General features: G+C 33.6%; 38 protein-coding genes, 1 tRNA gene and 1 riboswitch (1 of these 40 running past the window's edge). Of the genes, 24 read left to right on the top strand and 15 right to left on the bottom strand.

Annotated elements, in window-relative coordinates; translation table 11 throughout:
* From KHA98_RS09985 to KHA98_RS09950, 8 genes are all read left to right on the top strand, one after another.
* The coding region (locus tag KHA98_RS09985) for a hypothetical protein (protein WP_213257730.1) at window positions 1–1,766 on the top strand (1,766 nt) is incomplete at its 5' end.
* 114 nt (window positions 1,767–1,880) lie between these two features.
* A complete protein-coding gene (locus KHA98_RS09980; protein ID WP_213257728.1) occupies window positions 1,881–2,690 on the top strand; it encodes a hypothetical protein in 810 nt (269 codons plus the stop codon).
* A gap of 290 nt (window positions 2,691–2,980) precedes the next feature.
* Window positions 2,981–5,113, top strand: coding sequence for a hypothetical protein (locus KHA98_RS09975; RefSeq protein WP_213257726.1), 2,133 nt, complete (start codon window positions 2,981–2,983; stop codon window positions 5,111–5,113).
* Window positions 5,114–5,178: 65 nt separating this feature from the next.
* Window positions 5,179–5,688 carry a hypothetical protein gene (locus tag KHA98_RS09970; RefSeq protein ID WP_213257724.1) on the top strand — a complete coding sequence of 170 codons (510 nt, stop codon included), beginning with the start codon at window positions 5,179–5,181 and terminating at the stop codon, window positions 5,686–5,688.
* 35 nt (window positions 5,689–5,723) lie between these two features.
* The gene (locus KHA98_RS09965) at window positions 5,724–6,206 is read left to right on the top strand and encodes a hypothetical protein (protein ID WP_213257722.1); all 483 of its coding nucleotides are present in this window, start codon (window positions 5,724–5,726) and stop codon (window positions 6,204–6,206) included.
* Between the two features lie 335 nt (window positions 6,207–6,541).
* Window positions 6,542–7,819 (top strand): gliding motility-associated C-terminal domain-containing protein, encoded by a 1,278-nt coding sequence (locus tag KHA98_RS09960; protein WP_213257720.1) that lies wholly within the window; start codon window positions 6,542–6,544, stop codon window positions 7,817–7,819.
* Window positions 7,820–7,857: 38 nt separating this feature from the next.
* Window positions 7,858–8,772, top strand: coding sequence for a PorP/SprF family type IX secretion system membrane protein (locus tag KHA98_RS09955; RefSeq protein ID WP_213257718.1), 915 nt, complete (start codon window positions 7,858–7,860; stop codon window positions 8,770–8,772).
* A gap of 26 nt (window positions 8,773–8,798) precedes the next feature.
* Entirely contained in the window at window positions 8,799–10,781 is a 1,983-nt protein-coding gene (locus KHA98_RS09950; RefSeq protein WP_213257716.1) for an OmpA family protein, read from the top strand.
* A gap of 383 nt (window positions 10,782–11,164) precedes the next feature.
* On the opposite strand, the gene KHA98_RS09945 is transcribed toward KHA98_RS09950, so the two are convergent.
* From KHA98_RS09945 to KHA98_RS09930, 4 genes are all read right to left on the bottom strand, one after another.
* The gene (locus KHA98_RS09945; RefSeq protein ID WP_213257714.1) at window positions 11,165–12,151 is read right to left on the bottom strand and encodes a helix-turn-helix domain-containing protein; all 987 of its coding nucleotides are present in this window, start codon (window positions 12,149–12,151) and stop codon (window positions 11,165–11,167) included.
* Window positions 12,152–12,188: 37 nt separating this feature from the next.
* Complete coding sequence (locus KHA98_RS23050) at window positions 12,189–13,169, bottom strand: helix-turn-helix domain-containing protein (RefSeq protein WP_213257713.1); 981 nt, start codon at window positions 13,167–13,169, stop codon at window positions 12,189–12,191.
* Between the two features lie 434 nt (window positions 13,170–13,603).
* Window positions 13,604–14,920 (bottom strand): sigma-54-dependent transcriptional regulator, encoded by a 1,317-nt coding sequence (locus tag KHA98_RS09935; RefSeq protein ID WP_213257711.1) that lies wholly within the window; start codon window positions 14,918–14,920, stop codon window positions 13,604–13,606.
* A gap of 8 nt (window positions 14,921–14,928) precedes the next feature.
* Entirely contained in the window at window positions 14,929–16,020 is a 1,092-nt protein-coding gene (locus KHA98_RS09930; protein WP_213257709.1) for a sensor histidine kinase, read from the bottom strand.
* A gap of 373 nt (window positions 16,021–16,393) precedes the next feature.
* Here KHA98_RS09930 and KHA98_RS09925 point away from each other — a divergent pair, with 373 nt between their 5' ends.
* From KHA98_RS09925 to KHA98_RS09910, 4 genes are all read left to right on the top strand, one after another.
* Window positions 16,394–16,927 carry a YcxB family protein gene (locus KHA98_RS09925; RefSeq protein ID WP_213257707.1) on the top strand — a complete coding sequence of 178 codons (534 nt, stop codon included), beginning with the start codon at window positions 16,394–16,396 and terminating at the stop codon, window positions 16,925–16,927.
* A gap of 198 nt (window positions 16,928–17,125) precedes the next feature.
* Window positions 17,126–17,575: a hypothetical protein gene (locus KHA98_RS09920; RefSeq protein ID WP_213257705.1), complete on the top strand. Its 450-nt coding sequence runs from the start codon at window positions 17,126–17,128 to the stop codon at window positions 17,573–17,575.
* Between the two features lie 468 nt (window positions 17,576–18,043).
* Window positions 18,044–18,220 carry a histone H1 gene (locus KHA98_RS09915; RefSeq protein ID WP_213257703.1) on the top strand — a complete coding sequence of 59 codons (177 nt, stop codon included), beginning with the start codon at window positions 18,044–18,046 and terminating at the stop codon, window positions 18,218–18,220.
* A gap of 189 nt (window positions 18,221–18,409) precedes the next feature.
* Window positions 18,410–18,961, top strand: a complete 552-nt coding sequence (locus KHA98_RS09910) for a DUF4494 domain-containing protein (protein WP_213257701.1) — start codon at window positions 18,410–18,412, stop codon at window positions 18,959–18,961.
* Between the two features lie 94 nt (window positions 18,962–19,055).
* Here KHA98_RS09910 and KHA98_RS09905 read toward each other — a convergent pair whose 3' ends face one another.
* Entirely contained in the window at window positions 19,056–19,475 is a 420-nt protein-coding gene (locus tag KHA98_RS09905) for a hypothetical protein (protein ID WP_213257699.1), read from the bottom strand.
* A 223-nt stretch (window positions 19,476–19,698) separates the two neighbouring features.
* Here KHA98_RS09905 and KHA98_RS09900 point away from each other — a divergent pair, with 223 nt between their 5' ends.
* From KHA98_RS09900 to KHA98_RS09880, 5 genes are all read left to right on the top strand, one after another.
* Window positions 19,699–21,225, top strand: a complete 1,527-nt coding sequence (locus KHA98_RS09900) for an ArnT family glycosyltransferase (RefSeq protein ID WP_213257697.1) — start codon at window positions 19,699–19,701, stop codon at window positions 21,223–21,225.
* A 2-nt stretch (window positions 21,226–21,227) separates the two neighbouring features.
* Window positions 21,228–21,752 carry a DUF4269 domain-containing protein gene (locus KHA98_RS09895; RefSeq protein ID WP_213257695.1) on the top strand — a complete coding sequence of 175 codons (525 nt, stop codon included), beginning with the start codon at window positions 21,228–21,230 and terminating at the stop codon, window positions 21,750–21,752.
* A 129-nt stretch (window positions 21,753–21,881) separates the two neighbouring features.
* A tRNA-Met gene (locus KHA98_RS09890) sits at window positions 21,882–21,954 on the top strand.
* 493 nt (window positions 21,955–22,447) lie between these two features.
* Complete coding sequence (locus KHA98_RS09885; protein WP_213257693.1) at window positions 22,448–23,602, top strand: helix-turn-helix domain-containing protein; 1,155 nt, start codon at window positions 22,448–22,450, stop codon at window positions 23,600–23,602.
* Window positions 23,603–23,690: 88 nt separating this feature from the next.
* Window positions 23,691–24,230: a DUF3575 domain-containing protein gene (locus KHA98_RS09880; RefSeq protein ID WP_213257691.1), complete on the top strand. Its 540-nt coding sequence runs from the start codon at window positions 23,691–23,693 to the stop codon at window positions 24,228–24,230.
* A gap of 222 nt (window positions 24,231–24,452) precedes the next feature.
* Here KHA98_RS09880 and KHA98_RS09875 read toward each other — a convergent pair whose 3' ends face one another.
* Window positions 24,453–24,638 carry a class IIb bacteriocin, lactobin A/cerein 7B family gene (locus tag KHA98_RS09875; RefSeq protein ID WP_213257689.1) on the bottom strand — a complete coding sequence of 62 codons (186 nt, stop codon included), beginning with the start codon at window positions 24,636–24,638 and terminating at the stop codon, window positions 24,453–24,455.
* A gap of 510 nt (window positions 24,639–25,148) precedes the next feature.
* Here KHA98_RS09875 and KHA98_RS09870 point away from each other — a divergent pair.
* Both KHA98_RS09870 and KHA98_RS09865 read left to right on the top strand, forming a co-directional pair.
* Window positions 25,149–26,870 (top strand): flavin monoamine oxidase family protein, encoded by a 1,722-nt coding sequence (locus tag KHA98_RS09870; protein ID WP_213257687.1) that lies wholly within the window; start codon window positions 25,149–25,151, stop codon window positions 26,868–26,870.
* Window position 26,871: 1 nt separating this feature from the next.
* A complete protein-coding gene (locus KHA98_RS09865; protein WP_213257685.1) occupies window positions 26,872–28,632 on the top strand; it encodes an alpha-keto acid decarboxylase family protein in 1,761 nt (586 codons plus the stop codon).
* A gap of 315 nt (window positions 28,633–28,947) precedes the next feature.
* On the opposite strand, the gene KHA98_RS09860 is transcribed toward KHA98_RS09865, so the two are convergent.
* Genes KHA98_RS09860 through KHA98_RS09850 form a run of 3 tightly spaced genes read right to left on the bottom strand, consistent with a single transcriptional unit; the run spans window position 28,948 to window position 30,811 of the window.
* Window positions 28,948–29,541 carry a DJ-1/PfpI family protein gene (locus KHA98_RS09860; RefSeq protein ID WP_246522268.1) on the bottom strand — a complete coding sequence of 198 codons (594 nt, stop codon included), beginning with the start codon at window positions 29,539–29,541 and terminating at the stop codon, window positions 28,948–28,950.
* A gap of 21 nt (window positions 29,542–29,562) precedes the next feature.
* A complete protein-coding gene (locus KHA98_RS09855; RefSeq protein WP_213257684.1) occupies window positions 29,563–30,171 on the bottom strand; it encodes a GNAT family N-acetyltransferase in 609 nt (202 codons plus the stop codon).
* Window positions 30,172–30,196: 25 nt separating this feature from the next.
* Window positions 30,197–30,811: a YdeI/OmpD-associated family protein gene (locus KHA98_RS09850; RefSeq protein WP_213257682.1), complete on the bottom strand. Its 615-nt coding sequence runs from the start codon at window positions 30,809–30,811 to the stop codon at window positions 30,197–30,199.
* A gap of 1,076 nt (window positions 30,812–31,887) precedes the next feature.
* On the opposite strand from KHA98_RS09850, the gene KHA98_RS09845 reads away from it, so the two are divergent.
* Entirely contained in the window at window positions 31,888–32,982 is a 1,095-nt protein-coding gene (locus KHA98_RS09845; RefSeq protein ID WP_213257680.1) for a Ppx/GppA phosphatase family protein, read from the top strand.
* A 75-nt stretch (window positions 32,983–33,057) separates the two neighbouring features.
* Here KHA98_RS09845 and KHA98_RS09840 read toward each other — a convergent pair whose 3' ends face one another.
* The 5 genes from KHA98_RS09840 to KHA98_RS09820 form a co-directional block, all read right to left on the bottom strand.
* The gene (locus tag KHA98_RS09840) at window positions 33,058–33,354 is read right to left on the bottom strand and encodes a hypothetical protein (protein ID WP_246522266.1); all 297 of its coding nucleotides are present in this window, start codon (window positions 33,352–33,354) and stop codon (window positions 33,058–33,060) included.
* A gap of 184 nt (window positions 33,355–33,538) precedes the next feature.
* Window positions 33,539–34,549: a serine hydrolase domain-containing protein gene (locus KHA98_RS09835; RefSeq protein WP_213257678.1), complete on the bottom strand. Its 1,011-nt coding sequence runs from the start codon at window positions 34,547–34,549 to the stop codon at window positions 33,539–33,541.
* Between the two features lie 175 nt (window positions 34,550–34,724).
* On the bottom strand, window positions 34,725–36,290 hold the full coding sequence (locus KHA98_RS09830) for a PL29 family lyase N-terminal domain-containing protein (protein WP_213257676.1): 1,566 nt from the start codon (window positions 36,288–36,290) through the stop codon (window positions 34,725–34,727).
* Window positions 36,291–36,300: 10 nt separating this feature from the next.
* Window positions 36,301–37,464, bottom strand: coding sequence for a YncE family protein (locus KHA98_RS09825; protein WP_213257674.1), 1,164 nt, complete (start codon window positions 37,462–37,464; stop codon window positions 36,301–36,303).
* A gap of 30 nt (window positions 37,465–37,494) precedes the next feature.
* Window positions 37,495–39,546: a TonB-dependent receptor plug domain-containing protein gene (locus tag KHA98_RS09820; protein WP_213257673.1), complete on the bottom strand. Its 2,052-nt coding sequence runs from the start codon at window positions 39,544–39,546 to the stop codon at window positions 37,495–37,497.
* Between the two features lie 102 nt (window positions 39,547–39,648).
* A riboswitch (cobalamin riboswitch) is annotated at window positions 39,649–39,884 on the bottom strand.
* A gap of 312 nt (window positions 39,885–40,196) precedes the next feature.
* Between KHA98_RS09820 and KHA98_RS09815 the strand changes: the two genes are divergently transcribed.
* Complete coding sequence (locus KHA98_RS09815) at window positions 40,197–41,600, top strand: DUF1254 domain-containing protein (RefSeq protein WP_213257672.1); 1,404 nt, start codon at window positions 40,197–40,199, stop codon at window positions 41,598–41,600.
* A 413-nt stretch (window positions 41,601–42,013) separates the two neighbouring features.
* Here KHA98_RS09815 and KHA98_RS09810 read toward each other — a convergent pair whose 3' ends face one another.
* Window positions 42,014–44,209, bottom strand: coding sequence for an alpha-galactosidase (locus KHA98_RS09810; RefSeq protein ID WP_213257671.1), 2,196 nt, complete (start codon window positions 44,207–44,209; stop codon window positions 42,014–42,016).
* Window positions 44,210–45,573: 1,364 nt separating this feature from the next.
* Here KHA98_RS09810 and KHA98_RS09805 point away from each other — a divergent pair.
* The 3 genes from KHA98_RS09805 to KHA98_RS09795 all read left to right on the top strand — a co-directional run.
* Window positions 45,574–48,825: a SusC/RagA family TonB-linked outer membrane protein gene (locus KHA98_RS09805; RefSeq protein ID WP_213257670.1), complete on the top strand. Its 3,252-nt coding sequence runs from the start codon at window positions 45,574–45,576 to the stop codon at window positions 48,823–48,825.
* A gap of 24 nt (window positions 48,826–48,849) precedes the next feature.
* Window positions 48,850–50,550, top strand: a complete 1,701-nt coding sequence (locus KHA98_RS09800) for a RagB/SusD family nutrient uptake outer membrane protein (protein ID WP_213257669.1) — start codon at window positions 48,850–48,852, stop codon at window positions 50,548–50,550.
* Window positions 50,551–50,822: 272 nt separating this feature from the next.
* Window positions 50,823–51,108 carry the 5' portion of a hypothetical protein gene (locus KHA98_RS09795; RefSeq protein WP_213257668.1) on the top strand. Its footprint extends 1,163 nt past the window's final position, so only the first 286 of its 1,449 coding nucleotides appear in the window; it begins with the start codon at window positions 50,823–50,825; the stop codon falls past the right edge of the window.

Below are 51,108 nucleotides of genomic sequence, written 5' to 3'. Positions count from 1 at the left end.
TAAGCTATGACGGAACTAAAAATGAGTTCTCTTATACAGATGCTACTGGCGCTTCAAAAGTGATCAACATCAGCGATCTTGTTAAGTTAAGCGAAACGGTTACTACGCTTTCTAACAACAACGACGGTTCTTACACGTATACAAACGAGAAAGGTGTTGAAGTTAAGATCAATGTTGTTGGAGATGTAACAAGCAACTTCTCAACAATTGCAAACAATACTGAGGTAAAACAGATTATCGAGAATATCGTAAACAATACGGCAGGAAACGTAAGCTATGACGGAACTAAGAAAGAGTTCTCTTATATTGATGCTACAGGCACTTCAAAAGTGATCAACATCAGCGATCTTGTTAAGTTAAGCGAAACAGTTACTACGCTTTCTAACAACAACGACGGTTCTTACACGTATACAAACGAGAAAGGTGTTGAAGTTAAGATCAATGTGGTTGGAGATGTTACAACTAACTTCTCAACAATTGCTGGAGATACTAATGTAAAACAGATTATCGAGAATATCGTAAACAATACAGCAGGAAACGTAAGCTATGACGGAACTAAGAAAGAGTTCTCTTATATTGATGCTACAGGCGCTTCAAAAGTGATTAACATCAGCGATCTTGTTAAGTTAAGCGAAACAGTTACTACGCTTACAAACAACAACAACGGTTCTTATACATATACAAATGAGAAAGGTGTTGAAGTTAAGATCAATGTAGTTGGAGATGTTACAACTAACTTCTCAACAATTGCGGGCGATACTACTGTAAAACAGATTATCGAGAATATCGTAAACAATACGGCAGGAAACGTAAGCTATGACGGAACTAAGAAAGAGTTCTCTTATATTGATGCTACTGGCGCTTCAAAAGTGATCAACATCAGCGATCTTGTTAAGTTAAGCGAAACGGTTACTACGCTTTCTAACAACAACAACGGTTCTTATACATATACAAATGAGAAAGGTGTTGAAGTTAAGATCAATGTAGTAGGAGATGTTACAACTAACTTCTCAACAATTGCTGGCGATACTACTGTAAAACAGATTATCGAGAATATCGTAAACAGTACGGCAGGAAACGTAAGCTATGACGGAACTAAGAAAGAGTTCTCTTATATTGATGCTACAGGCGCTTCAAAAGTGATCAACATCAGCGATCTTGTTAAGTTAAGCGAAACAGTTACTACGCTAAGTAATAACAACAACGGAACTTACACGTATACAAACGAGAAAGGTATAGCGGTTAATATCAATGTGGTTGGAGACGTTACAACTAACTTCTCAACAATTGCCGGAGATACTAATGTAAAACAGATTATCGAGAATATCATTAAAAATACAGGTGGTAATGTAAGCTATGATGGAACGACAAAACAGTTCTCTTATATAGATGCTACTGGTGCAACAAAAGTAATTGATATTAGCAGTCTTGTTAAAGCAAGCGAAACACTTACAAGTCTTACTCTTGATTCAGCAACTAAAAAGCTGACTTATACTGATGAGAAATCTGTGGCTAATGTGATTGATCTTAGTGCAATGGCGCCTCAACAGCAAATAGATGAGTTTACTGCGGGAGCAAATCAAGTAACGTTTACACTTACTGCAACGCCATCTGCTTTATCTAAAGTGAAGTTGTACATAAACGGGGTTCGTATCGATAAAGATGCAATAACTGTATCAGGTACTACTCTTACGTACAATCCAGCAAATAACGGATCATACGCACTTATGGCAAATGATAATATTATGATTGATTATTTAAAATAATATTTAAGTATAATAATGGGGGCTCAAAAATGCTGAGCCTTTGCAAAAAGAACAGCGGCCCCCATAATTTATAGTATTGTGATTTAATAATATAGCTTTTAAATTAAGTAAAAAATGAAAAAAATAATATGCATGTTATTGTTAATCCAGGGTGGATTTTTAATGGCACAGACAGAAACGATGGTAACTATAAACGGGAAAAAAGTTCAAGTTAATCCTAATTCAATAGCTACAGCTAACAACGGACTTACCGCAACAAGTGGAAATGTTCAATTAGGCGGTGCTTTAGCTAAGCCTACAACGGTAACTACAGATGCAACCAATACTTTAACCCTTTCAGGATTGCAAACAGGAGCTGCCACAGATAACGTAATGGTAAGAGATGCTTCTGGTATAGTAAAAACAGTATCTTCTGCAACAATGCAAAACGAACCATGGTTTACAGGTTCAGATGCTGGTGCAACAAGTGCGACCAATACAACAACCGGACAGGCTTATTTCAAAGGATGGGTAGGAATCGGTGGTTTTACAACACCATCTACTGCACTTAACGAAAAGTTAAGAGTTAACGGTGCAATTACAACAGTTAACTCCTACTATGCCGATTACGTTTTTGAAGATTACTTTAAAGGATTCTCAGATATCAAAGCAGACTATAAGTTTAAATCTTTGGCTGATGTAGATTCTTTTATAAAAGAAAACAAACATTTACCAGGAATTACGCCTATAAATGAACTTCAAAAAACAAACGAAGGATACATGTTTAATGTTTCTGAACTATCTGTTCAGTTACTAGAAAAAACAGAGGAACTATACCTGCATGCAATTGAACAGAAAAAACAATTGGATGCTAAGGATAATGAAATCAAGGCTTTAAATGAGCGTCTTGAGAAATTAGAAAAAATTGTTTTAGCTAAAAAGTAATCAAACATATTTGAGAGGTAAGTAACATTGCCAGCAATAGGCTGGTAATGCCTACTTCTTCAATTTTGAATTACAAGGTAAACTACCGGTCCATGCAGTTGCAGTTTTAGATTGTAATAGTTTAGCATACAATACAATAAGAACCAAGAATTAGCTCTGTTTTTAAGTGAAAATCTAATTAATATTTTTACTACATTAGCTTAGATTATATTTTTAAAATTCTAGTTTTCATTGTGTTATAAGTTTTTGTACCGATAATAAACAAATTAATTTTTTTAAATATTTTTTATATGATACAAAATATTAACAATCGTAGCAAAACAATGTTCTGTTTTGCTATCCTCTTTATTATACTGTTTGGGTTTCCATCAAAGATAATGGCGCAGCAGGATCAAGTAATACAACCAAGTGTCACATCAGCTTATAAGTTCGAAGCAGAAAGCACTACTTATGAACCGCTAACTGACGCATCAGCAGTTCCAAATCTTAGTGCTGATAATGTAGCAAGTGCAGCCCTGCCAATTGGTTTTACCTTTAGAATGGGATGCAATGATTTTACTACTTTTTATGCCAATTCAAACGGTATGATTTCTTTTAGGCAAGCATCCAATGCAGCTACACCAACTATGGGCTTAGGGGCTGTTTTAGCACCATTATGGGCTGATTTAGGAGGGAATGGAGGAATGTTCTTTTACAAGACTACTGGTACGGCTCCCAATCGTGTGTTGACCGCTGAATGGAAAAAGTGGCAATGGGACTTTACTGCACCAGCAGCTGTAATTAGTTTTGAGGTAAAAATATATGAAGGAACCAATGTAGTAGAATATATTTACAATCAAGAAGCCGCAACAATTAATAAATGGAACTCTAATTATATGGCAGCAATAGGAATTTATAATGATATGGTTCCACTAGTTAAACAGTTATGGCTGTCTTCTGATGCTACTGCTAATCCAACAACCTCTACAACCTTGTCCAGACCAGTCATTACAAAACCAGCAACGGGACAGTTGTACCGTTTCACTTTTGTAAATGATGAATGCAATTACGTTGGTCAAACTATCATTAATGCAAATGGAGGTAGAAGTTATACGGTGGCTAATCCTGACGGAATCAGAATTAATTTATCGGGTGCTGGAAACATGCAGATTCGTAGATATGGGACTGGTCAAATTTATGGTTCAGGTACTGATATTACAGCTGGTACGACAAGTCCCTATGCTGTTCCTGGAACTTTTCATGGTCTAGCGCTTTCGGTGGGGGCTTCTGTTTATGAAGGAGGGTCTTTGGTTGCTGGTACTACAAGTAATCTCAGATTAATTCCGGTGAGCAGTACCAAACAATCGGAGATTTTGCAGCCTGATGGTAAAACATCTATTAATGTAATTAGATTGGCAGCGGTCAAAAATGACTTAATTTACATGCTTGAGGTAAAATATACCTATGTATATCCAGAATCTAATTTCTTAATTGATTATAAGGTAACCATACCGCCTGGCAATACCGAACAAGTAAAATTAGCCCATGGGTGGGATACTTATTTAGGATCAAGTGATTATGGTCCAGGTATTACAATAGGACAGTGGGATCCCGAAACAGACAGAGCCAAGCCAAATTTTGTAGTAGGAACAAAAAGAACTCCTTCTTACGAAGCATTTCAATATAAGTCTGGAGTTCCTTGGGACGGCTATTTTTCTGCAGCCTATAACTTATTGAATAGTGATTTAGGATCTGCAAGTCCAAGACCTTTTATGACTTTTGATAATACAATTAATACATCTGCAAGTACAGATAATGGTATAGGGATTTCGATGGACTTTGGTTCAACGCCAGGGACTTACGAAAGTGAAAATAGCATATTTTTTTCTTGTGAGGCGGGCGATGTAGCGCCAACTTTAACAGGTTCAACAGGAGCGCCTTGTACAGGAACTACTATTAATCTTAATGATTATCTGGTTTCTCCAATACCGCTAAATTGTATCGCGAGATGGTACAATGCTACAGGAGTTTTGGTAGCAGATCCTACTAATGTGGCAGTAGCAGGTACGTACAGAGTAGAGTTTTATTCTCCAGCTTATGATTGTACAACTCCTCAAAGTGTTATAACGCTTTCATTTAATAATGCGTGTGCGGTTTGTTACAAACCAGGGGTTGCGACAGGAACACCAGAATCATATCAAACGATTATCTCAACGCTAGACAGAACTGCGGTTGCTAGAAATTGGGCAGATACCAGAACAGGAGCTTTAATATTAGAATCAACCAATAAAGGAATGGTTTTAACAAGAATAGCAAATCCAGAAGCGGCTATTACAAGCCCGATAGAAGGTATGATTGTATTCGATACGGTTAACAAAGTGATTAAATTATATAACGGTTCTACGTGGCATACCTTAACACAGCAAGGCTGTCCAGATTATTAATAAATTGTTTTTTTCTATAACTGCCAGTAGTGGCGGTTACAGAAAAAACTAAAAAACAGTAAATCATGAAAAAAATCATCTTTTTAATCTGTGTCATTTTTGCAGGGTTAGCTGCAAATGCACAGGCCGTAATTGGTAAAAAAATGCCTGATGGTTCAGGACTGGTAGATTTTAAGACAGGCGGAAAGTCTGGTATTGTATTGCCATGGGTAACAACATTGCCAACTGGAGCAGCCTTGACAGGAGGAGTAATGCTGTATGATGTAGCCAAAAAGAAAGTGGTGTATTACAACGGAACGGATTGGGTTGATTTATCCAAGCATACTGGTGTATTTGATCAAACCATTCAAGATAATGTGCCAGAAGCAGAGACAAAAGGTGCAGTTGTTGGCGCCACCAGCAGTAGTGCAGACGGAGTTTTGGTTTTAGAATCGGCAAACAAAGCCCTGATTCTTCCAAAAGTAGCTTCACCACATCTTAATATTATCAAGCCAATGCCAGGAACAATTTGTTATGATACTGCAAAAAAAATGGTATGCATTTACAATGGTTCAGAATGGACATTTTGGAAATAAACAAAAGTTACAAGTCAATTTAAATCCTGTACAAGATGAATAAAATGGTAAGAATAGGGGCTGTAGTATTGGTTATGATGGCAACACAATTCATAAACGCACAGCAAAATCAGAAAAGCAATGAATTCTCAAATGTTTCTAAAGAAAGCCATAGAAAGTTGGATGAGAAAACTGCGATCGTAGATGAAGAGCTAAAAGAAACGGAATTAAAGAAGACAGCAAGTGGTCGTTCTGTAGCAGATCAAAAAAATGCAGATGACTATATCGCACAGTTAAAGACGGAGCGCCAAGCCCTAGAAGGAAAAAAAAGAAAGCTTGCAGAATTAGAAAATAACTTAAATGCTACTAATGCTAAAGTTAGTAAACTGATGGCAGAACAGGATGCCGAGTACAAAAAAAACGGGTCGACAGATAATGAAGCAGTTCTAAAACAAAGAGCGGCAGCAAAAGAGAATCTAAATGATGCTATGCAGCTTCAGTTTAAGCAACAAGCCGAAATAGAACAAATTGCGAAGTAAAAGCAGACTAAGCCCAAATAATAAAGATTTGAAAATTTGGCTTTTAGAATAAAATAAAAAATCATTTTTTTTTTCATCCCTATTGTTAAATCAGTAGGGATTTTTTTTGTCCATTCAATAGCGACGTTGCAAACTATGAGTCAGTAAAAAAAATATTTGTAAGTTATTTCTTTTGTTTAAACGTTTTGATAATCAGTATTTTGTCAGTTTTAGAGCTTTTTTTTCTCCTGGTATTAATTCACCTTATTATGATATTCTAAAGACTTTTACGGGTTAAATTAACTTTAGTATAGCTCTAATTTTGTGTCATTATTAGAACGATAACTTCTTTAATTATGAAAAAGAACATTACATATAAGATGGTAAGAAATTCAGGGTTTGTTCTGAGTTTTACGCTAATTGCTTTAACTACTCAAAACGCACAAGCTCAGTTTGTAAACAAAGGCGATGTGAAGGTGAGTAATGGTACACTGGTATCAGTTTACATGGACTATGACAATCAGCAGTCCGGTACCTTTATTAATGATGGAGCTGTTCATATTTTCCAAAACTGGAACAATGAAGGTCTGGTAACGTTTACTCCTGCGTTGGCAGGGAAAACCTTTTTTACCGGTACTGAAGAACAGATTATTGAAAACGAAAAGATTTCTAATTTTCAAAATGTCCTCTTTAATAATATAAAAACGCAAATGCCATTTGTACTTGTCGGAGAGATTTCAGTTGCAGGTAAGGCAGAATTTAAGAAAGGTATTATTGATGCAGATACTTTTGATGGTCTTATGATTTTCAAAGAAAATGCTGAACATACCGGAGCAGGAAATGCAACTGGTTTTGTGGATGGAAGAGTTAGAAAACTGGGAAAAAACATGTTTGAGTTTCCTGTAGGAGATGAGTTTCATTTCAGACCTTCTATGCATGGTGAAGGATCAGACATGGCTAATATTTATACCACTCAGTATTTCTTAAAAAATTCAGATACAAAACATTCTCATGCTATAAAAGAGGATCAAATTGTTTCGATTAATGATAAAGAATACTGGACGGTAACGGAGGATCAGGGAAGTGAGAATATTGTTTTGAGTCTTACAATGGATCAGGCAACAACACCTCAAACTTTTTTTGATACTCATGATGATACAGAGGTTAAAATCGTACGCTGGGATGAAACTCAGGGTAAATGGATTAATGAAGGAGGAGAAAAAACGGCTGCCTCATCGGGTGAACCTTACAGTGATTTATTGACTGCAAAGGTTTCAGGTTACGGAATGTTCACATTTGCTTTGGTAAAGAAAGCACCTGAACCAGTTCTCGATGTAGTAGTTTACAATGCAATTTCTCCAAACGATGATGGTAAAAATGATGCTTTCTTAATTGAAAACATTAGTAAGTTTCCGGACAACGAAGTGGAAATTTACAACCGTTGGGGGGTAAAAGTATTTGGAACAAAATCATATAATGAAAGTGATAATATGTTTAGAGGTTATTCTGATGGCCGTGCAACGGTAAACAGAGGAGAGAAACTGCCAACAGGAACCTATTTCTATATTTTGAAATATAATAATGGTACAAAAATGGTTGAAAAATCAGGCTACCTGTATATAAACAATCAATAATTATCATTTATAACTAATAATTAAATTAAGTAGAACTAATGAAAAAAATCTTATCTCTATTGGTGATATTGTTTTTGGGAGTTTTTGAAGTATCAGCTCAGCAGGAATCACAATACACGCAATATATGTATAATACAATGACAATTAACCCAGGATATACTGGTACACGCGGTTTACCAAGTGTTTTTGGGTTGTACAGAACACAATGGGTAGGTCTGGATGGTGCACCAAAAACGGTAAACTTTTCGATAGAATCTCCAATTAGCAGTAACGGACAAGGTATAGGTTTATCTGTAATGAACGATAAAATTGGTCCATCTCAGGAAACAAATTTAATGTTGAATTATTCGTATCCAATACAACTTTCTTCCGATGTAAATTTATCTCTGGGACTTAGTGGAGGATTAAACTTTGTTGACGTAGATTATTCCCGATTGAATATTAAAGACTATGATCCTTATTTAAGCGGAACATTGTCAAAAATTTCTCCAAATATTGGTGCCGGAGCTTACTTCCACTCAAGTAAATGGTACGCTGGTTTATCTGTGCCAATGATATTAGAAACTAAATTCTATGATGATGTAAAAGAATCTGTTGCCTCAAAAAAAATGCATTTCTATGCCATGGGAGGATACGTTTTTGATTTGAACAGCAATTTGAAATTTAAGCCGGCTGCAATGGTTAAAATGGTTAGTGGTGCACCATTAGCGGTTGATTTATCTGCAAACTTCTTATTCAGTGAAAAATTAACACTTGGAGCAGCCTACAGATGGGATGCAGCAGTAAGTGGAATGGCAGGATTTCAGGTTACTCCAGGTATGAACATCGGATATGCATATGATTATGATACGCAGAAAATCGGGAATTACAATTCAGGATCACATGAGATCTACCTGCGCTTTGACTTATTTGCAGGAACAAAATACAGATTGGTTACGCCTAGATTCTTCTAATAACGTTTTAATTTAAAAAGTACAAAATGAGTTATAAAAATATTAAAAACGTATTGTTCCTTTTATTAGCTGTGTTTTTACAGATGAGCTCTTTACAGGCACAAGATCGAAAATTGGAAAATGCTGATAAGGCGTATAACAAATTCGCTTTTATTGAAGCAAGTAAATTGTATGAAAAACTAATAAAAGACGGTAATACTTCAATTGGAGTATACACCAAACTTGGAGATTGCTATTATTTTAATGCAAAGTATCCCGAAGCGGTAAAAGCATATTCGCAATTAATGGATGCAAAACCGAATGTTGATCCGCAATACTATTTTAGATATGCACAGTCATTAAACAACAGCCAGAAATACGATCAGGCAGCTGAAGTAATGAAAGTGTACTATAATAAAGCAGGTAAAAAAGACTTATCGCAAGATTGGACAAACAGTAAACTTAAAGCTGATATAGGAAAACAGTCGGGGCGTTATATCTTAAAAGACATCGAAATTAACACTGGTGCTTCTGATTTTGGAACTGCTTTTGATGGCACAGAAAAAGTTATTTATGCTTCTGCCAAAGATTCGGGTGTAATTTTTAAACGTAAGCACAGTTGGAATAACCAATCATTTTTAAAGTTGTATTCAGCAGATATTACAAAAGATGGAGGTCTTACAAATTCAGTTATGCTAAAAGGTGGTATCAATACCAAATATCACCAAAGTTCTCCTGCCATTACAAAAGATGGAAAAACAATGTTCTTTACCAGAAATAATTACAAAAATGGAAAATTAGGAACAGATAAAGAAGGTACAAGTTTTTTGAAAATTTATGTTGCCCGTTTTAGAGATGGGGAATGGAAAGATATTCAGGAATTAGGTTTTCCTATTAATAGTGATGCGTTTTCATCTGCACACCCGGCTTTAAACCCGGATGAAACACAACTATATTTTGTATCAGATCGTAATAACAAATTTGGAGATTCTGATATTTATACAGTAAGTCTTAAGAAAGGTGGTTTTGTTGGAAATGATGTTGTAAAACTTGGAGATGAGATTAATACCCCTGGACGTGAGACTTATCCATACATAGATGAAAACGGAATTTTGTTCTTCTCTTCTGACGGACATCCTGGACTTGGAGGATTAGATGTTTTTGCAGCTATGAAAGACGATAAAGGTGTTTATCATGTTGTAAATGCTGGAGATGGTGTAAATACAACTGAAGACGATTTCGCTTATAGTGTTAACAAAGATAAAAAAGGTTATTTTTCATCTGACAGAAAAGGAAATGATGATATCTATGGTTTTACAGAAACCAGACCTGTAACATTTGATTTTGACATTCGCCCACTAGTGTATGGTACAATTAAAGACAGTTTATCAGGTAAACCTCTTGAAAATGTTGCTATCGATGTGTACAATATCGATAATGAGAAAGTGGAAACTTTTTACACTGATAAAGAGGGACAATACAAGGCGTTTACAGAACCTTTTAAAGATTTTAAATTAGTTTATAGCAAACAAGATTTAGCTGGAAAAGAAGTAAAATTAAAGGCTATGCAGCCAGCCGCTAAAAAAGAAGTGTCACTTAATTTATTTAATGAAAGACAAGTAGTAGTTAATGATAAGCTTGTTACTATAGATGATGGAGGCAATTTGACGGATATACTTAATTTACTGCCGATCTATTTTGATTATAATGGATATAAGATTAGGGAATCTTCAAAAGCAGAACTTAAAAAAGTAATTGACTTGATGAAAGCCAGACCAAATATTAATATAAAAATTAATTCATATACTGATAGTCGTGGTAAAGATGACTTTAATATGAAGTTATCTCAAAACAGAGCCAAAGCTACAGTTGATTATATCATAAATGGTGGAGTTTCTGTTGACAGAGTAAGTGGAGAAGGTTTTGGAGAAACAAGATTGATAAATGGATGTTCAAACGGTGTAAAATGTACAGAGAAAGAGCATGAGTTGAACAGACGTTCTGAGTTTATTGTTACCTGGAAACAGTAGTAAAAAAAGTTTTTGACATGTGAATTTTGGTTGATAACTGTGGTAAAATGATCACGTAAGAGACTGAAATATAAAAATAAAATAGATTAGTTAAATAAAATATCCCGATTGCGGTCTAGCCTGCAATTGGGATATTTTTGTTTATAAAAATTTATTGGGGATGGTTAATTTGATCAGGAATACAATTTTAAAGACCTTACAATTAACAAAAAATACTTTATTTATATATAGCCACAATTTCCCTTGTTTTGAGGCTAATAAAAACGAATAATGTTTAACAGATCAAAATTTTAGCAATAAAAGTAAGTGCTAGAAAACAGTTTTGAATTAAAAAATCGGGGAGTGTAAGTAGCAGTTTTTGAAAGAATATTAATGATGCACTCCTACTTTTTTACGAAATCATCAATTGGCTTACAGCCAAAAAGTTCAAAATATTTTGATGAAAAATAACTCAATTTACTGTAATTAAGTTCATACATTATTTCTGTTAAAGTATGAAATTTACCACTTTTTAGAAGGTTTCTTCCAAGTGACATCTTTTCTTTGATAAAGAAATTATTTGGAGTCATATCAAGACTTTTCTTAAAAGACATTTTATATTTAGATTCAGACATCCCTGCCATAGCAGCTAAAAATATCACGGAAGGAAACGGACCATATAAATTTGAAAGCAAATAATCCCGCGTTTTATTAATAGCATCATTTTCAACTTGCGTTAATGAACCATTTTTATTTTCAGTGTCATAGAATTTACCGAAGAAATTACCTAGTAATTTTAAAGAGATTCCTTTTAAATAAGAATCAAAAGACAAATCGTGTATATTTTTTGATTTAATAGATTTTAATAATAACGCGCTGTTACTATCAATATTTCCATAATGGTAGAAAGCTTCAGGTGATCTGTTTTTACGATCCTCTTTATATTCAATTTTAGGATACTTTTTAATAAAATCACCTAATAAGCTTTTGCTTACAAGTATGCGCACAGCAAATGTTCTTTCGTTTATAGATGGTTTATAAGCACTTGTTATTTCATTATCAATAATCGCAAGGTCTAGTTGGTCAAAAGAACCAATCTTGTAGTCTTCATTATTTATTTTAATCAGATTAACGTGTTGACTTAATTCATAATGAAAAACAAACAATTCATTAGGAGAGCTTTCACGGGTTATTTTTAAAGGAATATTGAGAGATAAGTCGAGAAAAAAAACAGAGATACCCGAATTAATTTGGGTAAAATACGCATGACCCTGTCCAATATTTTCCGGGAAAAGAATTATTTTATTGTCAATAACTTGAGTATCAACTTGCTCTGCTAAAACTTCTAACCATTCTGGTGTTAAACTAAAATAATGATTTACTTTTTTCATAAATAAGGGTTCATTCATATTAAGTTGAAAAACGATCTTATAATTCTTTTACAAAAATTTTTGGAGACAAACCGAAGTACTCTTTAAATTTTGAAGCAAAATAAGAGTTGTTTGTAAAATTAAGTTGGTCTGAGACTTGCGATATTGATAATTGCTTTTTTTCCAGGAGCTCTTTTGCAAGAAGTAATTTGTTTTCCATAAAGAAGACATTGGGGGTGTCCCCGGTAATTTTATGAAACAAATTTTTGAACTTTGATTCAGACATGTTAGCATTTTCTGCAAGAGATTTAATACTTGGGAAATGATTTTCTATATTTTTAATTAAACTCATTTGTATAGAGATAATTTGTGCTAAATCCTGTTGATTAACAGTTTGCATAATAATGCGTTTCGTAGAAACTTTTTTAAGATAATTAGAAATTAGCAAATGAACAGTTCCGGTAAGATGAAGGTTAAAAATAGGTCCACCGATCTTTAATTTTCTTAAATCATCAAGTAAATGATAACTTTCACTGCTCATCCTGTCAAATCGAATCATGGTATTTTTGGCCGGATCAACTATTTGAGAGACATCAGGTAAAGGAATATTATTTTTTTTGGTGTAATTTTCAATAATGTCTTTTTTTACAAATATGATTAAAGCATAGGTCTTACTCCCTTTTTTTACATTATAATCGGAATCTAAAGAAGAGTCAATAATTGACAAGTTATATTGCCAGCGACTAACATTGTACATGAAATTATGGGTATTTACTGTAGCTTCACCATCGGTGAGATTGTAGTAATAGCCAACAAAATCTTTGTTGATATTTTTTTGTATTAAATGTAAATTACGATTGTATTCAACATCGATATAATAAGCAACTATGCCAGGCTCAATTTCGAGAAAATAGCGTGTGCCTGTTTGAATATCTTCCGGAACAATAATGAAGTTTCCTTCTACTTTTCCACCAAATTGGTGAGCTAAATTTTGTGGCCAGGATAAATCTGCACCATAAGAATGTTCGATTGTTTTCACAGGTATTTGTTTTTGGCAGTATTAAAGTTAATAATTTTTTGTTAATAATATTATAATTTGTTGATTTTGAGGTTTTAATGTTTTGACTCAATTTGAAGGCTAATTAATCAGTATCATTATATAGTAGAGTAGTCATAACTAGTTTTTTTAATAGTAACAGGATAATAAAATTGTAGTCTTATTCTGTTGTTTTTTAAACTTTAATTAGCAATACAAGTGCCATTTTCTTTTTAGATTTGTTATGTTGCTTATAATTAAGGATATACTATATCTTGTAATTGTATTGTCTTTTTTTATTGTAGGGAAATTTCTCTTAGTTGAGGAATTTATACTCGTTTTTGGCGATAGCTTCGAAGTGTTGTAATGTGAAATAAATAAGGAGACTACAAAGCCTCCTTATTATTATTTTAAGATCAGTATCTTGTAGAATAGATTTAATCGATAATCTTTTGATTTAAAGTCTTACGGTCTATTTTTAGAATTTTTGCCGCTTTTGTTTTGTTGTTGCCAACTGCATTAAGCACCTTTACAATTTGCTCTTTTTCATATTCTTTTAAAGACTTTAAAAAATCGGGTTGCTGGGGTATATGATATTTTAAGTGTTCGGGTACGCTTTTAAGGGTAATGATTTCATCGCTCATGATAATCATTCGCTGTATTAAATTTTCCAACTCTCGTACATTTCCTGGCCATTCATAGCGCTTTAGGATACTGGAAACTTTTTCATCCAATATTATTTTAGGCTTATTAAATTCAACAGCATATTTATCAATAAAAGTTTTTGCGAGTAATAAAATATCTTCTTCTCTTTCGCGCAGTGGGGTGGTTTTAATGTTTATTACATTAATTCGATAGTATAAATCTTCTCTGAAAGTACCTTTTAAAACCATTTCATTGAGATTACTGTTGGTAGCAGAAATGATTCTTACATTTATTTTTTCCGGATTTGTAGCCCCAATTCGAGTGATTTCCTTTTCTTGTAATACACGTAAAAGTCTTGTTTGAATTGCCATTGGCGCATTTCCTATTTCGTCCAGAAAAATTGTACCACCAGATGCCGCCTGAAATAAGCCTATTTTTGATTCTGATGCGCCTGTAAAAGCTCCTTTAACATGTCCAAATAATTCAGATTCCATTAAGCTTTCGGGCAGACCTCCGCAATTAACAGAGATAAAAGGCATTTTTGCCAGATTGCCCTGATAATGAATTGCTTTGGCAATAAGTTCTTTTCCGGTTCCGCTTTCGCCTTCTATTAATATATTTACATTATTATTTTGTACCCTTTTGATAACATCAATTAAATTCTTGAAGTGTGAAGAATGACCAATAATTTCTGCATAAGAGTTTTGTTCACTTACAACAGGATTATCAGAAATGATGGGTTTTGAGAGAGAACCTTTAATTGCTGTAATAAGCTCGCTGTTTGTAAAAGGTTTTGTAATATAATCTACAGCGCCCGATTTTAAAGAGGTTATCACATTATCTATCGATGGCATTCCTGTAACAACCAGTTTGGATAAAAACGGAAAGTGCTCTTTGGTGTACTTTAATAATTCGATACCATTAATTTCTGGCATATCAAGATCTGTTATAAGCAGATCTATTGAGTTACTTTTTAAAACTTCTATGGCTTCATTAACAGACGAAGCCTTATAGGTGTGATAATTTAATGCTTTTATGGTGCGTTGTAAAATATTTAGCATCTCGAAATTATCATCTACTATAAGTATATTTTCTTTGTTTAATTTCATTTTAAATTTTAAGTTATCGGTAAGCGTATTTGAAAAATAGTACCTGTGGGGTAATTGTTTGTAATGGTTATTTCTCCATTATGATTTTTTACGATTCCGTCAACAAGACTTAAACCTAAACCTGAGCCCGTATTGCTGTTTTTTGTAGAAAAAAAAGGTTCAAATATTTGTTGTCTGATTTCCAGAGGTATTCCATGTCCTTGATCTTCAATTCTTATAAATAGATTTTCGGTATCATTTTCGATAATCGTTTTAATGCTGCTTCCTTCTTCTGATGCTTGTATTGCATTTATTAATAAATTGAAAAGAACTTGCTTTATTTGAACCGAATCAATTTTTATTTTTGAAACAGTATTATTAAAAATTAATTCACTTTTTATTTTTTTCTTCTGAAAATTTTGCTTCAGAAAAGTGAATGCAAAAGTAATGACAGGTTTTATTTCCTGAATTTTTGACTGATATGCCATTTCGCAGGAAAAAAACATTAATTTTTTAACAATTTCACGAGAATAAATTGCTGAGTCGATAATGGTGGTAATATCAGAGTCAATTTCAGGATCATTATTGGTTAATTTAATCAGTTCTGCATAGCCTAAAATATTTCCCAATGGGGTATTAAGTTCATGGGCAATTGCGGCTGCAGTTTTATGAAGAATAGATAGTCTGTCAATGTGTTCAAGGGTTCTCTCGAGTGAGGCCTTTTTATTTAGAGTCTCAAATTTTTCTATGTAACTGCTTATTTCCACTGCAATTACATTTAAAAGTTTTTGCTCATCTGCGAGAAAATGTGTTAAATTAAATTGGTCGGCAGGATAGTGAACCTTGATATAACCGGAGTCAATATTGGAAGAATTTATCAAGCTAATTTGAAATACAGTGTAATCTGGTAATGGTGATGTAGTGATATGATATTTAGGGATTTGAATTTCGACAATTGCTTCATGATTAAATTTCCAGGCATTTTTTACGCTCTCTAGTATTTTTTTTAAGATCGTTTCTTCAAAGAAATTTGATTTTGATATCGTTTCAGAAATTTCGTAGAGACAGGTTAATTCTTTTACTCTCTCTTTGAGTTTTTCCTTGGTTTGTTTTTGTTTCATTTTATAGGAAATTATCTATATTTATGTTGACTTTGGCGGCAAAAGTAATTAAATATTTGACTAATATATATTAAAGATATGTTATTGTTAACTTGTTGTAAACAAATAAGATATAAGCTATTTATTGTGTCTTATTGTGATATATTTTTGACTTATCGTGGTGTTTTTAAAAGTAAATTTTATAGATAAAAAACAGTATTTGTTTTCTAATAGATAGAGAGCAAAATTTCAGCAAAAAGTCTTATCCTGATACTATAAAAATGTTTAAGGGTTTATCGATTAAGGTAGACAGAATTAACTTTGAATCGTATAAAATAAAAAAAAGCTCTTAACTGTTTTTTACTATTTACTGAACAACAAAATAGCAATCAATATGATCGATTCTAAATTTTCTTTGGAGTTTAAATTAAATCCTGTTGAAATACGTAAATTAAATAAGATGTATTTTAGAAACTTTTATGAGGATAAAGTCAGGATATTTTCTTTTGTACTCTTGTTTGTATTATTTTTTTTTAGTTTAAGTTTTGATACCGATTTTATTACCTGGATAATTAGAAATCTTACGCTCGTTATCTTGTTTTTTTTACTTCAGTATTCATTTGTTAGTACAATCTGCAGAATTATATTTCAACTAATAAAGAAACTTGCAAAAATTGATAAGTATTTTAATAAATACAAATTCAACTTTACAAATTCATTTATATACATTCGTTCGCCTTTAGGTGACATAACTCATAAATGGAGTCAGATTGAAAATGCAATTTTGACTAAGGATTTTTTCTTTCTTTATATTAAGGAAAAAAACAACTATATAATCTCTATTTCTAATAAGCAGAATAATGGCAGAAATATAGATGAATTAATTGCTTTTGTGGATAGTAATGTAAGACCTGTAATTAAAGTTTAACGAAATATTGGTACTCTGTTTATTTAGAGTTTTATAGAATAAAAAGCTTATAATGACTGTTTTATGTCTTATTGGGCAATTTGAGAGGTTTTTTCGCCTTTACCTTTGTATAATGTTTAAGTTATTGATTAATAATACTGTAAATGATATTTTGATTTTTTTAATGGATAATAAAAAAGACAAAATTTTAAGGGAATAATGGAAAAAGAGAAAATTTTAGTACGCGATAGCAAAGGTGTTTTTTTAAAAATGTTTAAAAGAAAATTTAAGGATGAGTTTGATTTTGTTGATGAATCATTTTTGCTGAAAAATGAAAATGAATCGTTTCATTATGATCGCTCAATTTTCGTTGTTTATGATAAAACTGAAATTTTACAATTCTTGAAATTAGAAAATAAAGGAAAAAATGTTTTGGTATGCTTATTTAATAAGCAATTGCATAATACCTTATCTTTTTTGAATGAGATACTTAATGTAATTGTATTGGATAACGCTAAAACAAAACCAGAGATAATAAATGAATTAAAAATGTATCTAAAGAGCAATGTGCCTTTTTGTAATAAGGATAATGAAGTTAGTTTTTTAAATCCCCCAATTTATCAGACTCAATTTCAAAATCTTTATAAAGCACTGTTTCATTTAACTTAGTTAAGGCATATGAAAATTTGATTTTACAAGAAGTTGTTTATTAATTCATTTTTTACAAGTAGGATATCGGTTGCTCAATATCCTACTTTTTTTTAAAGATAATTTCTTTTGCCCAAAAGCGGTTTTGAAATGAATCAACAGAAAGCATCAACAGAAAGCATCAACGGATTGCTAGTTCCTTAAAACAAATTATAGAATCTTATTCTGCAAAGGAAGGAAGTTCTTACGAAATAAGACAGAAATAGGTGTCACAATGCACATATGAAGTACTATGAGCGGTAAATTTTGAAAAATATTCGAAAAAAAGTGATGTATTGATTTTTGTAATCCATTGATTTTTAGATTTAAAGAATTAAGGTTAAGTTTTTATTAACTCAATTGGCTAAAACAGTTATAATTTTAACACTAAACGTGCGTTATAGTTCAAGCAAACTTTTAATTTTGCGCCTTAATTTAACAAGTATAAGCATGAAAGATCTATTAGTAAAAATCAACGCCGAGATTGACGCATTCAGAACTGAAGCAGAATCATTAACTGAAAAAGGAGTTAAAGCTGCTGGACCAAGAGCTAGAAAAGCTACTTTAGAAATTGAAAAACTTTTGAAAGAATTCAGAAAAGTTTCTATCGAAGAATCAAAAAAATAATACGTAACCGTATTCAAAAACAAAACCTCGCTTATGTAATGTAAGCGAGGTTTTTTTTATCAATTTTTACAAATATCTGAATATTAAAATATTACTATCTGAAACTGTAAATTGTGAATATCTATTTCATATTTTAAGACATTATTTCGTTGTAAAATCTATCTTTGGCATCCTTAAAAATTAAAAAAAATGAGCGCAACTTGGTACGAATGCAAAGTAAAATATAGAAAAACGGACGAGACTGGAGGGCAAAAAGTTTTAACAGAGCCGTATTTGGTAGATGCAATATCTTATACAGAAGCTGAAAAAAGAATTAATGAAGAAATGGCTGCTTATATAAGTGAAGAATTTAAAATCACCAATATAAAAGTGGCGAATTTTGCCGAAATACACCCGTTTGAAAATGCAGACCGTTGGTTTAAATCAAAAGTTTCTTTGATTGCCTATGATGAAGAAAGCGGAAAAGAAAGAAAAACAAACATGTATATGCTGATTCAGGCCAACGATGTTAGAGAGGCTTTTGATAATACAATTCACGTGATGAAAAACTCAATGGGAGAGTACTCAATCCCGGCGATTTCAGAATCTCCAATTATGGATGTTTTCCCTTATTTCAGTGGAGAAGAGGAAGAAACGGCAATGTTGGAAAGATTTAATGCACTTAAAGCTTCTAAGCCTGTAACTGCCGAAGTGCAGGACACAATGGAGTTTGATGCTGCATATTTAGAAGAAAGTATGTAAAAGTGTTTTCGATTTTCGAATCGGATTTTCTCAAAATAAGAACAAAATAAAAAAAGCAAAATAGATTCTATTTTGCTTTTTTTATTTCACTACTTTAATAAAGCATTTGTGCCAATGGTGATACTACAGAAGCTGATTTTGGCAATAAAGCAGTCAGTGCTGTAAATTGTGTGGGACTTATATTCTTTTTCATTTTGGCAATAAACGACTCTCTGTTGGCTGTCATTTTTGAGTTATAACCCGATTTGTCGGTGGCCATTGTTGGTAAAATACTTTTCTTTTTATTGAGAGCTTCATTTACCAATGAATTAACTGCAGGTTTTTGCGCATCGGTTAATTTCAACTTAGGATTCAATAATCCCATAACCTGATTAGAAATACTAGCAACATCAAACGAAGGAGCTGCTGTTGTAGATGCTTTACTGGCAGCTTTTGTAATATCTCCTACACTTTGTGCATTTACAAACGAAATGGTTCCGAATAAAACCATTACAATCAATAGTCTTTTTTTCATAATATTTTTTTTAAAAGTTGTTGGAAGGTATTAAAGGTAAAAAAAATATTGATTCAATAAATTTTTATTAAATGTAAATGCTTGATAAGGTGTTTGTTATGTGTGTTTTTTAAGAGATTTTACTAATATTGAAAAATTAAAATTAATCCTATCTTAGCTATAGAATCAAATTGTAATTGAAAACCACTAACAAAAAAAACAAACCTCAGAAACCAAAATCTACATGAATAAGAAAACATTTATTTTAACAGCATTTGTTCTCCTAAAGTTTATTTTGCAATATATCCTGATAGATTCTGAATATGATTTGCAACGGGATGAATATCTGCATCTCGATCAGGCACATCATCTGGCCTGGGGCTATTTATCTGTTCCGCCTGTAACTTCCTGGTTTTCGTATCTGATCTATTTGCTTGGAAATTCGGTTTTCTGGGTTAAATTTTTCCCGGCTCTTTTTGGCGTATTGACCTTGATAGTGGTCTGGAAAACAATCGAAGTTTTAAAAGGAAAATTGTATGCCTTAGTTTTAGGGGCAACTTGTATTTTATTATCATCACTTTTAAGAATCAATATGTTGTATCAGCCAAATTCTTTAGATGTTTTATGCTGGACACTGTTTTATTATGTGGTAATTGAATACATAACAACCGAAAAAGTAAAGTGGTTTTATATCGGTGCAGTAGTGTTTGCGTTTGGTTTTTTAAATAAATACAATATCCTTTTTCTGTTAATAGGCCTTTTACCTGCTATTTTGTTATCCGAACAAAGAAAAATTTTTACGGAAAAAAAACTCTATTTTGCATTGATTTTGGGATTGATTTTAATTCTACCGAATCTTTTGTGGCAATACAACAATCATTTTCCTATTGTACATCACATGAAAGAATTGGCAGAAACACAATTGGTAAATGTAGATCGCGTCGGATTTTTAAAAGAACAATTGCTGTTTTTTATCGGTGCCCTTCCGGTAATTATTTTTTCCTTTTATGCGTTGCTTTTTTATAAACCTTTTGCGAGATATAAACTATTTTTCTTTTCAATACTATTCACGCTTTTAGTCTTTATTTATTTCAAAGCCAAAGCCTATTATGCCATTGGATTGTATCCTGTTTATATTGCTTTTGGTGCCGTTTATTTAGGCGAAATTTTAAAAACTGGATGGAAACGTTTTCTGCAACCTGTATTTATTGCCATTCCTTTGCTGTTTTTTATTCCGATATACAATTTTGCATTCCCAAATAAAAGTCCGGAATATATATTTAAACATCCCGAAAAATATAAGAAATTGGGAATGTTACGTTGGGAAGACGGAAAGGACCATGAATTACCTCAGGATTTTGCTGATATGCTGGGGTGGAAGGAACTCGCCTGCAAAACAGATTCAGTTTATGCAATGTTTCCTAAATCTGAAAACACGCTTGTTCTTTGTGATAATTATGGTCAGGCCGGAGCAATTAATTATTACACCAAAAAAGGAATTAAAGCAGTTTCTTTTAATGCTGATTATGTGAACTGGTTTAATTTGAATATCTATTACAAAAACCTGATTAGAGTAAAGGAATTTGAGGAAAACAACAATGAATTTGAAGAGACAAGTCCGTTTTTTCAATCGGGATACATAAGTGGTGAAATAACAAACAAATACGCGCGAGAATACAAAACCACCATTTTTGTTTTTGCAAACGCCAAAATCGATATTAATAATCGATTAAAACAGGAAATTAAAGAAGAAACAAATTACGATAAATAAACATGATCGATTTTAGTTCTATTGATTATTTACAATCAGGTAATGCTAAACAGATTTTGGCTTACCAGATTTTAACGGAAAATAAGATTTTAGATACCCTTTCAGAGTTTGATCCTATATTGGTTGGAACAATTCCGATCAATATAGATATTGAAAACAGTGATCTGGATGTTATTTGTTACTGGACAAGTAAAGCCGAATTTGTTTCCAGGATTCGTTTGCTGTTTGAAAATAAAAACGAATTCAAAATTCAGGAAGCCTATATCAATAATCAGGAATCTGTAATTGCGAACTTTTTAATTGATGGATTCGAAATTGAAATCTTCGGGCAAAATATTCCGACCAAAGAGCAAAACGGATACAGACATATGCTTATCGAACATCAGATTCTGGAGTTAAAAGGCGAAAACTTCCGTCAGGAAATCATAAAACTAAAACGAAAGGGTTTTAAAACCGAGCCTGCTTTTGGCAAATTACTAGGTTTAAAAGTCAATCCGTATCAGGAATTGCTGGATTATAAAATTTAATCAAAAAAAATGTTAGACGCAGTAGGCTTTAGACTAGAGGATTAGCGGTTGAAAAAGTACTTTCGTTAAAATAAATCATTATTTCCTTTGGAAAACTGTATTTAGTGTGTATCTTTGCACCCGAAACATCGCGGGATAGAGCAGTAGGCAGCTCGTCGGGCTCATAACCCGAAGGTCACAGGTTCGAGTCCTGTTCCCGCTACTAAAACAAAAGCTTCAGAGAAATCTGGAGCTTTTTTTGTTTTTAGCGAAATTAAAGATTTGCGGGTTCATATCCGCCGCGGCGGACACAGGTTCGAGTCTTCGCCGTGGCGAACTACTAAGACAAAGCTTCAGAGAAATCTGGAGCTTTTTTGTTTTAAAGAAATAATAGTTTTTGGGCTCATATCCACCGCGGCGGACAGAGGTTCGAGTTTTCGCCGCGACGAACTACTAAGACAAAAGCTTCAGAGAAATCTGAAGCTTTTGTCTTTTTCGAAATAAAATTATCCGATCAAACTTTTTCTTTTCTTAAATAAGAATCTCAGATAGTTCTTTTATCTATTAGTTAATCATTTCTTAATCCACAAAGAAAATCATTCGCATTAACATAAATTAGTTCTATTAATGCGAATTAAATGTGTTATGTCTTCAAGTATGACTTAGTTACCATAATATTCAAAAACAAATATTCAAAACAACTTTTATTTTTAAAATTGATTTATACCACACTTTTAAATATTGCGATTTTTCAGGGAGTAGTTTTAGGCTTAATTATATTAAAGTCTTCTTTATTCAATAGCAATTCAAATAAATATCTAGCCTATTTGCTGTTTGTACTTTCCATTGTTTTACTAAATTATGTTTTTGAAATTGAAGCTGTTTTTAAAACCTATCCTTTATTACGTTTTATAGACGCTATCGATTGGATATTTCTATTGCCTGTTTTTACATTTCTGTTTATTATAAACCGCATTGATGATACGGTAAAAAATAAACAGAAAATTTATTTGTGTTACATTCCATTTGCCTATAACAGTATTCTTTCTGTTGCAGTCTGTCTTGACATTGTAGCAGGAATTTATAAAATTCCTGAATCCTACATTTATTTAATTAATATACTTAGGATGATTCAGCTGTTATTAGCCGTTATCATCATCCTTTTTCTACCTCTTTACTCTTATTTTATGATAAGACATTTAAAGGATCCTCAAGAAAAAAAATGGGTTATTACTTTATTAACTGGTATGTCGCTGCTATTGATTATTTGGCTTACTACCTATTTGGTTGGCTGGTATTTTCAAACAGATGTTTCTTTTATTATGAGTGTTCTGGGATTATCTGCTACATTCATAATTCATTGGACAGCTTATGTCGGAATTTACAAATACAAACTGGCCAAAAATAAAGAGGCCATTTATAATTTCCTGAATAACGATTTAGCTGTTTCATCTGTTAGTTTTCAAATTACAGAAAATAGCCTAACAGAAGAAAATAATATCTCAGAAAAATACAGAGAATCTATCACGGCAGATAATCCATATTTCCAAAAACTAGAACTGCTTTGCAAGGAACAGCACATTTATATTGACAGCACATTAAACCGAGAAAAAATAGCAGAACAGCTGGGAATAAGCGCAGGATATCTTTCGCAAATTATAAATACAATAACAGAAGATAACTTTGCCAATTATATTAACCAATATCGGGTTGAAGCTGTTAAGGAAATGATTTCAAATTCTGATTATGAAAATTACAATCTGCTGGCAATGGGGATGGAATCCGGATTTACTTCAAAAGCCACTTTTTACAAAGCCTTTAAAAAACATACAGGACAAACACCTAATGAGTATAAAATCACCTGTAAATAGGTATCAATTTATCCATTTTTAAGCTTTTGAGACCTTTTCTATTTTTTCTTATATCAATTTTGGATTTCAATAATTCAAATCAATTTTTATGAAAAAAAACTATTTGCTGCTTGTTGTTTTATTTGTCTTTTATGCTGCTAAAGCACAGAATGAAACCGATCCTTATCAGAAGAATAATGAAATTAAATTAAATGTCCTTGCCCCTTTATGGCAATCCTTTCAGTTTGGTTACGAAAGAAATTTAAATCATAATTCATCATTTGGACTTTCTTTTAATTACATATTTGACAACACAAAGAATGAAAAAGATTTAAATTATTCCGCATCTCCCTATTACAGAAGATATTTTGGCAAAAAATATGCATCAGGCTGGTTTGTTGAAGGATTTGGAATGCTGACTTCTATAGATGGCAAAAAAATATATACTTCGGAAGATCATTCAATATATACCGAAAATCCCGATGTTATTGATTTTGCTCTCGGTGCAGGCGGAGGCTGGAAATGGGTCAGTAAAAGTGGTTTCCTTTTCGAAGCAAATATTGGTTGGGGAAAACTACTATTTAATGCTGATAAAACGGACCACACCCAAGTTGCAAAATTTGGACTAAGTGCTGCGTATCGATTTTAATAAAATTGATGTTGTCAAAAAATAATAATTCAATTTATAAAGTCAAATTCTTGTTGCAACTTTATAAAAATCTTTAAAAAACTGGTTAGATATTCGAATGTTTCCCATTACTAATACAAAAGCTTCAGATTTCTCTGAAGCTTTTTTACTTTAATCATTTTTGAGAACGTCTCGATTCGTTTATGAATGGGACGCTCGCGCAAGTAGGGGGAAATTAATTATTTAATCTGCAAAGCAACAACCTCCACCAGCTAAAGGATATTCCGGCGGACATGCTCCATTTTTCAAGATGGCTGCTCCAATGCTAAGTGCTTTTGCACAGGCTTCAGTTACTCCGCCATTTACCGCTTTTAGCTCTTTTTTAGTTAATTCTTGTGCTCCGTTTAAATTTAAAATTTTCTTTAACATAATACAAAAGTTTAAAAATTTACTTAATCCCCAATCATTTATAGACACTTGGGGTTTTTGTCTATCCTCGCGCAGGAATATTTTCTATATTTTATAATTCAATAGTTTTTTTAAATTTTTTTTCTCTTTCTGAAAAATCATTTAGGAAATAGTTTAAGTCAATTTCGGATTTTTTGCTAACTCAATTTATGTGTTTCATTCATTTTTCAGGCCTAATAATCCAGATGGCGAATAGTAAAAGAAGTAACAAATAAAGTTTTTTCAGGCTTTTAACAGATTTGTAATTTAAAATGACGTACGAATATACTTAATTTAAACATTACTCAGTTATTTTTATTTAAGTTAAAGATTACTATTATACACTACTTTTTATCCGACAGAATTAAAAATCCCTTATCCTACAATATAAAAACAGGTAGAATTACGCTTAAAAATTAGGAATTTACTGAGTTTATTTGTTAAAGAATTTCATTTGCTAAAAGAATAAACCATTAACTAAATCACCTGATCATGGAAAACTACTTACACGGCTTACTCGACGAAGACAACGACGTTATTATTCAGCAATACTTAAAGTATATTGACGAGGGAATCCCGCGCACGGATAAACCAAAAGATGTATTAATCATTGGTGCCGGAATGGCCGGAATGGTATCCGCAGCTTTGTTAAAAGAGGCTGGTCATAATGTTACTATAGTTGAATCAAATACCCGTGTTGGTGGCAGGATCAAGACTTTCAGAAATTCTGAAGACAAAAAATACTTTGAAGACGACAGTGTTTATGGCGAAGCCGGTGCGATGCGTATCCCGACCATACACCAAATGGTACTAAAATATATTGATAAACTCGGACTTAAAACGGAGCCTTTTTATTATCTGTCTGTTGATAAAGAACAGGCAATTGCACATCAGGCAGATCCTAATAAACCAGAGCCGGAGGTTACCAGAAATTCTCTTTTCTACGTTAACCGCAAACGAGTTGTCCAGAATGAATACATCCCAAAAGATAAAACTAAAGTTGTCGATGTAAACAAACTATTGGACTTTCATCTGGGCAGCAGCGAAAACATGCGTGCCGACCAGTTAATGGCCAATCTAATTAATCCGCTTAAAGCTTTTATAGCAGAAGATCCTGAGAAAAACTGGCCTTTGCTGATTGAACGTTACGGAGAATATTCGATGCGTCGTTTTTTAAAAGAGAATTCGATGTATTCAGAGAATGCCATCGAAATGATAGGGGTAATGCAAAATCTGGAGTCTAGAATGGCGTATGATTTTATCCAAAGTTTTATAGAACAAAATATTATCAAAGATTCTACTCGGTTTTTGGAAATTGTTGGCGGAAGTGACATGTTGCCAAATGCATTTTTCAAAGCGCATAGTCTCGAAGAAAACACTTATTTTGATTGCAGAATGACCGAAATGATGCTCGTTAACAACAAAGTAAAGATAAAAGTAAATATTGAGGTAGAGCGTGACTTCCAGTTTTATGAAGATGCAGGATTCAAAGCATTAAAAACGCCTGTAAGTGATCTTGAATTTGATGAAGTAATTGTTACCATACCTTTTTCGGCATTAAGACATGTGTATGTAACACCACAATTCAAACAGTTAAAACGAAAAGCAATTCGTGAACTGCACTACGATTCTGCTACTAAAATTTTGTTGGAATTTCGTGAGAAATGGTGGCAGGAAGCACCTTATAATATTGTTGGCGGTGGCACAATTACCGATTTTTCGAACCGTTTTACTTATTATCCGAGTAATGATTTGGGAACTAAAGGACATGGTCTTGTACTGGCCTCTTATTGCTGGTCTGACGAAGCAAGCCGCTGGGATTCTATGGATGACGACGACAGGTATTTTTATGCACTTAAAAACCTCGCCATCATGCACTCTGATGACGAGAAAGAACAACAGCGTATTATTGATCTTGCTGTAATTACCTCAAGTATCAAGAATCAGAAAGGCAAAGCTGGAAAATTAATCGGCGGAGCCACACAAAGTTGGATGCGCGACCCTTATGCTTATGGTGAAGCGGCTATATTTAATCCGGGACAATTACACTTATTGCAGCGTCATATTATCTCAACAGAATGGAATGGAAAAGCCCATTTTGCCGGTGAGCATACTTCTTTGAAACATGCCTGGATTGAAGGCGCTATCGAGTCCGGAATTCGTACTGCGCTTGAAGTAAACGAAAATACGGGTAACCTTAATAATCCAATTTAAGATGGTACAGAAAAAAATCACCGTTGCAAAATACCTGCAACTACGTCTGGAACAATTAGGGTTGACGCATTTATTTGGAATTGCGGGCAATTATACCGCACCGTTTTTAAATACGATTCACGAAGACAAAAGTTCAAAAATCAAAATTGTTAACGATACAAACGAAATAAATGCCGGACATTGTACTGATGCCTATGCACGTCAAAACGGTTTCGCTGCAGTTGCGGTAACATATGGCGTGGGAGCATTTACGTTACTTAATTCGGTTGCAGGTTCTTACGTAGAGCATTGTCCAGTGCTTGTTATTAATGGCGCTCCGACCAATAAAGATCAGCAGCGAAGCCTTGTTCAGGGTATGCTGGCCTCACATATGACAGGTGATATGTATAGCAATATCAATGTGTTCCGAAATGTTACCGTCGCGGCAGAACAAGTTACAGGTTCATCAGATGCACCTTATAAAATTGATGCCGTGCTGAATGCTTGTATTTTATACGGAAGACCGGTTTATCTTGAGGTTTTTGAAGATGTATGGCGAATGGAATGTAATCCGCCTGTGGCTCCATTAGTAGAAAGAGAAGCATCTAAATGTCAATCAAGTGCACGCAAAGCGGCTCAAAGAGTAGCGGCAATGGCAAAGGGAAAAGAAATTATTTTTTGGGGCGGCATCGAGATTCAGCGCTATGGTATTCAAAAGGAATTCCTGGATCTGATCGAAACTACCGATACCGAATTTGTGACCTCTATACTTGGAAAATCAATCGTGTCTGAAAATCATCCCAAATTCAAAGGTGTTTTTAATGGCAAAGCATCACCAAAAGATGTCAAGGAACAATTTGAAAAAGCTCAGCTAAAAATTGGTCTGGGCGTATGGACGACCGGAAAAAATCTTGGCGGATTTGATGTATGGAAGGAAGATACTGTACTTGCCAATCACAGTGGGGTAAGAATTGGAGCTTCTTATATAGCTAATGTATCGCTAAGAGATTTTATGATATTCCTGAAAGAAGAACTTACCAAAGTTGCTTTTAGTGCTTACGAAATGTATGATGCAAAGAATCTGTCTGAATCCTTTTTTTTAGCGGATGTAGCGATAGCGAGAAAAGAAAAACCGGCGCTAACTTATGATACATTTTTCAATCGAATTAATGATTTTATAGATGAGAAACATATAGTAGTTGCCGATGCTGGTTTTCCTTTATTAGGCGCTCAGGGTATTCGTATTCCAGAACCAAACGGATTCGTAGCACAGGCATCATGGCTTTCGATAGGGTATTCTGTTCCTGCAGCAACCGGAATAAAATGTGCCAGACCAGATAAAAGACCGGTAGTATTTGTTGGAGATGGTGCTTTTCAGGAAACCTGTCAAGCCATTTCTACACAGAATAAACTGAAACACGACACCATTGTTTTTGTTTTGGATAATGGTATTTATGGTATCGAACAAATGCTGGTTAATCCAAATCCGTTTCGTGGTGAAGACAAGGTAGAATATAGCATTCCAGATTTAAACAATGTTTATGATTACAACGAAATGCACCGTTGGAAATATGCGAAACTCGTTGATGTATTTGGAGGCAAAGGTTTTGAAGTCAACAGTCTCGATGAACTTGATGATGTTTTAAAACAGCTTGAAAGCATTAAAGAAAATACCATTATACATGTAAACATACCTAAAACGTCTATTCCGGAAGCCATTGCTTATAAAACAGAAGAGCCCGGAGAAGATGAATTTCTCGATAAAGACTGGAGTTTATGTTAAGTTTAAAATGGATTAATCTTTAACCCGTTGGATGAAATGTAATAAAATTTAATTTTAACACATAGAGACATAGTTTTTCTTGACCATAAAAGGCGTTTCACTTTTTTAAATAAACATAGCTATGTGTGAAAACTAGTTTTTTCTTTAACCTTTTTTTATTTAAAACTAAAATCTACTGTTTCTATGTGTTAAAAAAATAATTTCACCCAACGGGTTAATCTTTAAGATATTCTTTCTAATAAACAACAAAAGCCGTCTCAGTTTTAATTGCTGAGATGGCTTTTTTTAATGAATCTGTGTTTTCTCAGCGATATTTTATTCTACTCTAAAAGTGTCGTTGTCTTTATCTTCGATCCAGTTATATTCAATTTCAAATGCAATTTGTTTTGCAAATTCAATTCCGTGTTGGTCACTTATAAAACCCAAGGTCATGTCTATTCCGGCACTTACGCCCGATGATGTATAATATTTGTCGTCAACTGTCCAACGTGCTTTTTTGTTCCAATTTACATTAGTGCCATTTGTAATTACCCAGGCAAATGCCCGTTTATTTGAAGTTGCTGTTTTATGGTCTAATAGTCCAGTTCTTGCGAGTAATGCACTTCCTGTGCAAACTGTCAATACAAATTTGCTGAATGCTGCTATTTCCTTTATTTTGTCAATAAGTAATTTATTTTCAACTTCTTTTCTTGTACCTAAACCGCCAGGAATTATAAATATTTCCAAGTTCTCGTTAACGTCTTCGAATTTTGAAGTCAAGACAGAAACTCCATGTTTATTTTTTATTTGCCCACCATTCAGTGAATAAAACTTGATCTTATACAAGTCTTGAAGTCGTCCAAAAACTTCTACAGGTCCGTAAACATCTAAGGTTTCAAAGTCGTCAAATAGTAAAACTGCTATATTCATAATATTGTGCCCAGAAGATCATTATCTGATCGTTTTATTTTTAAGTTTTGTCTTCCATGTTTCAATCCATTCGTTTTTTAAAATACTCAAAATTGTTGAGTCAATTCTGTTTCCATTTTGATCAAAACTACGGCTTCTTAATATTCCCTCTTCAGTACAACCAACGCTTTTCATTGCATTTATACTTCGGGTATTTTTACTGTTAGCTCCTAGACCAATTCTTTCAACTCCTAGTTTCTCAAATGCGAAGTCAAACATTAAGTATTTGCAATTTTTGTTTATTCCTGTGCCTTGATATTTTTTTCCATACCAAGTATAGCCCACTTCAATGGTGTTCAATTCCAATACAATACTGTAAAATCTGGTGCTTCCAACATATTCGTTTGTTCTTTTATCAAAAATAATAAACGGATATTGGTTTTCTTTCTCTCTTTGCTTTAACGCATTGTCAATATATTTCAATAGATTTTCTTCTCCGTTTGCACCACCCATGTTAAATTCCCAAATTTCAGGTTCGTTAACTGAAAAGTTTAAAAGATATTGAAAATCGTCTGATTTCAGAGGTCTTAAAAGTACAGTTTCGTCCTCTAGAATATAATCGGTTTTGTAATCAAATTTTATTTCGTTCATTTTAATTATATGTGTTTCTGTGGTCTTATTTTTTAGATTGCCAAAATCTGTCTTTTCCCTCTGCTATCCATTCCAGAGATTGGGCAATCCTTTTATTTCTGGTTTCGTCTGTTTTAGCGTCTGCAATCCAGATGATATAGTTTTTACGAAAGGAAGGCGATTTACTTTCAAAGATTTCAGCCGCTTTATTGTCTTTTTTTAATGCATCTGTAAATTCTTTAGGAGCAACAACTTCTACTGCCGATTTTTCTTTTACAGGCTTAGGTTTTGCAGTGCCATTTTCGTTTAATTCCATTGCTTCTTTGATATAGACAATTAGAATTTTCTCGTTTGGCAATTCAGATAAATCTTTGACTTTGTCCATATAACCAAATTTTTTACCTGCTTTTACACTTGCTTGTATTTCTTTATCTTTCATCAGTTCGGCTTTATACAAACTAAAAGAACAATGTTGTTTAAAACCGCCCATCATAACCAAATGTTCGCCTTTATACGAATAATGTGGTGTTCCCCATTTTATATTTTCTTCTACTTCCGGGCAGGTACTAAAAATGATTTCTCTTAAATGAGTTAGAATAGATTTTGCAAAATCAGCCATTTTTGCAATGTAAGCAGTAACGTCTTTGTTGTAATTTTCCATTAATTAAAGAATTTAATTTTATGACAAGAATAAAGAATATAGTTGTTCACCAGAGAGTATCTCGCTAGCGGGAGAATATTTTACGGCAAATAATGATTGATAGCTTTAAAAAAACGCAACAATAAAAAAATAGAAAAGTGTCCAGGTTCCTATAAAAAAGAGTCCAAGATATACATTGTTTAAATTTTTCTTTAAGTCCCTTTTTACAATAAGACGATATAGAATCCAACTTATAAAAGTGATAGTTAAACCTATTGCCATAAAGATTCTTGACATAATGATCTCATTTTTGACGGCATTTTAAATGGTTTATGTCGTCTGTTAAGTATTGTTTTTATTTTCTATTAAGATGGAGCTTTTTGAAGTTTGTTGAAAGTCAGATAAATGTAGTGATTTTGGGTCATGTTTGCACAAGAAAAAATAACCTATTTTTTGATTTTAAATAGCAAAGGTCTTTTCTCAAAAAAATACTCTAATAAAAGCAACTATTGGAATGTCGAAAACAAGATATAAAGAGCAGAAAAGCAGTTTATTTTTTAAGAATTCTAAAAAATAATACGCTAAATAATGCTCAAAATTAGAGATTTTTCTTTAGTTCGGCCTAAAAACCGATCATTTGTTAAGTTTAGGTTATTATTTACTTCATAGTAATTTGAATGCTATTGTAATTCGTTTTCAGTAGGTTATAAAAATACAATCCTATTTCAGTAACAGCAAAACATTCCAGAATTAACTTAATAGTATATTTTTTCTATATCAGACTTTATATTAGTATATGTTTTATAAATTTGCACAACAATTTTAAACAACATTTACGGGCAGTATTTTAGCCTGTTAAGCATTACTTTTTCATTATGTCAATTGGATATAAGCATTCATTAAATCTTTTGGTTTATAGCTAATTTAAAAAGGCTTAAGGCTTTTTTATGAAACCAGTTTCTGCAATTTTCGAGAAAAATAGTAAGATTTTAAACAATCATTTATCTTTTTTAAAATTGTGCTTTTATAAAAAAAGACAACGGCTAATCATTATCGTACATTCTTCAAAAATTATATTATAATAGTAATTAAATACCATGCTGAAAAACAACAAACCCCAAGTTTTACTCATTATTCTTTTTAGTTTATTTTTTTCCCTTAATTCGTTTTCTCAAAAAAATATTTGGGGAGGAATTGAAATCGGACGTCGCGCCATCAAAGTTTCTGTTCTTGATGTAAGTAACATCAGAAAAGCCGATTATAAAATATTATACTTCTCTACAGACAGAATTGCTTTTGCGGATCATATTGGTGCTACAGGAGAACTTTCTCAGGAAGATTTAACCAGAACCGGAATTACTGTTGTAGCACAGTTGAATAAAATAAAAGAAGAATTTAAAATCCCCGAAGAAAATATCTTTATCGTAGCAGCACCTGTTTTTGCATCTGCACGTAATATTGATGCTCTAAAAAAGAAAATCAGTGTTCTAACAGCCAAAGAACTTGAAATATTAAACGTTAACGAAGAAGCTAAAACCTTGATTAAAGGTGCAATGCCTCCGGTTGATTATAATAATGCTTTCTTGCTTGATATTGGAGCTCAAAATACCAAAGGCGGATATATTGACGAACTTGAAGATGGAAAGTTAGAGTTTGTACCTCTAGAGCTTGATTTTGGTACAATGACACTTACAGATGCTGTACAAAAGAAAGTGGTAAACCCAAATCAGGCAAATGATATGTCTGTATATCAGGAAAAATCTTTTGATTTTAATACCGTTTTACGTAAAAAAGTAAAAGAAATGCTGGATGCAAACCCGCTTTTGGCTAAAAAAGAAAAAATATATTTATCTGGAGGAGCTGTTTGGGCTTTTGCAACATTATATTACGATCAAAACGTAAAGAACCATTATGTTGCTTTAACTATGGAAGACGTTATCGATTATGATGCGGTTTTAAAGAACAACTTCAGTAAGTTTACCACCTACGCAAAAACGAATACAGAGGCAGCGAGAGTTTTAAGTACGTATGACCAAAAATACCTAATCTCTGCAAACAATATTTTATTGTCATGTTTAGAGAGTATCCCGAATTTAGCATCAAAGAAAATTTTGTTTGTAAAAGAAGGACAAGTAACATGGTTGATCTCTTATATTGCAGACCGTTCTAAAAAAGTGAATACCAATTTTTAAGGTAAACAACGATAAAAAAAAGCTTCAGAGAAATCTGGAGCTTTTTTTTATGCGTAAAATAAATGTAATATTTCTTTATGTAGTTCCCGAAACCAAATGCTCATTAATTATATCCAGCAATTCAAATTCATCGCTTGGAAACAGTTGTAATACTTGCTCTAAAACCAATGCCACATTTATAGCCGACTTTTTATCATTTTCGGGATCCAGCGCCAGAATACACAATTTTAGCATTTCGGTAATAACACAACCCAACTCAGCATAATTTAGTACTTTGATTTCGGTATTATAGGTTTTACCAACAGTCGGTTTTAGTTTATTTAGATATTGTGCTGATAATTTTTGAATGTATTCTAAATTTTTGATTTCCATTGTTGCTATTTATTTTATTTTGAGGCTTCAAATTTCTTAAGTTATTTTCATTAAAAGGTTATCTTGTATGATAACTGAGGAAAAAACTTTCATTTTTGGAAATACAAATGCAACGCTTTCAACTTTAGAAAAAGCGTGCGATGCCTTACAAATAGACTTTATTGAGTTGTTTAAATAGTGACTTTTATTTAATAATAGATTGTATAGAAGTATTTATAGCATCTAAATTATTTTGTTTGTTATTGGTCATTAAAATAATCGTGAAAGTGGTAGTAGCAACAAGCAAAGCCTGATAATTAAAGGCAGCGCCGTCGTGTATGTGATTTACAACTTTGCCCTGTTGAATATTTCCTTCTCCAAGTCCCGTTTGATTTCCATCCGAAAAAGGATTAAAAAGTTCCTGAGTAGATTCGGGAGTGATAAGTTTGAATGCATTTATGGCTTGTGACCATTTGTAAAAATCTTCCAAATTTAATGCAGTCCAGCCCGAAATATTGTATTTAATATTGTCTTGTTTTCCCGTATTATTATAAGATTTGGCGAAGAATTTTTCCTGTTCGTCAGGATCAACAACTCCGTTTTTTATTCCAACTGGCAGAAGTATTTTTTTTACCACAAAATCGTTAAAAGACATTTTAGTGATTTTTTCTATAATTCTTCTTTGCAAAAACACATTATTGTTATTGTAATCATACTTTGTTCCCGGCTCAAAATCAGGAGATTTTGTGTTTTTTAATTCCGTCATATTATCAGAATCCTGATTGACTTCGTTCCATTTTATTTGTGGTAGTCCACTTGTATATTGAAGCAAATGAATGATTTTAATTTTATTTGCCCATAAAGGAAGTTCAGGCAAAAACTTAGTGATAGTATCTTCCAGCTTTAGTTTGCCTTGTTCTTTTAGCATCATAATACCAACAGCATTAAATTCTTTAGCAATAGAACCAATGTGAAATCTGTATTTTTTGTTTAATTGAATAGTATTACTGGCATCTGCCTGTCCAAAAGCTTTCTCATAGATTACTTTTCCATTTTGAGCAATCAGAACATTGCCGTTGAATGTTTTTGTTTTTTGTAAAGACTCAAATAAACTGTCAAGTTTTGCATCTTTCTGTACGGACTGGCTGGAAATAGTACCACAAGTAATAAGGAAGATAATAAGAAGAAAAATTCTGCTTTGTGTATTTGGAGTCATGACGTAAATTTCAATAAATATAAAAAATAATATTTATCTGAAGTATGCTCAATTAGTTCTCATTAAGGTTAATTTTTCCGAAATTAGAAATTTATTATTTATTATTTAAAAGCAAAAAGCCTCCAAAATCAAAATGATCTTGAAGGCTTTTTACTTTTATAGAAACCAGAATTTATTACAAATTCAAATCTTTAAATCCTGAAACTTCGGTAGAAACTTCTCCTAACCAGCCACCTTCGGCGCGGTTGGAGTTGTACACTTTGATATAATCAACACCTTTTAGTTTTACAGGTTCACCTTTTGCATTTACAGCCCAGCTTATGTCTATTTGACCTCTAACGTCGGCATTTGCCCAGTTGTCTGTGTAACCCCAGTCGTAAGCAGGATTTGCCCAGTTGTTTCCTTTTCCGGATTTATCGTAGATATTAGATTTCAGGAAAGTTCCTTTAAAAGTAACACTGCTTCCTTTCCACATTGGGTAGAACGTTTGTTTGTGAAAAGAGTTTTTAGAAACATAACCAGTTTGTCCTTGATTATCAGTCCAACGAATGTAATTTGGTTCATTCGGGTTTACAGGTTCAGCGTCTGGTTTGTAATACGTGATTTCGTAGTTTTTAATAGTAGTTGGTTTATTGTGCTCAGAACCGGCAATTTCGTACCATTCGTCATCCGCTTTTCCATTTCCGTTGGCATCATAAGAAACCATTACAATTCCCGGCTCAGCCCAGTCTGTAAAAGCATTTCCTAAAACCACAAAATCATTTCCTTCTTTATTGATAATCGTATGGTCAAAACCAAATTGTACGTAACCACCAAATCCGCCAAGGCTTATCATACTTCCGGAAGTTAAAGCAGTTTCGGCTTTTACACGCATAGTTTCATCTGTATCTGCTATTGTTGCAGCCGGTAATGCATTTGTAAATTGTCCCGGTGCAGGGAAGAAATCAAAAACGTTGGTAATTCTGTTTAAATACGTTTTATCATTTACAGTTAAAGTAAAAGTTTTAGAATTTTCGCCCACGCCATTTTTCGCTTTAAAAACAATATTGTACGTTCCCGGAGTAGAGAAAATAGAAAATAAATCTGCTGTTGCAGCTACTTCTGCATCGTTTACCAACCATTTGTAAGTTGCTCCGGCTGCGTTTGTCAGTTGAGGCTGAACTCTGAACCATTGCATTTTATCTACCACAAAACCACCAGCAGGACTTGCTAAAGTTATTTCGGGAGCACTTGCCAGAATACTAATTGTGCGACCATCTGCAAATGTAAAAGTCATAGTACCGTTGGCCAATGAAACCGCTGTAATTTCAGCCGCATCTTTTCCTTTTTGACCAGAAGCCGATATTCCGCTGTCAACATCATTTATAATCCAGTTTCCATTTGAACCGATAGCAATTTTTGGAGTTTCACCTTTCTCTCCATTTTGACCGCTTTCTCCTTTTGCAGATTTTCCGGTATCTACACCATCAATCCACCAATTGCCATTTTCTCCAATTTTTATAAAAGATGAGGTATCGCGAACCGTTAATTTGGTTCCGTCACTCATGGTAATTACATAGCTGCCTTCTTTGGTTTCGTAACTTACTACATACAAACGTTTGTTGAGTACATCTAATAAGTTTTCATACTGCGCCATTCTGCTTTTTAAATCATTAACATCATTTTTCAAATCGTTAATATCATCTTTATAACATCCTGACAAAAGCAGGATAACAGACAAGGCAAGTAAAATTTTTTTCATGTTTTAAAATTTAAGGGTTTTTAGTTTTTATTGTTTTCTTTAGTTTAAAAGCAAAATGAGCAGGAATATCACCAGTTGTTACAGTAAATTTTGTTTGACCATTTTGATCAATACAATACAGTTTTCCTGGCGAAACATAATCACCGGCATCTGTAACGAAGATGTTTAAGGATATTGGATCAACAGCTAAACCGTAAGGCGTTTTAATTTCGTCTGTAACCGCTTTAGGTAAAAAACTTCCGGAAAGTAAAGTCTCGCTTTTTACATCGATCACAGAATAATTAATCTTATAATCGAAAGTGGTATAACTAAATTCTGATCCAATAATGTAGGCTTTGTCGCCCACGATAGTAAGATTGGAACAAGCAATATCAAAGGATTTCTTGATCTGATCGGTTTTGGTATCAATCACATAAAGTTTTGAAGGAATATCATAATAATCACCTCTTGAACTTACGTACAAATCGCCATCGGCATCGGCTTCAAGGCGGTGAAGATTAATAGCGACTTCTATATCTTTGGTTTTTGTAAACGTTTTTAGATCGATTACCGAAATTGTTTTTTCATAATTAGGCGGACTATAACCTCCTGAATTGGCTACATAAAGTTTGTCTCCCACAACGGCCATTTCCTCAGGCTGACGGCCTACTTTTACTGTTCTGGTAATTTGCAATGCTGTAGTGTCAATTTCGGCTACAAATCCGTTTGGGGAATTTTCACCCAGTTCTACTTCGCCATCATACGCACTTGCAAAAGCTTTTCCGTTTGCAAATGTTATGTATCTACAGTTTTTTACCTCAATAACTTTCAAACGTTTAGAAGTCGTTGCATCCATAACTTCAATTTTGTTAGAGTTATTGATCACTGCATATACTTTACTTCCGTAAACGCCAATATCGTTTCCAACATCTCCCAAACCTAATGTAGCATCAGGATTTGCCTGTCCGTATACATTACGACGGTACGTTCCGGTAGCATAATCATAATAATCTAATGAAGCTTTGTTCATGTTCATGTTTCCTTCATTAAGCAGATAAAAACCATCTACTGTTGTGACAACTTCGGGCGGAAGCACAACGACTTCTTCGGGAATAATGGGATCCTCTTCCTGACATCCCTGAAGGCCAATGGCTATAAAAGCGAGTAAGAGCCAAAATTTAAAATTTGTTTTCATAGTTGTTTATTTAGGTTTTGAATGTTCTCATCAAAAATTGACGGATAATGTAAGACGGTAATTTCTTCCCGGCATAGGAAAGTTCAGGACGACATCGTAATATTGGTTAAATACATTATTGATTTCACCACTTACTTTTGTTGGGAATTTTGAAATTTTCCCATCCCATATCAAAGCCATATCGCTGGTGTACCAAGGCTTTACATAATTTACAGGTATATTGGCTTTTTGACTGTATCGTTCTCCTGTATAAATAAAACTGTAATTGACTGACCAGTTTTTCCAGTTTACAGATGAGGTTACCGTGCCGCTATTGCGTGGTGTGTAAGGAATCTGATCTCCGTAAGTAGTGCCTTTTGGTGTAATGTCTATTGCCTTCTGATAGGTATAACTCAAACCTAAATCAAGAAATATTTGCTCTGGAAATCTAAAAACAAAGTTGGTATTGAGTTCCAGACCCCGAATATCTACGACACCAAGATTCATCATTGTCCATCTAAAAAGGTTAGAAGAGGGCATGGCCACAATTTTGTCTTTTACTTTATTGTAATAAACATCGGCCTGGAAAGATGCGGATTGTAAAAACTTTTTGGGCTCAATTAGGTAAGTCGTTCCAAAATCGTATTGTGTTGTAAATTCAGGTTTTAAAGAACTGTTGCCTATAAAAGTATAATACAAATCATTGAAAGTAGGCATTCTGAAAGATTCTTTATAAAATGCTCTTATTCTGAAGTTTTTGCTGTCGAATGGCTGAAACGAAGCCGAAACAACCGGACAAAAAACATGCTGACTATCGCCTTGCTGATAATATTTGACCTGTTCATCAACATAAGCGCCTAAAAGATTGGCCTGAATATCGAGTCTTTGCCAATGCATTTCGGTAGATAATGCACCTAAATAAGAATATCGCGTCGGGTACGGAAATCGGTATAAATTGGCATCGAGCGTATTAATAGAAAAATCGGTTGCAAAAGATACTTTCCACCAATCCTTAACCGTATACTGATTGACAACCGAGGCATAAAATTCATTTTGATAATAACGATTATCCAGTGCGCCTTCAAGCGTTTTATAATCCGGATCGATATAACGACTATAATCTCTGCTGAATTTTACATTGGCTAATAATTCGTATTTTTTTGAAAATGTATTTTGATACGATCCGTGAACAAAAAAGTTCCTGTCCCATTGTCTTTGGTAGTAATCGTAGCGGTTGGCGAGAATGGCACCTGGAAGTCCGCGTTCTGAATCGTAGTAATAGGCTTTAAGTGAAGCTTCTCCGTTTGCACCTACTTTGGCATGAAGATTTAATTCACTTCGTAAAGCCTCAATATCTCCATTTTGCCGAACGGCTGTAGTATCATAACCGTTTTTTTTCTGATAACGATATTTGTATTTTCCATCGGCAGTAAGCCATTCTGTACTTGCCGTAAGTGAGATTGTAGAAGTTATTTTTTGCTGATAAAGCACAGAAGGATTAAAAAGTCCGAATGATCCTGTTTTAACAGAAGCTTTTACATTTGCCTTTTTTCCGGAAGTAAAGACAGGAGTTTTGGTTTTGAGATAAAGTGTACTTGAAGCAAAAAAACCTCTCGCAGGCTGAAAAATAGTCGATTTCTGACCATTATATAGTTCGATGGCTTCAATATTGTCAAGCGTATATTTGCCTAAATCAACTTGTCCGTTTTGGGCATTTGCCACGCTCATTCCGTCATAAAAAACTGCTGTGTGTGCGCTTCCCAAACTTCGGACATTGATGGTTTTTAAACCGCCAATTCCGCCATAATCTTTTAGCTGAACGCCCGAAAAATACCGTATCGCATCGGCAACCGTAAGACTGTTGAGTTTTTCCAGTTGTTTTCCGGACAGGATCTGAACCGGCATTGGCGATTCTAACTTAAACTCGCGTTTGCTTGTAGTTAGAATTACCTCTTTTAAATGGTTAGGTTGCAAAGAATCAGCTTCTTTATGAACCTCATGGGGTTTATCCTGTGCATAAACCGGACTTATAAATAAAATCCACGCCAATGAGAATAAGCCACCATGTAGCAGGCGATAACGCCTATGTTTACATAAGTGCATAATAAAATACTCTATTTAAACTAAATAGTTATTAACGGAAAAATCGAAATCAAATGTTAGTTTGATAGTTGTGCTTTTTTCAAAACTCTGGTCCACGAGAGTCTGAATTTATGTGCAGTGGCAGGTCTCCTGACTTATTCCCATTTTGATCGGCCTTCCCACATTTAGAAAAAATGCAGTGGCAAAAGATTAGATTTTAAAAGCTTTTAAAAAGCACAAAATCTGCCAAAATGTTGCATGGAATTTACAGTAACGGGCTTGTTCAGGATTTGCACCTGATTCCCTCTTCGTTAACTAAACTTGATAAGTATAGCTAAACCATTGCGGGCGCAAAGGTAAATAAACTATGCATGTTTATACAAGATATTTGATAAAAAAACTTTTAATTCTTTTATTTTCTGTGTTTTGTTGAAATACTTTCTTAAAAAAGAGCGCATTTTTAAACATTTTTTAAAGTCTTCATTTTCGGATTAATGGTATTAGTTTCAGTGTTTTTCAATAATAAATGACACTTAAAATGTACTAAACATGGTTGCAACTTATAATTTGCAACCATGTTTGAACCTGAAAAGAAAGAAGTACTTTTTTTTAATTTAATTTTATAAGATGTTACTAAACAGACCTTTTGTAAAACCGCCTAAACCACAATTATGAAAAAGCTTACTTCCATTTTAATTATTGCATTTTTAATAACAACAGCCTGCAAGAAAGAAAAATTTGCCGATGCAACAAATGCTGTTGATGCCAATATTTCTTCAGACTCGATAACGGCCATTGCAAAAGAAGCCTGGATTTATGGGTATCCAATATTTTATAATTACAAGACTATATATTCCAGTGCAGTCAATAAAGATGCAAAAGAATTTATGGGATTTAATAAATTTAGAAGCGTTGCCATGAGCGCCACGCCTGCGGATACATTGGTTGTAACCATAAATAATGATACTCCATATTCTACAGCAGCGATTAATGTTTCTGATGAACCTGTAATTCTTCAGATTCCAAAAATTGACGGTGACCGCTATTTTGTGATGCAATTGACAGATTTGTATACTTTTAATTTTGAATATGTTGGATCGCGCGCAACAGGAAATCAGGGAGGAAAATACCTTATCGCGGGTCCGGACTGGAAAGGTGAAACACCAAAAGGAATTGATAAAGTTTTACATTCAGAGACGAATTTAATTTTTTTAATTGGTCGTACAGAGTTGGATAGCCCTGCAGATATACCTAATCTTAAAAAAATACAAGCACAATACAAATTGATTCCGTTACACGAATACACAAAAGAAGCTGTTCCGGCTGAAAAAAAATACAATTTGCCACTTCCTGCCTGGAAAGAAGCCGATTTTAGTTCTCCGGAATTTATTAATGTATTGAATTCGTTATTGCAATACGCGAGTGTAGATGAAAGCGAAAAGGGACTTCGCGAACGTTTTGCTAAAATAGGAATTGTTCCGGGTGTAGCTTTTGATAGTTCTAAATATCCCGCAGAAACCATAAAAGCCATAGAAAAAGGAATCGCAGAAGCGAAACAGGAATTGGAAACTAAAACAAATGAGGTTAAAGATTATACAAGCTTATTTGGTACAAGAGCGGCATTAAAAAATAACTATTTGAATCGCGCCATTGCCGCAGCTGCAGGAATATACGGTAATACAAAAGAGGAAGCCGTTTATACTGGAAGTGCTGTTGATAAAGACAATCAGCCTTTATCAGGAAATAATAAATATGTAATACGATTTTCAAAAAATCAGCTTCCTGAAGCCAAGTATTTCTGGAGTATTACGATGTATAATTTACCTAAACGTTTTTTGGTTCCAAATCCAATTCAGAGATATTCTATTGGAGAAAAAACAAAAGGCCTGAAATATGAAGCCAACGGAGATTTGATAATTTATTTAGAAGCAACATCGCCGGGAAAAGACAAAGAAAGCAATTGGCTGCCTACGCCTAAAAATGAAAATTTTATGTATGTAATGCGTATTTACGGACCACAACCCGATGTAATTAATGGGGTTTGGAAAATGCCTTTACCGGAAAAAGTAAAATAGACCACTTAAAAAGTATACTGATAAAAATCCGTTGGGTGAAATTTGTTTTAACACATAGAAACATAGCTTTTCTAAACTTTAGAAAAAGGCGTTTCACTAATTTCAATGCACATAGCTATGTGTTAAAGCTTGTTTTTTTAATGATCTTAACCCGTTGGGGGTAATTAAAATAACATAAATTTTGACGCGGATTAGACAGATTCATTATCATGAAAACGCGGATAAAACGGATTTGTATAAAGAATTTAAAAAAAATCCGTTTTATCCGCGTTTTTACGAAGTAAATCCGTTTTATCCGCGTGCTATTTTAAAATGTAAAAAAGCCTTTCGAATGGATTTCTCCATAGAAAGGCTTTTATACTAACACTAATTCAAAATATTTGGGGGCTCTTTTTAAAGTTTCTTATAGAACTTTATATTTCTGTGATTTCCAGTACAACGCTAGATTCTACTTTAGAGGAAGAAACTCTTAAACCTACATTCATCAGGTAATCTCCTGTAAAAGATTCGCCAGATTCTTCAATCGTTTTTTTTGCTTCAGGCATTATGTTTATTTCTTCTATTTTATATGTTTTCTTTGGATCTAATCCCTGAAAGCGAACAGCATTATATTGCGGATCATAAAGCGGATGTAGTGTATAAGAGAATAAAACAGCTTTGCTTTTAGACTCGTTTACATACATTAAAACGGCACGGGTTTCCTCATAAGGAGAAACCATTCTGTACATATCGCCATGCCAGATTACCTCACTTAAGCGTTTGTAGTTGGCAACTGCATCCTGAGTATATTTTAATTCTTTTTCTTTCAGTTCCTTTATATTAATATCAAAACCTAATTTACCCATCATGGCAACATCAGTTTTGAATTTAATAGACTGATTTCCCCATGAAGTAACATGATTACAGATTGAAAATGCCGGGAAAAACTGAGAATATCCCCATTGTATAAATACTCTGTTGAACGGATCGGTATTGTCACTTGCCCAAAATTCAGTGAAATAATTAAGCAGTGCGTAATCGGTTCTTCCGCCACCGCCGGCGCAAAGCATCATAGGTAAATGCGGATATTTTGTTTTAATTCGATCTAAAACTTTATATAAACCGTTAGTATATTCAATAAACAAATGTGATTGCTGATTCTTTAAATAAGTAGAGTAGGCGTTGGTCATCATTCGGTTACAATCCCATTTAAAAAAGGCAACACCAGAATTGGTCTGCATAATATCATCAACAGTCTTGAAAACAAAATCCTGTACTTGCGGATTGCATAAATCCAGAACCAATTGTGAACGATAATAACTCTCGGGTCTGTTTGGCAATTTTAAAACCCAGTCCGGATGTTTTTCATACAATTCGCTTTTCGGGTTCACCATTTCCGGTTCAATCCAGATTCCGAATTTTACGCCCGTTTTTTCTGCTTCCTGCATTAGAAAACCAATTCCGTTTGGCAATTTTGTTTTAGTAGCCTGCCAGTCTCCCAAACCAGATTTATCGCCGCTTCTTGGGTATTTATTTCCAAACCAGCCATCATCCAGCAAAAATAGATCAACGCCTAACGTTTTAGAATCGGCAAACATGTCGGTTAGCTTCTTTTCATCAAAATTAAAAAATGTCGTTTCCCAGTTGTTTAATAAAGTCAAACGGGATTTATCACCATCTTTAATTCCATAATTCTTCGCCCATGAATGTAAATTTCGGCTCGCTTGTCCTTTTCCTTTATTCGAAAAAGTATAAATAAAAGAAGGTGTTGTAAAAACTTTTCCCGGTTGTAAACTATATTCAGAGGCAAAAGGGTTGATTCCGGAACTTATTCTAAGCGAATTTTTATTGTCTAATTCAAAAGCAAATTTAAAATTTCCTGACCACGCAATCGTCCCGGCAACAAGATCTCCCGAATTTTCTTCGGCTTTAGCATTTAGCGACAGAAAGAAAACAGGAGTCTGATACATATTGGTACGAACGCCCAATTTAGAATCAATTACTTTGGTACCGCTCGTTAACTGGCTTTCCTGCATGCGAACTTCCTTTGCCCAGTCACCATGAAACTGAGTCAGCCAGTATTGATCTGCATCAAAATGCAACATTGATGAAGCATAGTTATAAAGCGTTACAGGTTTCTTTTCATGATGTACAATTTCCGTCCATTGCTCAATAATATTTTCCTTATAAAAAGATTTGTAATGAAGCGTTACCTCTACAGGATAAACAGGGTCCTTCATTTTTACCATAGTTTCAGTAGTATTCCCATCAATTTTTGCAGTATTATGACTTACGTAAACCAATTCCAGAGATGGGTTTCCGTCATTGTGCGTCATTCTGATTGCCGATTCAAATAAATTCTCTGTACCATAAGTCGGGTAAGCCTGATGTCTTAAATTAACCAAAGGATTTCCGTCATTAATAACAAACGATTTGGTGTTCTCTTTCGATAAAGCGTTATATCCAAAGTCACTTTCCAGTTTTGTCCCTAAATAAGCCTGGTAAAGAGATCCGTTTTTTGCCGCTTTTAAAATCAAAGCAGTGTTTTGGGTTTCGATCTTAATTTGTGCTTCTTGCGCCTGCACTTTGCAAAACAAGATGGTGAATGCCAGTAGAAATAGTTTTTTCATAATAGTTATTTAGTAATAGTAAGCGTATGTTGTAATTGTGGTTTTAAATTTCTAAAGCATAGTTGAAAGGTGCACAATGGCACTTTTAAACTAAAATTGGATCAATTAATGTAATTGATTGAGAATGTCATTATGTAGCAATTCGGGGTTTTATATTGTTGAATTCACAATATAAATAGCTATGATATGAGATTCTGTTGCTTAAATTATGAAATTATGAAATTCAAAAGTAGAACAAATCAGAATTTGTTACATACCTGTACCTACCAGTTTATTTTTGATACACCAAAAAACTCGTTCTTATTATAAGAATATTTTAGGTTTATAATATTCTAAAAAATGCGACAAATAGTATATTTTCCTGAATAGATAAAAATGAATAAAAAGAAGTAGAAAAATCGAAGAATTTCTCACTTTGAACTGTATTGGCAAGGATAACTTTTTACCAGAATAATGGATTATAAGATTTGTTAAAATAGTATTTTGAAATGGATAGAATTTTTTGAAGAAGAAAATAATTTGAAAATAAATCAGCCATTATATTTACTACCGAAAACCCTACCAGTGAAAGAAATTCGCCTTTTTGAGCTCATTTTTGAGATATAATTCCACCAAAAATCAATCTGAAGCAAAAAATTAACGGCTAAAAATATTGTTGCATTCGTAATATTAACTTTCTTTTTTATGATTCTGATATTTTATTACCTAAAAATCACATCTTAAATCAAAAAACAGGAAATTTAAGCAAGCTTAGTCTTACATATTAACCCATCAATTTGCACTGGTATGGTTTATTGGGTATTTATGGTCAAAATGACCTTGTAAATTTAGTAAAATCTAATTCTGATACTATATTATCCACTTTTTAAAAAGTGAGATTCTATCATTTTAACAAAAAACGGTTGAAAGGCCTTACTCTATTTATTAGTTGTTTTTATCTAAAGAAAGCAATAGACAATTTTGTTCTTAAGATGTTCAGTTTGCAAAAATGGGCTATAAGATGATTACACAATGTTTTATCATTTTTTGTTTTGATTTTTTTGAATGAAATAGTTTTATCTCTTCTCCTGTTTGCAGGTAATTTTTGAAACTGTAAAATATCCGAAAAATCTTCCCTTTTAGATAAAAAGCTGTTTAGTGGTTTTTATTCATATATTATCCACTTTAATTTTTGTATTAATTTAAATTTTACCAATTCTTTGAGGATTTCATAAAAAACTAGTAGGTACTGGTATGTACAAGTTCGTAACATTTATAATTTTGGATTTCAACATCACACTCTTTTCATTACAATCTCAAATGAAAAACCAGAAACGAATTCAAAGAACTTGAATATACATTACTAACCAATAACCATTTAGAAAATGAAATTATTAACCAAAGACAAACAATCTAACGATTGGCTTACTTCTGAAATCTGGAAAGTTACCAAACTGACTTCGGGGATTTTATTAGCCATGACATTACAGGTTTCTGCGGCGACAGAATCAAATGATGCAAAATTTTCTCTGAAGTTAAATGATTTTCCACGTACGGGAAATGATTTATATACGGGAAACTTATCGCTTTCTGAATTATCAAAAAGCACAAATGCGAATGCTTTATCTTATGTAGTTAAGACTGTAAAAGGAAAAGTAACAGGCTCAAAAGGAGAACCGCTTCCTGGAGTGAATGTTATGGTAAAAGGTACAAAAATTGGGGTTACCACGGACTTCGATGGTAATTTTACAATAGATGTTCCGGAGTCAAACAGTATTCTTGTAATCTCTTTTACGGGTTTTGTAACTAGAGAAGTGAGTGCAAATGCGGCAACGAATATTCAACTGGAAGAACAAAATCAGACGTTGAATGAAGTAGTAGTTGTGGGATATGGTACACAAAAAAAAGCGACTACAACGGGAGCAATTGCTTCGATTAAAGGTTCGGTTCTGACTCAAAATGCATCTGCAAACGTTTCAAACGGGATTGCCGGGCGTATGTCTGGAGTAATTGCCAATAACCGTTCAGGAAGACCGGGAGACGATAGTTCAAGTCTTTTAATCAGAGGGTTTAACTCATTTGGATCAGGAACGGGGCCGCTTATTGTTGTAGACGGTATTCCGGATCGTGATTTAAACAGAATTAATCCTGATGATATCGAATCGGTTACGGTTTTAAAAGATGCATCGGCGGCAATTTATGGTGTTCGATCTGCAAACGGAGTAATCTTAGTTACTACAAAAAGAGGTAAAGTAGGTGCGCCAACTATTAAAGTTGATGGTTCTTACGGAATTCAACAATTAACGAGAATGGATGAAAGGGTTAATTCCTGGCAATACATGACGTATTATAATGAACTTAATGCTAATAAAGGAACTACACTTCCTTATGCACAATCAGAAATTGATAAGTATAAAGCAGGAAACGATCCTAATTACACGAGTACAAACTGGCTTAAGGAAGTATACAGAAAAGATGCTCCGCAAACCAATGTTTCGATGTCCGTAAACGGAGGAACTGAGCAAGTAAAATATTTCTTTTCGGGACAATATTTAAATCAGGAAAGTAATCTTAGAGATAGCGACGAACGCTACAGACAGTTTAACTTAAGATCAAATATTGATGTTAATATTACCTCAAACTTTAAGGTAAATCTGGATATCGCGACGCGTAAAGAAGACAGAAATTATCCAGCGCCAAGTATGTCAAGTATTATGCACGAAACGGTAAGTATGTATCCTTTTATTCCGGCGTATTGGAAAAATGGTTATCCATCTTCTGGTATTGCAAATGGAAAAAATCCAATTTTAATGTCTTCTTCGAAAGCGGGTTATGATAAGGTTATAAATTTAATTGTAAACCCAAAAATTGGATTTGACCTGAAATTACCTAAAATTACGGAAGGTTTATCTTTAAGCGGATATGCTGCATTTGACTACAATGTGCGCAGTGAGAAAAAATTCACCAGACCTTGGGATGCTTATGCTTACGATAAAACAAATGACAGTTATAATAACGTAAGAAACAGTACAAGTATAACAAGTGTATTGCAGAATGAGCAAATTACCAATCAAAATACATATTTTATAAAATTAGCTTACGATCGTAAATTTAATAAACATGCATTTAATGCCTTTGCAGGATACGAACAAACAACAACTGACAAAACAGAAACGATTGCTTACAGAAGAGATTTATTAAGTGACCAGTTAGATCAGATTTTTACAGGAAGTACAAAAGGGCAAAATGCAAGTGGAAGTGCTTATCAGGACGGAAGAGAAAGTTACTTAGGAAGAGTAGGGTATAACTACGACAACAAATACTTTGCAGAGGTTGCGGCACGTTACAATGGATCTTTTAATTTCCCATCTTCTACACGTTGGGGTATGTTTCCTTCAGTATCTGCGGGATGGAAAATTTCTGAGGAACCATTTTTCAAAAATAATATAAAAGCAATTGACCAGCTTAAAATAAGAGCTTCATGGGGAAGAATGGGTAATGACGATTTAAAAGAAAAAATTGACAATGTTACTTACCTGAATCAATATATGTTCTTAACCCGATATCAGTTAATTACAGATCAGCAGCTTTACAACTACTTTGGTTCCGATTTTACCCTGAATAATAGTATTTATCTTTCTGCTACTCCAAACCCTTACATTACCTGGGAAATACAGGATTCTAAAAATATCGGTTTTGATTTCGGATTCTTAGGTAACAAATTAACAGCAACTTTTGACTATTTCAGTAATGAAAGATCAGATATTTTAGCAGCAAGAAATGCATCTGTACCATTATATACAGGATTAGCGTTGCCAAAAGAAAATATTGGAAAATCTATCAACAGAGGTACAGACTGGTCTGTAAATTATGCCGATAACACTCATATTTTTAAATACAGTATTGGTTTTAATTTTACATATGCTCAGAGTGAAGTATTGTTTCGCGATGAAGCAGCAAACATTCCGGCATGGCAAAAATCAACAGGAAAAGCTATTGATTCCTGGATGGTGTATCAAACAAACGGCATTTATCGTACACAGGCAGAGGTGGATAATTCAGCTCACTTTGAAGGAGCAAAACCTGGAGATATTTGGGTAAAAGATACAGACAATGATGGTAGTATTACAACAAATGATAAAGTACTGATCCCGGAATCTGCAACACCAAAAATTGCTTATGGTATTCCGATTAGAGCAGAGTACAAAGGATTCTCTGTAGACATGCTTTGGACAGGTCAGGCAAAAGCAAAACAAATGATACTTTCTCAGGCACAAGGTGCAATTATAGCGCCGCCAACCTGGTTGTACAATGACAGATATACAGCAGAAAATCCAAACTCAAAGTATCCTGTAGCCTTCAATGATTCTGATAATAGAAACAATATCGATGCAGACTTCTGGTTAAGAGACGCTTCTTTCTTTAGATTAAAATCTTTAGAAGTATCCTATACTTTACCACAAACATTGCTTTCAAGATTTGGGGTACAAAACATGAGATTTTTTGCAGGAGGTACGAACTTGTTTTCTATCGATCACATGAAAAAATACAACAGAGACCCTGAAACTGATAATAAAACAGGAGTTAGCTATCCACAAACCCGTATCTACAGAATCGGTTTGAGTATTGAATTATAATAGTGCAATAAAAAAACATCAGACATGAAAAATTATAAAACCAATAAACTAACAGATCTAAAAAAGAAGGCTTTTATCTTTGCCTCTTTTTGTATCGCAATTGCCTCTCTTACGTCTTGTAGTGAAGATCCTTTAGACAAAGTTCCGTTAGATTCTTATACAGATGCAACAGTATGGAACGATTTGAAACTTGCTGAAGCTTTTGCTAATAATCTTTATACCGTATTACCAAGTACACAGCACAACTGGAATGACAGAACAAACCGCAGCTGGGTTTTATCTACTGCCTGCGACGAAGCCTTTAATAATTTTAACGACTACGATATCTGGAACCTTAATTCAGGCGCGCTTACACCGGATAATGCAGGTAATTTTGATTCCTGGAAACCAACTTACGCCACAATTCAGAATTGTAACATCTTTTTGTCCCGAATCGATAAAGTTCCCGGTGATGATGCTTGGCGCAACAGATTAAAAGGAGAGGTATTCTTTTTAAGAGCATATGCTTATTTTAAATTAAGCAATGATTACGGTGGAGTTCCTTTGGTAACTGTTCCTTTTGATCTAAACAGTAATTTTGCTGTAGAGCGCAGTTCTTACGATCAATGCGTTGACTTTATTGTTACAGAATTAGACAAAGCAGCAGAGCTATTACCTCTAAATGCTTCGAGTCTGGGCAGAGTTACAAAAGGTGCGGCTTTGGCGATAAAATCAAGAGCATTGCTTTATGCAGCAAGTCCGTTATGGAATACTACTAATGATATGGCAAAATGGAAAAAAGCTTCAGACGCTGCAAAAGCAGTTATGGATCTAAATATCTATCAGCTTTATGATAAAAAATACGAAGATCTTTTTACAACCAATAATTCAGAAATTATTTTTTCTCGTTTGTCTAGTAAAGATCCGCAATGGAGCGCTTTCAACGGAGTAGAAATGTTTAATTCTCCAAGTGGTTTTCATGGTTGGGCCAATTTTGCGCCAAGCCAGGGATTAATTGATGCTTTTGGAACTGCAGATGGAAAAGATATTACAGATGCTTCTTCCGGTTATAATCCACAGAAACCTTACGTAAACAGAGATCCGCGTTTTTACAAAAATATTGTATATGACGGACGTGCATACGGAAAACCTGAATTCTGCAAAGATCGTTACGATGCAGGAAGTTCAAACAAAGCCGAATTTTATGAGGGAGGATTAGATTCTCCTCAGGGATGGGATACGTGGAATGCAAGTAAAACCCGTTACACATTCCGTAAATATTGTGATACAACCTACAATTATAACAGCGAGACACAAACCAACAAAGCCTGGATTATTTCCCGTTTAAGTGAAATTTACCTGAACTATGCCGAAGCACAATTTAAATTAGGTAATGAAGGAACAGCTATTCAGTATTTAAATACACTTAGACAACGTGCAGGAATTACAGCACCATTATCAGGATTGACAGGAACAGCTTTGGAAGATAAAATTCGCAACGAAAGACAAGTTGAATTGTGTCTGGAAGGATTCCGTTATTACGATGTTCGTCGTTGGAAAATTGCCGATGTTACAGAAAACAAACCTTTAATGGGCGTAATAATCACTAAAAATAGTGACGGAACGAGAACTTACACCTACTCAAAAGTTCAGGAGAGAATTTTCAAACCACAGCATTATTTATTACCAATTCCGAGAGATGAAATCAACAGAACAAGTTTGGTTCAAAATCCGGGTTATAATTAAAAAGAACCCGTTGGGTGTAATTATTTTTAACACATAGCAACATAGATTATTTTAAATATCGCTAAAAAGATTTTAAAAAGAAACTAGTTTCTAACACATAGCTATGTTTGTTAATGCAAGTGAAACGCCTTTTTATAGACAAAAAAAGCTATGTTTCTATGTGTTAAAATTATGCTCAACAAATTATATGCAACAATTTAGTTTAATTAATTTGTAAGCAAGCCCACCAAATAGGTTGTGTGGGTTTGCTTTTAAAATTTTAATGATACAATATGATAAAAGGATTTATAATTACAATCGTTAATTGTTGTTTCTTTTTGAATGCATTTGCCCAAAGTACAACAACATTCAAGTCTTCTGATGCTGCGATACAATTAGCTTTTGATCGTGCACAACGTATGGCTTTAAGTTATAAAGGAGACTCCAATGATCCGGTTGGACCGTGGTATGAAGCGGCACTTCCGGCAAGAGCAGCTTTTTGTATGCGCGATGTATCACATCAAAGTATTGGCGCTGAAATACTGGGATTAAGTAAAGAAAACAAAAATATGCTTTCGT

This window comes from Flavobacterium branchiicola (assembly GCF_018383905.1).
GTDB lineage: Bacteria > Bacteroidota > Bacteroidia > Flavobacteriales > Flavobacteriaceae > Flavobacterium > Flavobacterium branchiicola.
The sequence above is the reverse complement of the archived record's forward strand: the minus strand, read 5'-3'. Positions and strand labels throughout refer to the sequence as shown.

Coding starts and splice junctions, on each gene's coding strand:
- KHA98_RS09980 (WP_213257728.1), top strand. CDS start 1,881: ATGAAAAAAATAATATGCATGTTATTGTTAATCCAGGGTGGATTTTTA.
- KHA98_RS09945 (WP_213257714.1), bottom strand. CDS start 12,151: ATGAAAAAAGTAAATCATTATTTTAGTTTAACACCAGAATGGTTAGAA.
- KHA98_RS09880 (WP_213257691.1), top strand. CDS start 23,691: ATGAAAAAAAACTATTTGCTGCTTGTTGTTTTATTTGTCTTTTATGCT.
- KHA98_RS09960 (WP_213257720.1), top strand. CDS start 6,542: ATGAAAAAGAACATTACATATAAGATGGTAAGAAATTCAGGGTTTGTT.
- KHA98_RS09905 (WP_213257699.1), bottom strand. CDS start 19,475: ATGAAAAAAAGACTATTGATTGTAATGGTTTTATTCGGAACCATTTCG.
- KHA98_RS09930 (WP_213257709.1), bottom strand. CDS start 16,020: ATGAAACAAAAACAAACCAAGGAAAAACTCAAAGAGAGAGTAAAAGAA.
- KHA98_RS09845 (WP_213257680.1), top strand. CDS start 31,888: ATGCTGAAAAACAACAAACCCCAAGTTTTACTCATTATTCTTTTTAGT.
- KHA98_RS09975 (WP_213257726.1), top strand. CDS start 2,981: ATGATACAAAATATTAACAATCGTAGCAAAACAATGTTCTGTTTTGCT.
- KHA98_RS09910 (WP_213257701.1), top strand. CDS start 18,410: ATGAGCGCAACTTGGTACGAATGCAAAGTAAAATATAGAAAAACGGAC.
- KHA98_RS09915 (WP_213257703.1), top strand. CDS start 18,044: ATGAAAGATCTATTAGTAAAAATCAACGCCGAGATTGACGCATTCAGA.
- KHA98_RS09850 (WP_213257682.1), bottom strand. CDS start 30,811: ATGGAAAATTACAACAAAGACGTTACTGCTTACATTGCAAAAATGGCT.
- KHA98_RS09870 (WP_213257687.1), top strand. CDS start 25,149: ATGGAAAACTACTTACACGGCTTACTCGACGAAGACAACGACGTTATT.
- KHA98_RS09920 (WP_213257705.1), top strand. CDS start 17,126: ATGGAAAAAGAGAAAATTTTAGTACGCGATAGCAAAGGTGTTTTTTTA.
- KHA98_RS09970 (WP_213257724.1), top strand. CDS start 5,179: ATGAAAAAAATCATCTTTTTAATCTGTGTCATTTTTGCAGGGTTAGCT.
- KHA98_RS09860 (WP_246522268.1), bottom strand. CDS start 29,541: ATGAATATAGCAGTTTTACTATTTGACGACTTTGAAACCTTAGATGTT.
- KHA98_RS09895 (WP_213257695.1), top strand. CDS start 21,228: ATGATCGATTTTAGTTCTATTGATTATTTACAATCAGGTAATGCTAAA.
- KHA98_RS09855 (WP_213257684.1), bottom strand. CDS start 30,171: ATGAACGAAATAAAATTTGATTACAAAACCGATTATATTCTAGAGGAC.
- KHA98_RS09820 (WP_213257673.1), bottom strand. CDS start 39,546: ATGCACTTATGTAAACATAGGCGTTATCGCCTGCTACATGGTGGCTTA.
- KHA98_RS09935 (WP_213257711.1), bottom strand. CDS start 14,920: ATGAAATTAAACAAAGAAAATATACTTATAGTAGATGATAATTTCGAG.
- KHA98_RS09865 (WP_213257685.1), top strand. CDS start 26,872: ATGGTACAGAAAAAAATCACCGTTGCAAAATACCTGCAACTACGTCTG.
- KHA98_RS09825 (WP_213257674.1), bottom strand. CDS start 37,464: ATGAAAACAAATTTTAAATTTTGGCTCTTACTCGCTTTTATAGCCATT.
- KHA98_RS09805 (WP_213257670.1), top strand. CDS start 45,574: ATGAAATTATTAACCAAAGACAAACAATCTAACGATTGGCTTACTTCT.
- KHA98_RS09900 (WP_213257697.1), top strand. CDS start 19,699: ATGAATAAGAAAACATTTATTTTAACAGCATTTGTTCTCCTAAAGTTT.
- KHA98_RS09830 (WP_213257676.1), bottom strand. CDS start 36,290: ATGAAAAAAATTTTACTTGCCTTGTCTGTTATCCTGCTTTTGTCAGGA.
- KHA98_RS09965 (WP_213257722.1), top strand. CDS start 5,724: ATGAATAAAATGGTAAGAATAGGGGCTGTAGTATTGGTTATGATGGCA.
- KHA98_RS09810 (WP_213257671.1), bottom strand. CDS start 44,209: ATGAAAAAACTATTTCTACTGGCATTCACCATCTTGTTTTGCAAAGTG.
- KHA98_RS09840 (WP_246522266.1), bottom strand. CDS start 33,354: ATGGAAATCAAAAATTTAGAATACATTCAAAAATTATCAGCACAATAT.
- KHA98_RS09950 (WP_213257716.1), top strand. CDS start 8,799: ATGAGTTATAAAAATATTAAAAACGTATTGTTCCTTTTATTAGCTGTG.
- KHA98_RS09835 (WP_213257678.1), bottom strand. CDS start 34,549: ATGACTCCAAATACACAAAGCAGAATTTTTCTTCTTATTATCTTCCTT.
- KHA98_RS09815 (WP_213257672.1), top strand. CDS start 40,197: ATGAAAAAGCTTACTTCCATTTTAATTATTGCATTTTTAATAACAACA.
- KHA98_RS09955 (WP_213257718.1), top strand. CDS start 7,858: ATGAAAAAAATCTTATCTCTATTGGTGATATTGTTTTTGGGAGTTTTT.
- KHA98_RS09800 (WP_213257669.1), top strand. CDS start 48,850: ATGAAAAATTATAAAACCAATAAACTAACAGATCTAAAAAAGAAGGCT.
- KHA98_RS09875 (WP_213257689.1), bottom strand. CDS start 24,638: ATGTTAAAGAAAATTTTAAATTTAAACGGAGCACAAGAATTAACTAAA.
- KHA98_RS09925 (WP_213257707.1), top strand. CDS start 16,394: ATGATCGATTCTAAATTTTCTTTGGAGTTTAAATTAAATCCTGTTGAA.